The organism is Cellulomonas wangsupingiae (genome assembly GCF_024508275.1).
Taxonomy (GTDB): domain Bacteria; phylum Actinomycetota; class Actinomycetes; order Actinomycetales; family Cellulomonadaceae; genus Cellulomonas; species Cellulomonas wangsupingiae.
In genome coordinates this window covers 3,384,024-3,441,694 of record NZ_CP101989.1, presented here as the reverse complement: position 1 = coordinate 3,441,694, position 57,671 = coordinate 3,384,024, and the positions used below count along the sequence as shown (strand labels likewise).

Genomic DNA, 57,671 nt, shown 5'->3' with positions numbered 1-57,671 from the left:
CAGTACTCGCCGTCGTCGCCCGACTACCGGCGGCACGCCCTCGCGCTCGTCGAGCAGGTCGCGGCGCGCTACGCCGACCACCCGGCGCTGGAGATGTGGCACGTCAACAACGAGTACGGCTGCGAGGTCTCGCGGTCGTACGACGCCCACAGCGAGCGCGCCTTCCGCGCGTGGCTGGAGCAGCGCTACGGCACCGTCGAGGAGCTCAACCGGGCCTGGGGGACGGACTTCTGGTCCCAGCGCTACGGGTCGTTCGACGAGGTCGGCGTCCCGTCCGTGACGCCGTCCTTCCGCAACCCGACGCAGGAGCTGGACTTCCGGCGCTTCAGCTCGGACGCCATGCTCGCGCTGCACCGGGCCGAGTCGCAGGTGATCCGCCGGTACAGCCCCGACGTGCCGATCACGACCAACTTCATGGGCTTCTTCCCGGGGGCGGACTACTGGGCGTGGGCGCCGCACGTCGACGTCGTCAGCGACGACGCGTACCCCGACCCGGCGGACCCGGAGGCGTACGTGCGGCTCGCCGCGGTGCGCGACCTCATGCGCGGCCTCGGGCAGGGCCGGCCGTGGCTCCTCATGGAGCAGGCGACCAGCGCCGTGAACTGGCGGCCGCGCAACGCGCCCCGGCCGCGTGGCCAGCACCGCGCGCACTCGCTGCAGGCGGTGGCCCGCGGGGCCGACGGCGTCCTGCACTTCCAGTGGCGCCAGTCAGCGGCGGGAGCCGAGCGGTTCCACTCCGCGATGCTGCCGCACGCGGGCGCGGACACCCGGCTGTTCCGGGACGTCGCCGCGCTGGGCGAGGAGCTCGCCGGGCTGTCGGACCTGGTGGGGACGGCGGTCCCGGCGCGGGTCGCGCTCGTCCTGGACTGGGACTCGTGGTGGGCGCTCGAGCAGCCCGCGACGCCGACCCGCGTCGAGTACGTCGAGCGGTTCCTCGACTGGTACGCGCCGTTCCTGCGGCGCGGCGTGACCGTGGACGTGGTGCAGGCCGGCGCCGACGTCACCGGTTACGACCTGGTCGTCGTGCCCGTGCAGCACGTCGCGCGCCGCGAGCACCTCGACGCGCTCGACGCGTACGTGCGCGGCGGCGGGCACCTCGTCGTGACGTACGCGTCGGCGGTGGTCGACCAGGACCTGCGCGTCCACCTCGGCGGTTACCTGGGTCCGCTGCGCGCGACGCTCGGGGTGCGCGTCGAGGAGCTCGCGCCCACGGCCGGTCCGGACGGCACGCCCGGCGGGCCGCTGCGTCTCGTCGGCGACGTCGCCGGTGCCGCCTCGCTGTGGCAGGACGTCCTCGTCGTGGACGAGGCGCAGGTCGTCGCGACGTTCGCCGACGGGTACGCGGCGGGCGGTGCGGCGGTGACCCGCCGGGAGCACGGCGACGGCGTCGCCTGGTACGTGGCGACCCAGCCCGCGGCCGACGTCCTCGACGCGCTCGTCGACCGCCTGCTGACGGAGTGCGGCGTGCCCGCGCTGCTCGCCGCACCGGTGCCCGGGGTCGAGGCCGTGCGGCGCGGCGACCGGCTGGCCGTCGTCAACCACACGGCCGCGCCCGTGGTGCTGCAGGTCGCGGGTCTCACCGTGGACCTGGGGCCGCACGACGCCCGGCTGCTGCCGGGGGTGTGACCCGCGCGGTCACCCGTGGTGGTGGGTCGTCCCCTCGTCCCGCGGGGCGGGGGGCGTCCCGGCCGCGCCGTCCGGCTTCGCCGCACCGCCGGGCTCCACGACGACGAACTGGCCCATGAGCCCCTCGTCCTCGTGCAGCAGCAGGTGGCAGTGGAACATGTACGGCACGTCGGGGTCCGCGTGGTCCTCGAAGCGCATGACGAGCCGGTACGTGCGGCGCGGCTCGAGGTAGATGGTGTCCTTCGCGCCCGCGAGGGCCGGCGGCGGCGGCGCACCGTCGATGTCGGCGACCCGGAACTGCACGTCGTGCACGTGGAAGTTGTGCGGGAACGCATCGAGGTTGCGGACCTCCCACACCTCGGTGGCGCCGACCTGCACGGTCTCGTCGACGCGGCCCATGTCCATGCGCAGGCCGTTGATCTCACGGTTCTGCAGGTCGAACGAGCGCGTGACCGTGGCGTCGTCGGCCGACAGGGGGGCCAGCGTCGTCAGCGCCGGCGCCACCTGTGGTGACGGTGCCAGCTCGGCCGCGGCCCGCAGCTCCAGGACGTCGAACTCGTCCTGCGCGCCCATCGCGAACCCCGCGGCGATCCGGCCCAGCTCCGGGCGGAACGAGCGCAGCCGCACCGTCTCGCCCGGCGTCATGGTCACGACGACCTCGGCGCGCTCGCCGGGCGAGAGCTGCACGCGCGTCGTCGGCACCGGCGCCGGCAGCAGGCCGCCGTCGGTCGCGACCTGCAGGACCTCGCGGTCGTCGGCGAGGCCGAACGCGTAGGTGCGCGCCGTCGACCCGTTGAGCAGCCGCAGCCGGACCCGCTGCGTCGTCACCGGCAGGTGCGCGCCGCGCACGCCGTTGGCGGTGACCAGCGACCCGAGCACGCCGAGCTCGCCGCCCTCCAGGTCGAGGGTGCCGTCGCGCTCGAGGTTGCGGTCCTGCACGACGACGGGCACGTCGTCCACGCCGTACGTGTGCGGCAGCCCGACGTCGCGGGCCTGCGGGTCGTCCAGCAGGAAGAAGCCGGCCAGGCCGCGGTAGACGTGCTCCTCGGTGCGGCCGTGCGGGTGCGGGTGGTACCAGAGCGTCGCCGCCGGCTGGTCGACCTGCCAGGTCGGGCGCCAGGTGGCACCCGGCGCGACCTCCTGGTGCGGGCCGCCGTCCATCGCGGCCGGCAGGTGCATGCCGTGCCAGTGCACGCTCGTCGGCTCCGGGAGCTCGTTGCGGACGGTCACGGCCACCTGCTCGCCGCGGTTCGCCCGCAGCGTCGGCCCGAGCAGGTCGCCGTCGAAGCCCCAGGTCGGGGTGTCGACGCCCTCGACGAACTGCGTCGTGCCCTCCTGCGCCGTGAGCTCGAACGTGCGCGTGCCGTCGGCGTCGACCTGCGACGGGGCCAACGGGGGCACGGGCAGGGCGGCGTCGAACGTCACGGGCACGTCGACGGCCGAGACCGACACGCCGTTGCACGCGACGACCCCGCCCCCCACGACGGCGGCGACCACCGCACCCGCGACGGCCACCCGCCAGCGCCTCACCGCGAGCTCCGCAGCTGCCGGACGCCGCTGCCGAGCAGGCCGGCGCCCGCACCCAGCAGCGCGCCCCAGGTCAGCTCCCAGACGGCGCCGAGCAGGACGACGCCGGCCGTGCGGCCGCCGCCGAACCCGCCGCCGAACCCGACCGACAGGGCGACGAGGACGCCGCCGTACAGCAGGCCCGCGAGGGTGCCCGTCAGCACGGGACGCGGCGCGTCGCGCAGGCCGAGGACCGCGACCCAGGTGAGCGCGGTGACGGGGACGACGACAGCGGCGAGCGCGAGGTCGTCGAGACCCGCGGCCCCCAGCAGGGGCCACAGCAGGACGGTCGCGGCCAGGAGGAGGACGACGGGCCACCGCACCGAGCCGCGCGGGGTGGTGGTCGACGGGCTGGTCAGAGGTGTGTTCGTCATGCCCTCGACGCTAGGAACGGCGCTCGCGGCGGACATCCGGCACGTGTCGTCGACCACGGGCGTCCCTGGACGACACCCCGTGTCGTCGACAGGCGACACGGACCGTCCACATCTCGGGGACGAGTCAGGGGGCCGGCGTCCCTACGCTCGGGGTGTGGACACCTCATCTGCGGCGGCGCGGCGCGTCGACCTGGGGCTGGCGCTCGGCACGGTCGTGGTCGTGGCCCTGACGGTCGGTGCCGGCGTGGACGCCGAGCGCGCCCCGTCACCGGTCGCCTACGTCTTCGCGCTGGGCTTCGGTGCGGTGCTGCTGGTGCGTCGGCGGTGGCCCGTCGCGGTCCTCGTGGTGACCGTCCTGGGGATCTTCGTCTACTACGCACTCGGGTTCCCCGCGATCGGGCAGGCGCTGCCGGCGGCGGCCGCGCTGTACTCGGCGGCCGAGCTGGGCCGCACGCGCACGGCCTTGGTGCTCGGCGGCCTGCTGGTGGGCGTCGCCGCGTACTTCCGCATCGGGGAGGGCCTGCCCCCGACGTACCTCCTGGGCTACGAGCTGCTGACCAACGTCGCGCTCGTCGCCGCCGCGGTGGCCCTCGGCGTGAGCGTGCGGGTGCGGCGGGCGTCGCGCGCGGACCAGGAGCGGGCGCGCGTCGCGGCGCTGGCCGAGCAGGCGGCCGAGGCGGGCCGTCGCCTGCAGGCCCAGCGGGTGCGCATCGCGCGGGACCTGCACGACAGCATCGGGCACACCCTGGCCGTCGTCGCCGTGCACGCCGGTGTCGCCGCCGAGGCCGTGGGACGCGACGACGAGGTCGCGGCCGCCGCGATCGCGCACGTGCGCGACGCCACCGGGTCGACGCTGCGCGAGCTGCGCAGCACGGTCCGGCTGCTGCGCGCCGCGGGCGACGACGACGCCGGCGGCACCGCCGGGATGGGCGGCGTGCCCGCGCTCGCGGAGTCCGCGCGGGCCGTCGGCCTCGACGTGGACCTGCGCATCGACGTGGCCGACGCCGCGGTGGACCCCGCGATCGGCGCCGGTGCCTACCGGATCGTGCAGGAGGCCCTGACGAACGTGCTGCGGCACGCGGACGCGCGGCGCGTCGAGGTGGTCGCCGCCGTCGCCGACGGCTGGCTGGACCTGCGCGTCCGCGACGACGGGCGGGGTCCCGACGGTGCCGGCGGCGGGGGACAAGGGCTGCGCGGCATGGCGGAGCGCGCCGGCCTGCTCGGCGGCACGCTGACCTCCGGCCGCGGGGACGCCGGCGGCTTCGTGGTGCACGCGCGGCTGCCTGCGAGGCTGTCCTCGTGATCACCGTCGTGCTGGTCGACGACCAGGAGCTGCTGCGCGCGGGCCTGCGCACGCTCGTCGAGCGCGACGGCGACATCCGCGTGGTGGCCGATGCGGCGAGCGGACGCCAGGGCGTCGCGCGCGTCCGCGAGCTGCACCCCGACGTGGTCCTCATGGACGTGCGCATGCCGGACCTCGACGGCATCTCCGCGACCCGGCAGATCGTCTCGGACCCCGCCCTCGCGGGCACCGCGGTCCTCGTGCTGACGACGTTCGACGAGGACGAGCACGTGTTCGCGGCGATCCGCGCGGGCGCCGCCGGCTTCCTGCTCAAGGACGTCGCGCCCGACGAGCTGCGGCAGGCCGTCCGCACCGTCGCCGCCGGCGAGGCGCTGCTCGACCCGGGTGTGACGCGCCGCGTCATGCTGGCCGCCGCGGCGGCGCCCCCCGTGGCGGACGGCGCGGCCCTCGCCGGGCTCACCGAGCGCGAGCGCGACGTGCTGCGCGAGATCGGGCGCGGGCTGTCGAACCAGGAGATCGCGCAGACGCTGTACCTGAGCCCGGCGACCGCGCGCACCTACGTCAGCCGGCTGCTGAGCAAGCTGCACGCGCGCGACCGGTCGCAGCTCGTCGTGCTGGCGTACGAGACCGGGCTGGTGCGCCCCGGGCCGTCGGACTGAGCGCGCGGGCTACCGGCGGCGGGCGACCAGCACGGCGTCGCGCACGGTGACCTCGGCGCCGTCGTGCGTGATCGTGCGCTCCTCGACGCGCGGCTCGACCGACACCCAGTCGTCCGGGTCCAGGTCCGCCGCCACCTGGTCGGCCGTGTGGCCCAGCCGCTCGAGGTGGGGCCGCGGGAACGCGTCGTCCGACGGGTCGTGCCCGACCACGAGCAGCGTCCCGCCGGGGGCGACGGCGTCCGCGAGCCACGCCCAGCCGCGTCCGCCCTCGGCGTGCAGGTAGTGCGACGTCACCAGGTCGTACCGCTCCGGCGGTGTCCACGTGCGCACGTCGGCCTCCTGCCAGGTGACCTCCAGCCCGCGGCGGGCGGCCTCCGCGGCGCCGCGGTCGAGCGCGGTGCGCGACGCGTCGACCGCCGTGACGCGCCAGCCGTGCTCCGCGAGCCACACCGCGTCGGCGCCCTCGCCGGCGCCGACGTCCAGCGCCGTGCCCGGCGGCAGCGTCGACGCGACCTGCGCGAGCGAGGCGTTGACGCGTCCGCTCCACAGGTGCGGGTGGGCGCGGTAGCGGTCCTCCCACCAGGCGGGGCGGAGCTCCTCGGCCGTGCCGTCGTCGGTCACGGGGTCTCCTGACGTGGGTGGGTCGTGGGGCGGGGCGGGCTCACGCGCCGGCGGCGGCGAGGTCGTCGCGCGCGGCGGCGAGGTCGGCGTGCGCCAGCGACAGGTTGACCTGCGCCCCGACGGCCGATCCCGCGGCGATGCACGACGCCAGCGCGTGCTGGGGCCCGGTGACGTTGCCGGCCGCCCACACCCCGGGCACGGTGGTCGCGCCGGTGCCGTCGACCGTCACGGCGGCCCCCAGGTCCTCGTCCGGCGAGCCCACGCGGCCGGTCTCGACCCCCAGGCCCCCGACGAGCGCGTCGTCGAGGACGGCACGCGTGGCGATGAAGACGGCGTCGCACGCGAGCGTGCTGCCGTCCGCGAGCTCGAGGCCGGTCAGGGCGTCGTCGTCGACCCGCACACCGGTGACGCGCCCGGGGACGATCCGCACGCCTCGCGCCTCCAGGTCGGCGCGCTCGTCGTCGTCCGGCTCGAAGGCTTCGTGCAGCGCGACCGTCACGTCGTCGCCGAGCTGGCGGACCAGCAGCGTGCGGTGCACGGCCGACGGTCCGGACGCGAGCACGGCGAGCGTCCGGTCGCGGACCTCCCAGCCGTGGCAGTACGGGCAGTGCAGCACGTCGCGGCCCCACCGGTCGGCCAGGCCGGGGACGTCGGGCAGCTCGTCGCGCAGGCCCGACGCGAGGACGACCCGCCGGGCGCGGTGCGTGGTGCCGTCGTCGGTGCGGACCTCGAACGACGGCTCGTCGCCGGGCAGCGCGCGGGCGTCGACGACGCGCGCGGTCACCAGCTCGACCCCGTAGCGCGCGACCTCGTCCCGGGCGGTCGCCAGGAGCTCGGCGGGCGCGGTGCCGTCGTGCGTCAGCAGGTTGTGCCCGTGCGGGGACGCGGCGTTGCGGGGCTCGCCGGCATCGAGCACACGCACGCGGCGGCGTGACCGGCCGAGGCACAGGGCGGCGGACAGCCCGGCGACTCCGCCGCCGAGCACGAGGACGTCGACGGGCGCTGTCGGGGCGGGCGCGGTAGGCATGCTCCGAAGCCTGCGCGCGCGCCGTCCGGTTGACAACCCGAGTTGCCGTCGTGGCAAATGGGGGCATGGACGACCTGCGGGCGGCGCTCGGCGCGGTGGGGCCCCGGCTGCGTGCGCTGCGCGAGCAGCGCGGAGCGACGCTCGCCGACGTGGCCGCGGCCACCGGGATCTCCGTGAGCACGCTGTCGCGGCTCGAGTCCGGCGTGCGCCGCCCGACGATCGAGCACCTGCTCCCGCTCGCGCGCCTGCACGAGGTGACGATCGACGAGCTGGTCGACGCGCCCGCGGGCGACGACCCGCGGGTCCCGCCGCACCCGACGGTCCGGCACGGCGTCACGTACGTCCCGCTGAGCCGCCGCAGCGAAGGGCCGCGCTCGTACCGCATGTCCTACCCGCCGCGGACGCCCCCCGAGGTCGGCGAGCCGCGCGTGCACGACGGGTACGAGTGGGTCTACGTGCTGACGGGGACGCTGCGGCTCGTCCTCGGCGGTCGCGCGCTGGACCTCGTCGCCGGCGAGGCCGCCGAGTTCGACACCCGGGTGCCGCACTGGCTCGGCAACGTGTCGGACGCGCCGACCGAGGTGCTCGCCCTGTACGGCCCCCAGGGCGAGCGCATGCACGTGCGCGCCCGCCCGCGCCGGGTCGAGGCCTGACCGTTCTCGCGAGACGGTGTCTGCGCGACAGCGCGCGGGTCGCCTGACGGCCGCCGGGGCTCATCCGGCCCGGTCTCGATGCCGATGCGTCCCACAGGTCGGTCGTGCGCTCACGGCCGCGCCGCAGCCCGGAGCGGAGGTCGAACGTGAGTGAGCTCGTCCGGCGTGGCACCGGTGCGCTCGCCCGGCATCGCGCGGGTCGCCCGGCGGTGAGCACCGCGCGGGTCGCGTTCGACGGCGTACCGCTGCGATGGGCGGATCTGCCGCAGGACCTCCGCGCGTCGGCAACCTCGTTCACGCCTCTCGTGGCGGAGTGCGCCGTCGTGGCGTGGGACGACGGTGACACGCAGCACGGGTTCGCCTGGCGGGCATTCGAGGACTGCGTGCACACCGTGGCGGTGACCCGCCCGTTGCGCCCCCGACGTGACGGGGACCGCGTGCCCCTGGCGGGCCCCTGGCGGGCGGTCGGGCACGATCGGCGGTCGGTCGTGGGTCGGGTGCGACGACGCGAGGGCATCGTCGGCGCGGACATCGCTGCCGACCCGGCGGGAGGTGCGGACGACGAGGGGCGGACGGCCGACGTGGCCGACGAGGGCACGACGGGCGCGAGCGCGTCCGCCTACCTGCCGGCCGCCGTGCGGGCCGGCATGCGCGCGCTCGTCCCCGTCGCCGGGTGGTACGTCGGTGACATCGTCCAGGAGCAGCGGTCCGGCGGCCCGCTCGCGCAGACGGTCACGGTGCTGCGAGCCGACGCGGTCCGTGCGGTGGTCGTGCGGGCGACGCGCCGGCTCGCGACGGCGTCCGGACCGCGTGCTGCGCGAGCCGACGCGCTGGCCCGCACGCCCTGGTTCGTCGAGCAGCACGCGCTCGACCTGGGCCCCGACGTGGACAACCCCTCCGCGCACGTGCTGCCGTGACGTCGCACGCGGATCGGACCGACCACTACGCGGTCCTGGGTGTGGCTCCTGACGCGACGCGTGAGGAGCTTCGGGCTGCCTACCGGCGGGCCGCCCGGCGGACCCACCCGGACCTCGGCGGTGACCAGGACGAGTTCGCCGCAGCGGAGCTCGCCTGGCACGTGCTGGGCGACGCGGAGCGGCGGGCAGCCCACGACGCCGAGCTCGCCGGTGTGGCGCGCGACCCGTGGGACGGGCTCGCATGGGGGCACGACGTCCCGCTGGGCGAGGACCCCGTGGCCGCGGCGGACGCCGACGCGGCGGACTTCTCCGATCCCGACGGCGCGGGTCCCTACGGGCCCTACGACCCCGACGCCCCGCCGCCACGGGGACCGGCCGCCCGGCACCCGCGGACGCTGCCACCGCGCCACGTCCTCGTCTCGCGCCGCCCGCTGCCGCCGCTGACGCCCCGGGCGCGTGCGTGGGGGGCCGGCGGCGCGGCGCTCGTGGTCGCGGCCGGCGTGGTCGACGCCCAGGTGGGATCCGGCGCGGTGCTCGGTGCCGCGGCGACATTCGGGTACCTGTACGTCCTGCCCGCCGCGCTCTGGGCGAGCGGCGCGGGCGGACGCGTCAGCGGCGTCCTGCTGTGGGTGGGGGCCGTCCTGTGCGCCACCGCCGGTCTCCTCGTACTGGCGGAGGCCGACAGCACCGCCGACATGCTCTTCGGGACCGTGGCCTGGATCGCTCTCGTGACGGTCCTGGGCGTCGCCTCGGTGCGCCTGTTCCGCCGCGGCCGCATGCGGCGTGGCGCGTTCGGCTGGTCGGTCGAGGAGGTCACCGCCGCCCTGGTCCTCGCCGAGGCGTGGAACGGCTGCCTGGCGCGCTCCGGGCAGCCGGGGGTCCGGCTGGTCCGCGTGCGTCGTGCGCGGCACGGCGTGCCGCGTGGGGCGTGGGCGGTGGTCGACGTCGACGGGCGATTGCTGGTCTGGGCGCCGTCGGCGGCGCCCGACGCGTGGCACGCGGTGTTCGACGAGGCGTGGCGGCGGCGGCGCACCGGGTGACGTCCCGCCGGCGTGATCAGCCCAGCGCCGCCGCGACCACCAGCAGGACCGGGACGCACAGGATCGTCGTGAGCAGCCCGGCGTCGCGGGCGAGCGCCTCGCCGTGGCGGTACTGCATCGCGTACACGAGCACGTTCTGCGCGGTGGGCAGCGCGGCCATCGCGACGACCGCGAGCAGGGCGGGCGCGGGCAGGCCGAGCGCCGTCCCGACGCCCCACGTGAGCACGGGGTGCACGACCGACCGCAGGCCGACGACCAGCGCCAGGTCGCCCCGGGGGGCCGCGCCGCCCGGCGTGCGCGGGACAGCCAACGACATGCCGAACGTCAGGAGCGCGAGCGGCGCCGCCGACGCCCCGACCAGGCGGAACGGCTCGTACACCACCTCGGGCAGGGACCAGGGCAGGGCGGCGAGGACCAGGCCGGTCAGGGTGCCGACGATGATCGGGTTCGTCAGCGTGCGGCGCACGACCGCGGTCACACGCAGGCCGGTCGGCACGGCGACGGCCGGGGTGCCGGCGGCCCGGGCGCACTCGCGGGCGGCGTGCGCGTCGAGCGTCGTGAAGGCCACCGGTGCGAGCACGAGCAGCTGGAAGAGCAGCGTCGGGACGACGGCCACGGGGTCGTCCAGGAGGTACACGGCGAGCGGCAGGCCGATGTTGCCGGCGTTGACGTACGACGAGGCCAGCGTGCCGACGGTGACGTCGGCGGCGGACCGGTGCCGGACGAGCCGCAGCACGACGGCGGCGAGCGCCGCGACGGTCGCCGTGCACGTCCAGGTCACGACGGCGGTGCGCGAGACCAGCACGTGCAGGTCGGCGTGCGCCACGGTGGACAGCAGCAGGGCGGGCGCGGCCACGGCGAACACGACCCGCGCGAGGACGAGGGCCGCCCGGTCGCCGAGGACGCGCCGTCGACCGAGCACCCAGCCGAGCGCGACGACGGCGCCCATGGTGCCCAGCGCGGTGAGGACGGCGCCCATCAGTGCCGGCGCGCGTCGGACGTCGGGTGCGCGCTGCTCACCCCCAGATCCTCGCACGACCCGCCGTCGAGAAGGAAAGCGCTTGCCTCGGTCCGCTCGGACGTGCGACGATCGAGCCCCTGGCCACCGTCGGCCCGACCCAGGAAGGCACCGATGCCCCCCGTCGCACTCGTCACCGGAGGCAACCGCGGGATCGGCCTCGGCATCAGCCGGCGCCTGGTCGCCGACGGGTTCGCCGTCGGCATCCTCGCGACGCGCGAGGAGCCCGCCGACGTCCTGGCCGAGCTGCGCGCCGCCGCCGGCGACCCCACGCTGGTCCGGTACGTGCGCGGGTCCGTCGCCGACCTCGACGACCACCGCCGCTACGTCGACGACGCCGTCGACGCGTGGGGCCGCCTGGACGTGCTGGTCAACAACGCCGGCGTCGCCCCCACGGTGCGCGCCGACCTGCTCGACGCGACCACCGAGTCGTTCGACCGCGTGCTGGGCATCAACCTGCGCGGCCCGTACTTCCTCACCCAGGAGTTCGCGCGGCGCGTCGTCGAGCTGCGCGGCCCGCTCGACGCGCTGCCGGAGCCGCCGGCCGGGCCCGTCGCCACGATCGTCAACGTCTCGTCGGTCTCCGCCACGACGGTCTCGACCGACCGCGGGGACTACTGCGTCTCCAAGGCCGGCGTCGCCATGGCCACGCAGCTGTGGGCCGCGCGCCTCGGCCCCGAGGGCATCGTGGTCCACGAGGTGCGCCCCGGCGTCATCGCCACCGACATGACGGCCGGCGTCACGGAGAAGTACGACGCGCTGCTCGCCGACGGCCTCGCCCCGGTCAACCGCTGGGGCCGCCCCGCGGACGTCGCGGCGGCGGTGTCGCTCCTGGCCTCGGGCCGGACCCCGTACTCCACCGGCGAGGTGTTCCACGTCGACGGCGGCCTGCACATCCCGGTCCTGTGACCGGCCCCACCGGCAGCGAGGCGGCGATGACCCACGACCCGCGGACCCTGCGCATCGGCGGCCACGACGTGCCCGTCGTCACCGCGCGCACCGTCGTCGTCGGGACCGGGTCGGCCGGGTACTGCGCCGCCGACCGGCTCGTGCAGCTCGGCCACCGGGACGTCGTCATGGTGGCCGACAAGATCCACGCCGGCGCGTCGCGCAACGCCGGGTCCGACAAGCAGACGTACTACAAGCTCACGCTGTCCGGCGGCGACGACGACTCCGTGCACGAGATGGCACGGACGCTGTACGACGGCGGCGCGATGGACGGCGACAACGCGCTGGCCGAGGCGGCGCTGTCGGCCCGCGGGTTCCTGCACCTGGTCGACCTGGGGGTGCCGTTCCCGCAGAACCGGTTCGGGGAGTTCATCGGCTACAAGACCGACCACGACCCGCGCCGCCGCGCCACGTCCGTCGGGCCGTACACGAGCCGGACCATGGTCGAGAAGCTCGAGGCCAAGGTGCGGCGGGACGGCACGCGGGTCCTCGACGGGTGCCGCGTCGTCGACGTCGTCACGGCCCCGGACCCGGCCGGCGGGCCGGGCGCGCGTCGCGTCGTCGGCCTCCTCGTCCTGCGCACCGACGTCCCGCACGACGGCGCCGCGTGCCCGTGGCTGCTGTTCCGCTGCACCAACCTCGTGTACGCGACCGGCGGACCCGCGGGCATGTACGCCACGCGCGTGTTCCCGCACGGCCAGTGGGGGGCGTCGGGAGCGGCGTACCGCGCCGGCGTGCACGGCAAGAACCTCACCGAGTGGCAGTTCGGCCTGGCCTCGACCAAGCCGCGGTGGAACGTCTCGGGCACGTACATGCAGGTCGTGCCCCGGTTCGTCTCGACGGACGCGGACGGCGGCGACGAGCGGGAGTTCCTCAGCGAGGCGGTGCCGGACTACGGGCGGCTGGCGACCCTCGTGTTCCTCAAGGGTTACCAGTGGCCGTTCGACATCCGCAAGGCCCGCGACGGGTCGTCGCTGATCGACCTGCTCGTCCACCGCGAGACCGTGCTGCGTGGCCGGCGCGTGTTCCTCGACTTCCGTCGCAACCCCGTCCGCGACGACTTCGACGCGAGCGCGCTGAGCCCCGAGGCGTACGCGTACCTGGAGCGCGCGGACGTCCTGTCCGGGACGCCGATCCAGCGGCTGCGCCGCATGAACGAGCCCGCGTACCGGTTCTACCTGGACCGCAACCCCCGCGTGGACCTGGAGACCGACCTGCTCGAGGTCGACGTCTGCGCGCAGCACAACAACGGCGGCCTGGTCGTGGACGCGTGGTGGCAGTCGAACGTCGCCGGGCTCTTCCCCGTGGGCGAGGCCGCCGGCGCGCACGGCGTGTACCGGCCCGGCGGTGCCGCCCTCAACAGCGGCCAGGTGGGCGCCACGCGCGCGGCGCAGTACATCGCGGCCCGTCGCGACGACGACCCCGTGGACGAGCGCACGTTCGCCGCGGCCGCCGCACCCGTGCTGGACGCCGCGCTCGACCTGACCGCCCGCGCCACGGCCCGGGCCGCCGCCGGCGTGCCCGACAACACCGGCGACCTCCTGCGCGGCGTGCAGCGGCTCATGAGCGAGAAGGCCGGGCCCGTGCGGTCCGCGCGGTCGGTCCGCGAGGCGCTCGACCAGGTGCACGCGTGGCTCACGGGCTACGAGGACCTCGTGACCGCCGACGCCGCGTCACGCCGTGCGGTCGACCGCACGTTCCTCGTCCGCGACATCCTCACCAGCGCGTACGTGTACCTGTCGGCGATGGCCGACTACGTCGCGCACGGCGGGCGCTCGCGCGGGTCGGTCCTGTGCACCGACGCCGACGGCGACCTGCCGCTCGTCGGGCACGGGCCCGACGCCGCGCGCGAGCTCGACCTGCCGGACCTCTACCGCTTCCGCCTGGACGGCGGGGCGCTCGACGACGAGGTCCAGGAGACCGCGTGGGTCGCCCCGGGCGGCGGCGTCCCGGCCACGGACGACGGCCCGACCTGGGCGCCCGTCGTGCCGCGGGACGGCGCCGACCCCGCGGGCGTCCCGGTGTTCCGCTGGCGCCCGCGCCGCCCGCTGCCGCAGGACGACGACTTCTTCGAGAACGTGTGGCGCGACTTCCGCGACCACGGCAACATCCTCTGACCCACCCACCCACCCACCCCACCCCGCCGAGCGCGGTACTCGACCACCGAGCGCGGGGGAAACGAGTACCGCGCTCGGCGGTCGTCTGCCGCGCTCGCGGGCGCCGGGGCGCGGGAGGTGCTGCTGGAGCGGCTCAGCGCGCCGCCAGGGGTCAGAGGCCCGTGCCCTGCATCGACCCCGTGAGCCCGCCCTCGAGGTGCAGCACGAGGCACTGGACGACGTCGTCACCGCCCGCCCAGCCCTCCGGCGTGGGGGACAGGTAGGTGTAGTCGAGCGTCGACTCCTCGTACGACGTGCCGACGAAGCCGGAGAACGCGTCGTAGCAGAACTGGTCGGCGTGCGTCGGGGTCTCGGTGTCGTCGGCGAGCGCGAGGTCGGCCTCGTACTGCTCCTTCGTGAGGTTCGTCTCGGCGTAGATCTCGGCGTCGTGCTGCTCGGCGCACGGGACGGTCGGGAGCGAGGAGAACTCCGTCGACTCCTCGGACAGCGCGAGGTAGTTGAGGCAGTCGCCGACCTGGAGGCTGAACACGTCGGCCTCGGCCGACGCGGTGATCTCACCGCCCGGCTCGTCGCGCTGGGCGGCCTCGGGCTGGTCCCCGAGCACGGAGTCGAGGACGGAGCCGCAGCCGGTGAGGGTCGCGGCGAGCGCGACGGCGACGGCGGAGACGGACAGGAGGCGGCGGGGGGTCGGGTTCACGACGAGCAGTGAACCAGGGGCGCAGGTCCCGGGTGCTCGGTTCCGCCGCTGAATCCTTGCAACGCGCGATGTGACCTGCGTCACGCGACCGAGGGGCCCCCGAGGTGCGGCAGCACGTGACGCACGTGCCGCTCCGCCAGCGTCGCGAGCGTCTGCGCGGCGGGCGCCGCCCAGACGTCCTCGTGGAAGATCTCGACCTCCACGTCGCCGGTGTACCCCGCGTCGCGGACCCAGCGGGTGATCGTCGCGAAGTCGACGTACCCGTCCCCGACGTGGCCCCGCGAGCTCAGCGGCTCGGCGGCCAGCGGCAGCACCCAGTCGCACACCTGGTAGCCCGCGAGGCGGCCCTCGGCGCCCGCGCGGGCGATCTGCGCCTGCAGGTCCGGATCCCACCACACGTGGTACGTGTCCACGACGACGCCCACGACCGCGGGGTCGAACGGCGCCGCGAGGTCGAGCGCCTGGCCGAGCGTCGAGATCACGGCGCGGTCCGCCGCGAACATCGGGTGCAGCGGCTCCAGCACGAGCCGCACGCCGTGCTCGGCCGCGTACGGCGCGAGCTCGGCGATGCGGTCGGCGACCCGCCGGCGGGTCGCGACGACGTCGCGGGCCGGGTCGTCGGGGCCGTCGGCGGCCGGGGCGCCCGCGGGGTAGGGGAGCGCCGGGCCGCCCGGGCGGGACGCGGCCGGCAGGCCACCCACGACCATGACGAGCTCGTGCGTGCCGAGCGTCGCCGCCTCGCGGACCGCGAGGCGGTTGTCGTCGAGGGCGGCGCGCGCGGTGTCGTCGTCGGCCGCGGTGAGGAAGCCGCCGCGGCACAGCGAGGAGACGCGCAGCCCGTGGTCCGCGACGACCTTCGCCGCGACGTCGGCGCCGACCTCCTGCACACGGTCGCGCCACACGCCGATCGACGACAGGCCCGCGGCCGCGGCGGCGGCCACCGCCTCGGGGAGCGTCAGGTGCCTGGTCGTCGCGGTGTTGAGCGACAGCCGCGCGAGGTCGGCGCGCCGCCCGGGCGCCGCCTCGCCCACGGGTGCGACGGGAGTGCTCACAGCGTGATCCCCGGGACGTCGAGCCGGCGGCCCTCGGCCGAGGACCGCAGCCCCAGCTCCGCGAGCTGCACGCCGCGCGCGGCGGACAGCAGGTCGAACCGGTGCGGGCGGCCCAGCGCGACGTCGACGAGGAACTCCTCCCACTGCGCCTTGAACCCGTTGTCGAGGTCGGCGTTGGCCGGGACCTCGAGCCACTGGTCGCGGAAGCGCTCGGTCGTCGGCAGGTCGGGGTTCCACACGGGCTTCGGCGTGGCCGAGCGCGGCTGGGCGACGCAGTGGAACAGGCCGGCGACGGCGGACCCGGCCGTCCCGTCGACCTGGAACTCGACGAGCTCGTCGCGGTGCACGCGCACGGCCCACGACGAGTTGATCTGCGCGACCACCGGGTCGCCGTCGGGGGTCTCGAGCTGGAAGATCCCGTACGCGGCGTCGTCGGCCGTGGCCTCGTAGGGCTCGCCCCGCTCGTCCCAGCGGGTGGGGATGTGCGTCGCGGTCTGCGACGTCACCGTGCGCACCCGCCCGACGATCCCCTCGAGCACGTAGTTCCAGTGGCAGAACATGTCGACGGTCATGCCGCCGCCGTCGGCCGTCCGGTAGTTCCAGGACGGGCGCTGCGCGGGCTGCACGTCGCCCTCCCACACCCAGTACCCGAACTCGCCGCGCAGCGACAGGATCCGGCCGAAGAAGCCCTCGTCGACGAGGCGGCGCAGCTTGACCAGCCCCGGCAGGTAGAGCTTGTCGTGCACGACGCCGGCGGTGACGCCCGTCGTCTCCCGCAGCCGCGCGAGCTCGACCGCCTCGGCGAGCGTCTCGGCCGTCGGCTTCTCGGTGTAGACGTGCTTGCCGGCCTTCATGGCCTCGGTGAGGGTCGCGGCGCGCAGGCTGGTCATCGACGCGTCGAAGACGACGTCGGTGGCCGGGTCGTGGATCGCCGCCTGCAGGTCCGTGGTCCAGTGCTCGACGTCGTGCGCGGCGGCGACCTCGCGCACCTTGTCGGCGTTGCGTCCGACGAGCACCGGCTCGACCTGCACGCGCGTGCCGTCCGGCAGCGTGACGCCGCCCTGCGCGCGGATCGGCAGGATCGAGCGCAGCAGGTGCTGGCGGTAGCCCATGCGGCCCGTGATGCCGTTCATGGCGATGCGCAGGGTGCGGGTGGTCATGTGCTCTCCGTAGGTGACGGCGTCGTCGCCGGGTGGGTCGTGCCGCTGTCCGACGGCACTAGGAATGCGCTTTCCGACACTGTACCGGAACGCCGCCCGCCCACGTCAAGGGACCGGATCGCCCTCGCACCCGCCCGTGAGGGCGTGACAGAGCGATCCGGTCGTGGGAGCCGGCCTCAGCGGCCCGCGGGCAGAGGGCTCAGGTCGCGCAGGGCGGCGGACACCGCGTCACGGAAGGCCACGGAGTCCGCGACCGCTGCCGGGAACACCTCGCGCAGCGCGAGCACCCGGTCGACCGCGTCCGGTCCCGCCACCGCGTCGGCGAGCCGGGCCGCCAGCGGGTCGTCCAGCACGACCCGGCGGCCCCCGACCACCAGGTCCCCGGACGACGCCGCGCGGACGTACGCGACCCACCCGGCGACGGCGGCGGCCGCCGCGTGCGGCACCGCGCCCGCCGCGAGCCGGTCGGCGACCGTCCCCAGCAGCCGCACGGGCAGCTTCTGCGAGCCGTCCATGGCCACCTGCACCGTCGTGTGCCCCGTGCGGGGGTTGGCGAACCGCTCCAGCACCTCGTCGCGGTACGCGCGCAGGTCCATGCCGTCGGGCGCCTGCAGCGTCGGCAGCACGTCCTCGTCCATGAGGGCCCGTGCCAGGGCCTCGAGGTCCGGGTCGGCGACGGCCTCGGCGATCGTCGCGTGGCCGCGCAGGGCGCCGTGGTACGCCAGCGTCGAGTGCGTCGCGTTGAGCACGCGCAGCTTGGCGCGCTCGAACGGCGCGACGTCGTGCGTGAGCGTCGCCCCCGCCCGCTCCCACGCCGGGCGCGGGCCGGCGAAGTCGTCCTCGACGACCCACTGGAAGAACGGCTCGCCCACGACGAGGCCCTCGTCGTGCAGGCCGAGCAGCGCGGCGGCCTCGGCGTGGTGCGCCACGGTCGTCGCCGGCACGATCCGGTCGACCATCGTCGAGGGGAAGCGCACCGACGACCCGACCCACGCGGCCACGTCGTCGGACCCCGGCAGCGCGGCCAGCGCCTGCCCGACCAGGCCGGCGAGCACGGTGCCGTTGTCCGTGAGGTTGTCGCAGCACACGACGGTCAGCGGCGCGCGCGACGTGCGGTACCGGCGCACGAGGCCGCGCACGAGCATGCCGATCGGTGTCAGGGCCGCGGCCTCGTCGTCGCGGGTGAGCTCCGTCGTCGCCGCACCGAGGTCGGCGGCCACGTCGGGCGCGGCGGTGTCGAGGCCGCCGTCGGGTGCGCGCCGGTAGCCCTTCTCCGTGACCGTCAGGCTGACGACGTGCGTGGTGCCGGCCGCCACGGCGTCGAGCACCCGGGCGGTGTCCGTCCCCGGGAACGCGACGTCGCGCACCGAGCCCACGACGCGCAGCGACGGTGCGTCGGGGGCCGTCGTGAGCACGCCGTACAGCCCGTCCTGCGGCCCGAGCTGCGCCGCGACGCGCGGGCTGCGCTGCGTCACCCCGAGCAGGCCCCAGCGCGTCTCGCCGGTCGCCGCCGCGGCGTCCTCGGTGCACACCGCCTGGTGGGCCCGGTGGAACGCGCCGATGCCGAGGTGCACCTGGCCGACCGTGAGGGCGGCGGGGTCGACGGCGGGCCCGCGGACGCCGTCGGGCAGGCCGCGCGCGGCGAGCTCCGCCCAGGTCGACGCGGACAGGCGGGGCGGGGTCATCGGGGCTCCGGGGGGTGGGAGGGCGCGGGGGCCGTCGACGCGCGCACGGCGAGCTCGACGGGCAGGACGACGTGGGGGACGTCGCCGTCCCCCGGGCTGAGCAGCAGGTCGACGGCGGTGCGGCCGAGCCGGGCGAGCGGCATCGCGACGGTCGTGAGCGACGGCGTGACGAGGGTCGCGACGGGGGCGTCGTCGAACCCGACGACGGACACGTCGTCGGGGACCCGCACGCCGCGCGTGCGCATCCGGTCCAGCACCCCGAGCGCCATGAGGTCGTTGTGCGTGAGGACCGCGGTGGCGCCGGTCGCCAGCGCGAGGTCGGCCGCCGCGACACCGCCGGCGAACACGGGGGCGTGGGCGCCGAGGTCCAGGACCTCGACGTCGAGGTCGAGCGCGGCCAGGCCGTCGCGGCGCCGCGCGTCGGACCAGGACCCGACGGGCCCCCCGGCGTACGCGACGCGGCGGTGGCCGAGCGCGTGCAGGTGCCGGACGGCCTGGCGCACGCCGTCGCGGTTGTCGACGGCGACGGACGGCAGGCCCGCGCCCTCGCGGTTGACGAGCAGCACGGGCCGCCCGACGGACGCCACCTGCGCGAGGTCGTCGGCGGACATGCGCGGGGAGCACAGCAGCACGCCGTCCGCCTGCGCGCCGAGCTGCGCGACGAGCTCGGCCTCGAGCACCGGGTCCTCCTCGGCGTCGGCGACCACGACCGCGTGGCCCGCTGTCCGGGCGCGGGCCTGCACGGCCTTTGCGACGGCCGAGAAGAACGGGTTCTCGAGGTCCGGCACGACGAGGCACAGGTGCCCGCTGCGGCCGGTGATGAGCTCGCGCGCGGCGCGGTTGGGCTGGTAGCCGAGGTCGCGTGCGACGCGGCGGACCAGCTCCCGGCGCTCGGGGGCCACGAGGTGCGGCGCGGACAGCGCGCGCGACGCGGTGGCGGCGGAGACGCCTGCGGCCCGTGCGACGTCGCGCAGCGTGACGGCCATGGGTGCTCCTCCGCGTGGCGGCCGGGCGCCTGGGGGGCGCTCGCGGCCTCTGCGTCCGCCCGGACGGCCCTCGTCCGTCCGGCACTGCGATGAATGCGATTTCAGCACGCCCGCCCGGCGCGCGCAAGCACGGTGGAGGGGCCCTTGCGCGGAGGCGGACCGGATGGCAGGGTCGCCCTGCAAACGTATTCATCATGGTGGGCGACGTCGTCGTCCGCACCGCGGAGGCGCACCGCAGCGCCACCGCGGCCCGGCGCTGGAGGACCCCATGCCCGACCCCGCAGCCGCTGCTCCTCGTTGGGCGCTGCACCCCGACCGCGCACTGCCCGCCGACCCGCAGACGCGTCCGGTCGCGCGGCGGATCTTCGAGGCGACGCGCGACCTGCCGATCGTCTCGATGCACGGCCACGTCGACGCGGGGGTCCTCGCGCGTGACGAGGCGTTCGGCGACCCGGCCTCGCTGCTCGTCGTCCCGGACCACTACCTGGTGCGGATGCTCGTGTCCCAGGGCGTCCCGCACGACGCGCTCGGTGTCGCCCGGCGCGACGGCGGCGCCGTGGAGACCGACCCGCGGGCGATCTGGCGCACGTTCGCCGCGCACTGGCACCTGTTCCGCGGCACCCCCACCCGGTTCTGGATGGAGCACGTGCTGGTCGAGGTCTTCGGGATCACCGAGCGGCTGTCCGCCGCGACGGCCGACGCCGCCTACGACACGATCGCGGCCCGCCTGGCGGAGCCGGGCTTCCGGCCGCTGGCGCTGCTCGACCGCTTCGGCATCGAGACGATCGCGACGACCGACCCCGCCTCCGCCACCCTCGCCGACCACGCCGACCTGGCCGCGCGCGGCTGGGGCGAGCGCATCGTGCCGACCTTCCGGCCGGACGCGGTGCTGCACGTGGACCGGCCGGGCTGGGCCGAGGACGTCGAGCTGCTCGGCGAGCGCGCCGGCGTCACGATCGGGTCGTACCGCGACTTCCTGCACGCGCTCGAGGCGCGCCGCTGGGCGTTCGTCGAGGCGGGTGCGCGTGCCACCGACCACGGGCACGTGCTCGCGGACACGACACCGATGTCCGAGGCGGACGCCTCGGCCGTGCTCGCGGCGGCGCTGCGCGGTGACGTCGACGCGGCCGCCGCCCGCGCCTTCTCCGCGCACATGCTGTTCGAGATGGCGCGCATGTCGACGCAGGACGGTCTGGTCATGCAGCTGCACCCCGGTGCCCTGCGCGACCACGACCCGCACGTGCTGGCGCAGCGGGGTCACGACGTCGGCTACGACATCCCCGTCGCCACCGAGTACGTGCGCGCGCTGCGCCCGCTGCTCAACGCGTTCGGCCACCACCCGCAGCTGCGGCTGGTCCTGTTCACGCTCGACGAGGACACGTTCAGCCGGGAGCTCGCGCCGCTGGCGGGCGTCTACCCGGCGGTGCGCCTGGGCGCGCCGTGGTGGTTCCTCGACACCCCGGACGGCATGCGCCGGTTCCGTGAGGCCGTCACCGACACCGCGGGCTTCGCCAACACGACCGGCTTCGTCGACGACACCCGGGCCTTCCTGTCCATCCCGGCGCGTCACGACCTGTCGCGGCGGGTCGACGCGGGCTTCCTCGCGCGTCTCGTCGTGGAGCACCGCCTGGACCTCGACGAGGCGCTCGAGACGGCCGTCGACCTGGCGTACGGACTGCCCCGCACCGCCTACGCGCGCCCGCCCGCGCCCGCCGTGGACCGCGACCGTGCCACGGCGACCCCGGGGGGCGCCCGGCCGTGAGCCGGCGGTGCGCCGCGTGACGGGACCGAACCGACGTGTTTCGGTCCTCGGTTCGATATCGATGTCGAACCGACCCCGGGGCGGCCATCGCGTGCCCTAGCCTTCGAGCATGCCCACGAGCGTGACCTTGAGCGACGTCGCCCGGGAGGCGGGCGTCTCCCTGGCGACCGCCTCGCGCGCCATCAACGGCAGCGCCAACCGCACGGTCCGTGCGGACCTGCGCGAGCGCGTGCTCGCCGCGGCGGAGCGGCTGCGCTACACGCCCGACGCGAACGCGCAGGCGATGGCGCGGGGGCGCACGACATCCGTCGGCCTCGTCGTGCACGACATCACCGACCCGTACTTCTCGTCCATCGCCGCGGGCGTCACCGGGGCCGCCGACGCCGCCGCGCTCCAGGTCACGCTCACCAGCACGCAGCACCAGCCGGAGCGCGAGGTCGAGCTCGTGCGGCTGCTGCAGCGGCAGCGCGCACGGGCGGTCGTCGTGGCCGGCGGCCGCCACGACGACGACGCGGTGAACGACGCGATGCGCGCGGCGCTCGCGGACTACGTGGCCGCCGGCGGCTCCGCCGCGCTCGTGGGCCAGCCGGTGCTGGGCGTGGACACGGTCGTCGTCGAGAACGCCGCGGGTGCCGCGGCCCTGGCACGCGCGCTGCACGGGCTCGGCTACCGGCGCCCGGCCGTGCTCGGGGGCCCGCCGACGCACCTGACGGCGCGTGAGCGCCGCGACGCGTTCACCGACGCGTTCGCGGCGCTGGGTGCGCCCGTGGACCCCGCCCACGTCCTGCCGGGCGACTTCACGCACGAGGGCGGCGAGGCGGCGATGCGCGAGCTGCTCGCGGTGGGTGCCGACGTGGACGTCGTGTTCGCGGTCAACGACGTCATGGCGCTCGGGGCGCTCGCCGCCGCGCGCGACCTGGGGGTCCGTGTGCCGCAGGACGTCGCGCTCGCCGGCTTCGACGACATCCTCACGCTGCGTGACGTCGTGCCGCCGCTGACGACGGTGCGGGTGCCGCTCGTCGACGTGGGCCGGCTGGCGACCGAGCTGGCGCTCGAGGACCACGAGGGCGAGCCGCGGGTCCGCCCGGTCCCCACGGAGGTCGTGCTGCGCGCCTCGACCCCCGCCCGCACCGCCTGACCGCGTCGCCCGGACGGGCGACGGCGGCCCGTCGTCCTACGTCGGGACGCCGCCGGCGTGCGAGCATCACCCACCATGCCGATCCACCCGCTGCTCGCCGACCTGCTGCCCGCCGTCCACGACTGGGACACCTGGGGCGCCGCGCTCACCACGCTCGGTGCCGGCTACCGCCTGCCGGACGTGAAGGTCGAGGACCTCGCCGTCGACGGACCGCACGGACCGGTCGCGGTGCGGCTGTACCGACCCGTGGACCGTCCCGCGTCGGGCGCGGGGCTGCTCTGGGCGCACGGGGGCGGGTTCGCGTACGGCGACCTCGACATGGCGGAGGCGCACGTCGTGTCCGCGGAGCTCGCCGCGCGCCACGGGATCGTCGTCGCGTCCGTCGGGTACCGGCTGGCGACCCCGGGCGCGGGCTACCCGGTGCCCCTCGACGACGTCGACGCGGCGTGGTCGTGGTTCGTCGACGCGGCGCCGTCCCTCGGGGTCGAGCGCCTCGGCCTCGGCGGTGCGTCGGCGGGGGCCGCGCTGACGGGCGGCGTGGCCGTGCGGGTCCGCGACCGCGGCACGCGCGCGCCCGACGCCCTGCTGCTCGCCTACCCGGGCATGCACTTCCCGTCGCCCGCCCTGCCCGACGAGCAGGTCGACGACCTGCGGCGCGTCCCGCGGGGCATCCGCTTCCTGCCCGACGCGCTGCTGCCCATGACCCTCACGTACCTGGGTCGGCTGTCCGGCGTGCCCGCGGACGCCATGCCCGGCAACGGTGACGTGGCGGGCCTGCCCCCGACGACGGTCGTGCTGAGCGAGGTCGACGACCTGCGGCCCTCGGGCGAGGTGTTCGTCCTGCAGCTGCAGGACGCGGGCGTCCCCACGCGGGTCATGGTCGCCGCGGGCATGCTGCACGGGCATCTCGACATCCCCCCGGTCCCCGGCCTGCCGGCCATCGGGGAGTCGCTGGACTTCCTCGCGGCGGCGCTCGCGCGCGACTGACCGGTACGGGCGCGGCCGTCCGGTGGTCCGGGGGTCTGTCGCTCGACCCACCGTGCGTGCCACGCTCGTCGCGTGACCAGCGGGCGGCGGGCGTGCAGCAGCGCGGCCCTCGCCCTGGGGTGCGTGCTCGCCGTGGCCGCGTGCGACGTCCCGGCCGACGCCCGCCCGTCCACACCGCCGCCCGCCGCGTTCGACGTGGAGGTCGAGGTCGCGCAGCTGCGGACCGACCGGGTGGCGCGCGCCGTGTCGCTCGAGGTGCGCAACAGCGGCCCGGACGACCTCCGCGTCGAGGCGGCCCGCCTCGTCACGCCTCTCGTCGAGGGGACGTCCGTCGCGGAGCGGGGACGGGAGATCGGGGCCGACGGGATGCGGCGGCTGCGTGTCCCGCTCGGTGCGGCGGTGTGCACGCCGCAGGCGGTGCAGGGCCCGCCGGCGCGGGTGGAGCTCGACGTCACCGACGTCCACGGGCGGGCGCAGACCCTGGTCGTCACGCCCACGGACGAGACCGACGACCTGCAGCGCATCCACGGCGAGGACTGCGCGGCGGCGGCCGTCGCGGCGGGGCTGCGGCTGAGCCTCGCGGAGGACCTGCCCGTGCGGCAGGTCGACGGCACGTCCGTCGCCGACGTGACCCTCCTGGTGGAGCCGGTCCCCGGGGGCCCGCACGTGCAGCTCGTGGCGGTGCGCGGCACGACGCTGCTGCGGTCGACGGACCCCACCGGCCAGTGGGAGATCCAGGTCGACTCGGCCGCACCGCCGGCGGACGGGCGGCTCGTGCTGCCGGCCGTGCCCGCGCGCTGCGACCTGCACGCGGTCGCCGAGGACAAGCGCGGCACCGTCCTGGGGATCCGGGCCGTCGTCGACGGCGTCGAGCAGCCGGTGTTCCACGTCGCCGCCTCCGACGCGCTGCGGGGCGCCCTGTACGACTTCGTCCTCGCGGCCTGCGGCACGCCGACGGACGTGCACGGAGGCTGACCGCCGCACCGGCCGTGGTCCCGCTCAGCGTGCGGCGGCCGGCTCCCGGGCAGCGCTGCGGCGGCGGGGGGCCGGGCCGTCGGTGCTCGTGGTCGCGAGCAGGTCCTCGACCGCGACCATGTGCATGGCCATGCGCAGGCGCGCGCGGTCGGGGTCGCGCGCGGTGATCGCCGCGAGCACGGCCTCGTGGTCCTCGAACGTGCGGGAGCCGGCCAGCTCGTGCAGCTCGTCCCAGGTGCGGCGCCGCGCGTGACCGCCGGCGAGCGCGTCGAGGAGCGCGGCGAGCACCGCGTTGCCGGACCCGTCGGCCACGGCCCGGTGGAACGCGAGGTCCGCGGCGGCCAGCAGGCCGGCGTCGGGCAGGGGCGCGACCAGGGCCCGCGCGGTCTCGTCGAGCGCGGCCCGGGCGCGTGCGACCTGGCCGTCGGTCATGTGCAGCGCGGCGAGCCCGGCCGCCTGCGTCTCGAGCGTGGCGCGCACGGCGTGCAGCGGGCCGTGGTCGCCGGGGAGGTCGGCGAGGAAGGCCAGGGGAGCCAGCAACGTCGCGGGGTCGAGGTCGGTGACGTACGTGCCGTCACCGTGCCGCGCCTCGAGGATCCCGAGGACGACGAGGGCGCGCACCCCCTCGCGCAGGGAGCCGCGGGAGACGCCGAGCTCGGCGGCGAGCTCCTTCTCGGCCGGCAGGCGGTCACCCGGCTGCAGCCCGCCCTCGAGGATCAGTCGCTGGACGTCCTCGACGACGTCCTGGGTGCGTGACACGTCCTCGTCCTCGTCGTCGTGGCCCGGGTCCTGCGGTGCGTCGGCCGGCGGCGGTCAGTGCTCGGGGACCAGCGGGGGGATGCCGTACGTCTCGACCGCGGTCCGTCCCATGACGCGGGCGACCGCGGCGGCGTCCAGGCCGGACAGCGTCGCGCGCAGCCCTCCCCACACCTCGTGCCACGACCCGTGGGCGTCGAGCGCGGTGGGCCAGTCGCTGCCGGCCATGAGGCGGTCGGGGCCGAACGTGGCGAGCGCGTGGTCGACCGCGGGCCGCACGTCGTCGACCGTCCAGCCCGGTCCGGCGGCGCGGCCGAGCCCGGCGAGCTTGGCGACGACGTTCGGTGCCTCCGCGGCGGCCTCGAGGGCGGTCGTCCAGCGGTGCCACGTCGCGGTGTCGCCGGCGCGCAGGGCGGCCAGCGGCGGGGAGCCGAGGTGGTCCAGCACGATCGTGAGCTTGGGGTGCCGGTCCGCGACCGTCGCGACGTGCATGAGCAGCTCGGGCGTCGTGGCGGGCACGTCGAGGACGAGGCGGCGCTCGGTGAGCAGGGTCAGGCCCTCGTCGACACCGTCGCGCAGCAGCCAGCGCTGGTCGTCCTCGCGGTCCACGTGGTGGCTGACGCCCACGACGGGCTCGGCGCGCCACTGGTCGAGCTGTCCGGCGGCCTCGTCGGGCGTGTCGAGCGGCACCCAGGCGACGACGCCCAGGACGTGGGGGGAGCACAGCGCCTGGAACAGCAGGTGCTCGCTGTCGGCCCGGTTGTCGGCGGACTGGACGAGCACCACGCCGTCCACGTGGTGCTCGTCCAGTGCTCCGCCGATGTCGCGGACTCGGTAGGCGCGATGCAGGAGGGAGGGGTCCTGCGACATCCACGGGTAGTGGACGGACTCCGGGTCCCATACCTGCAGATGCGCATCCACGACGTCGTAGGGCATGTCCACGACGCTAGCTGTGCTCCGATGTCTGAATCGTCGCAGCGGTCAGATCCTCATAGAACCCTCATGGAGAGGGCTGTGACAAGACGAGACATCCGATGTCTGATTCGTCCCGATGTTGAGCGTTCACACTCCGGGCTCCGATGCGGGGCCCGTGACGACGGCGTCGCAGGTCACGGGCAGGTCACGGCCGTGTCACGTGGACGTCGCGACGTCATCGCCCGGCGGCGTACCCCTGCCGTCCGCGGGCGTTCGCGGCCGCGCACAACCACCCATTCGGCCCAACGCCCGCCGCGCTGATGCGGCCCAGCGACCACGGCCCCGCGTCCTGCACGACGTGCCCGCGCGCCGCGAGCGCCGCGAGCACCCCGGCCCCCAGGCGGGACTCGGCGACCAGCCCGCGCGGCGCGTGCGTGCGCGGGTGGAACGAGTTGTGCACGTGCGACGAGTGCCACGCGGGTGCGTCGATCGCCGCCTGGAGGTCCAGGCCGCCCAGGAGGTGCCGCAGCAGGAACGGCACCACCCACTGGTCCTGCTGGTCGCCGCCGGGGGTGCCGAACGCGAACCCGTGCCCGTCGCCGAGCACGAGGCCCGGGCTCAGCGTCGTCCGCGGCCGCCTGCCCGGCAGCAGGCTCGCGGGCAGCCCGTCCTCCACCCAGCACATCTGCGCGCGCGTCGGCAGCGAGAACCCGAGACCCGGCACCACCGGGCTCGACTGCAGCCACCCGCCCGACGGCGTCGCCGACACCCGGTTGCCCCAGCGGTCGACGACGTCCACGTGGCAGGTGTCGCCCGGGCTCAGCCCGACGGGTGACACCGTCGGCTCGCCCAGGCCCAGCGCCGACGGACCCGCGGGCGCCCCGGCGTCGGCGGCCGCACGCGCCGCGACCAGCGCACGCGCCAGGCGCGGCTCCCGCCCGTCCGGGGCGCCGGGGCGGAAACCGCCGTCGGCCACGGGGCCGACCAGGCGCGCGCGCTCGGCGGCGTACGCGGGGGACAGCAGCGCGTCGAGCGGGACGTCGGCGCTGTCGCCGTACCAGGCGTCGCGGTCGGCCATCGCGAGCTTGGCGACCTCCACCACGACGTGCACCAGCTCGGCCACCGCGTCGTCGCCGGCGGGAACACCCTGCGCGGCGGCCACGAGGTCCGCGACGCCGAGCGCCTCCAGGAGCCGCAGCTGCTGCAGCAGCACGGGCCCCTGGCCCCACGGCCCGGTCTTGTGCACCTCGACGCCCGCGAACGGCACGGCGACGGTCGGCTCCTCGGTCGCGCGCCACGCGGCGAGGTCGTCGGCGCGCAGGAAGCCCGTGTGCGCCCGGCCCGTCGCGTCCATCACGGGGACGTCGGCGACGAACGCGTCGACCGCCTCGGCGACGAACCCCTCGTAGAACGCGCGCCGGGCCGCCTCGATCTGCGCCTCCCGGTCGGGCCCCGCCGCTGCCGCCTCCGCCAGGATCCGGTCGAGGGTGGCCGCCAGGGCCGGGTTGGTGAAGCGGGACCCCGCAGCGGGGACCGCACCGCCCGGCAGGTACACCTCGGCGCTCGTCGGCCAGTGGGTGCGGAACATGTCGGCGACGGCCGCGACGGTCCGCGCCGCGGCGGGGACCAGCGGGTGGCCGTCGCGCGCGTAGGCCACGGCCGGTGCCAGGACGTCCGCCAGCGGGAGCGTGCCGTACCGGGCCAGCAGGTCCAGCCACGCCCCGAAGGCCCCCGGCACCACCGCGGCGAGGTGCCCCGTGCCCGGGACCTCCTCGACGCCCAGGTCGCGGTACGCGTCGGTCGTCGCCCGCGCCGGGACGACGCCCTGCCCGCACACCACGAACGTGTGCCCGTCCGCGGCGCGGTGCCCGATGAGCGGCGCGTCACCGCCCGGCCCGTTGAGGTGCGGCTCGACGACGCTCAGCGTGAACCCCGCCGCGGCCGCCGCGTCGAACGCGTTGCCACCGGCCTCCAGGGTCCGCATGCCGACGGCGCTGGCGAGCCAGTGCGTCGACGCGACCATGCCGAAGGTGCCGGTGAGGACCGGCCGGGTCGTGAACATCCCCTGATGCTGCCAGGCGGGGTCCCGCGCGGCGGTCAGGCGCCGCCGGGGAAGCCGAGCGTCCGCCACGCCTCGTACGTCGCGACGGCGGCGGCGTTGGACAGGTTCATCGAGCGACGGCCCGGCTGCATCGGGATGCGCACGCAGTCGGTCACGCGGGGGTGCGCCAGCACGGTCGGCGGCAGCCCCGTCGGCTCGGGGCCGAACAGCAGGACGTCGTCGTCGCGCCAGTCCACGTCCGTGTACCGGCGCGTCGCCTGCGTCGTGAACGCCAGCACGCGCGACGTCGGCAGCGCGGTCAGCAGCGCGTCGAGGTCGGGGTGGACGACGACGTGCGCGAGGTCGTGGTAGTCGAGCCCTGCACGCCGCAGCCGCGCCTCGGACAGCTCGAAGCCCAGCGGCTCGACGAGGTGCAGCGTCGCGCCGGTGCCGGCGCACATCCGGATCGCGTTGCCGGTGTTGCCGGGGATCCGTGGTTCGAAGAAGGCGACGTGCACCGCCCGATCCTGCCACCCGTGGTTGGGTGTGGGGGTGGTGGACGACGTGGACCAGGGCCGGGCCGACGCGCAGGTGGGTGACCCGCACGGCGGACCGCTCGTCCTGCGGCTGGACGAGCCCGCGCTCACCTGGACGGACGCCTTCCCCGTCGGCAACGGCCGGATCGGCGCGATGGTGCACGGCGGCACCGACCGCGAGCGCCTGCAGGTCAACGACGACACGTGCTGGTCCGGCGCCCCGCACGACGGCCCGCCCCGGCCCGTCGGCCCGCTGCCGGACGACGGTGCGCCGGGGGTCGTGCGCCGCGCGCGCCGCCTGCTCGACGAGGGCGACCCGCCGGCCGCCGAGGCCGAGCTCGCGCACCTGCAGAGCGGCTGGGTGCAGGCGTACCAGCCGCTGGTCGACGTGCTGCTCGACCACCCCGCGGCGGGCGGTGCGTCGGGCTACCGCCGCACGCTGGACCTGGCCACCGGCGTCGTCACGACGACGTGGCGGTCCGCGGACGACGCGCCGTGGCGGCAGGACGTGCTGGTCAGCCACCCCGACCGCGCGCTGCTGCTCGTGCGCGCGTCCGACGCGGCCCCGGTCGACGCCGACGTCCGGCTCACCACGCCCCACCCGTGGGCGGACGCGCCCTCGGTCGTGCCCGGCGCCGACGGCGTCCTGGTGGCGACCCTCGACATGCCGTCGCACGTGCTGCCCGACTGGGTGGGCGGGGCCGACCCCGTGCGGTACGGCGGCCCGGCCGTGCACGCGGCGGTCGCGCTCGCGGTGCTCGCCGACGGGGACGCCGCGTCCGTCCGGGTCGCGGACGGCGCCGTGCACGTGCGCGGCGCCCGCGCGCTGCGCGTCGTCCTGACGACGGCCACGGACCACGACGTCGCCACCGGGACCCTGCACGGCGACCGTGCCCGGGTCGCGGCCGACGCGCGGGCGGCCCTGACGCGCGCCGTCGCGGACGTCGACGGCATCACCGGGCGGCACGTCGCCGACCACGCCGCGCTCATGGGCCGCGTCGACCTGGACCTCGGTGCCGCCCTCGACCTGCCCCTCGACGCCCGGCTGGTGCGCCACGCGGCCGGCGAGCCGGACCCGCACCTCGCGACCCTGGCCTTCCAGCACGGTCGCTACCTGACCGTCGCCGGCTCACGTCCGGGGACCCTGCCGCTGAACCTGCAGGGCATCTGGAACGAGCGGGTGCGCCCGCCGTGGAGCTCGAACTACACGATCAACATCAACACCGAGATGAACTACTGGCCCACGCTCGTCGGCGACCTGGCCGAGTGCCACGAGCCGCTCCTGGCCTGGCTGGACCGGCTCGCCGTCGCGGGGCAGGGCACCGCCCGGACGTTCTACGGCGTGCGCGGCTGGGTGGCGCACCACAACTCCGACCCGTGGTGCTTCACGGGCCCGACGGGCCAGGGGCACGACTCCGCGAGCTGGTCCTCCTGGCCGCTCGGCGGCGTGTGGCTGGCGCGGCACGTCGTGGACCACCGCGACTGGACGGGCGACGACGACGCCCTGCGGCGGCACTGGCCGGTGGTGCGCGGTGCCGCGCTGGCGGCGCTCGACATGCTCGTCGAGCTGCCCGACGGCACCCTCGGCACGTCCCCGGCGACGAGCCCCGAGAACCAGTACCTGCTGCCCGACGGGCGCGCCGCGTCGGTGTCGGTGTCGACCACGTCCGACCTCGCGATGGTGCGCGACCTCCTCGAGCACGTGCGGCGCCTCACCCCCGTCGTGGGCGACCACGACGCCGACCTGCGCGACGCCGTCGAGGGGGCGCTCGAGCGGCTGCCCACCGAGCGCGTCGGCCCCGACGGTCGGCTCGCGGAGTGGCACACGGACGTCCCGGACGCCGAGCCCGCCCACCGCCACCAGTCGCACCTGTACCGCGTGTTCCCCGGGACGTCGATCGACCCCGACACCGCGCCGACGCTCGCGGCCGCCGCCGCGCGCACGCTCGACGCGCGGGGACCCGAGTCCACCGGGTGGTCGCTGGCGTGGCGCCTCGCGCTGCGGGCGCGGCTGCGCGACGCCGACGGGGTCGCGGCGCTGGTCGACGCGTTCCTGCACCCCGTGGACGCGGAGGGTGCCGCCCCGCGCGGCACGGACCTGCCGGCGCACCTGCGCGGCGGCGTCTACCGGTCCCTGCTGTGCGCGCACCCGCCGTTCCAGATCGACGGGAACCTCGGTTTCACGGCCGGCGTCGCCGAGGCCCTCGTGCAGGCGCACCACCAGGGCGCCGACGGTGTGCGCGAGGTCCACCTGCTGCCCGCCCTGCCCGCCGCCTGGCCCGACGGGCGCGTCCGGGGCCTGCGGCTGCGCGGCGGCTTGCGCCTGGCGGACCTGCGGTGGCAGGACGGACGCGTGGTGCACGCGGTCCTGGAGTCGGACCGCGCCGTCGTCGTCGACGTCCGCGAGGCCGGAGGGGCACGCCGGCAGCAGGTCACCGTCACCCCGGGCCACCCCACCCCCCTGCCCCCCCGGGGGTGAGAGGTCAATCCAGCCCCCGGGCCCACCCCCCGGGCCGCGAGAGGTCAATCCAGTCGTCCCGCCCACCCCCGGGGGGCGTGAGAGGTCAATCCAGTCTCGTCCCCCGCGCCTCCCTTGGGCGTGAGAGGTCAATCCAGTCTCGTCTCGCCCGCACGGGGGTGGGTCGGGCTGGACTGGATTGAGCTCTCGGGTACACGGGGGTGGGGCGGGCGAGACTGGATTGACTTCTCACACCCCCGGGGGGTTGGGCGGGACGACTGGATTGACTTCTCACGCCCACCCGGGGGGTGGGACGGGACGACTGGATTGACCTCTCGCGCCCGCGGGGGTGGGGGTGGGGGTCAGGCCGTGCCGGCCGGGGCGGGGGCGGTGGACTCGCGGACGACGAGCTCGGTCGCGAGGTCGATCCGCAGGTTCGCCGGACGCTGGCCGGCGGCCAGGCTGAGCACCATCTCGGTCGCGGTGCCGGCCATCTCGCGCAGCGGCTGCCGGACGGTCGTCAGCGACGGTCCGAGCCACTGGGCCAGCGGGATGTCGTCGTAGCCGACCACCGAGACGTCCTCGGGGATGGACAGGCCGAGCTCGCGCACGGCCCGCATCACGCCGAGGCTCTGGTAGTCCGAGCCGGCGAAGATGGCGGTCGGGCGGTCCGGGCGGGACAGCAGCTCCAGGCCGTGCTGGTAGCCGCCGTCGACGTGGAAGTTGCCCCAGCGCACGAGCGACGGGTCCGGGTGGATCCCCGCCTCCTCCAGCGCGCTGCGGTAGCCGTCGACGCGGGCGCGGGAGCACAGGACGTCCGACGGGCCGGCGATGACGGCGATGCGACGATGGCCCAGCGACAGCAGGTGACGGGTCGCGATGAGGCCGCCGTTCCAGTTGTTCGAGCCGACCGTGGGGACGCCCGCGGGGGGCTCGCCGAACGTGTCGACGACGACGAACGGGATCGACCGCGACTCCAGCTGGTGGCGCTGCGTGGCGTCGAGGCTGGACAGCACGAGCAGGACGCCGAGAGGGCGCCGGGCGAGGATGTCGTCGATCAGCTCCTGCTGCGGGCGGTGCGCGCCGCCGAGCTCGGAGAGCACCACGCCGACGCGCCGGGCGGCGGCGGCGTCCTCGACGCCCTTGATGACCTCCTGCGCCCACGCGTTGTCGATGTGGTGGAACACCAGGTCGATGAGGTTGGGGTCGCCCGTCCCGCGTCCGCGGCGGCGTCGGTAGCTGTGCTCCTCGAGGATCGCCTCGACGCGCGCTCGGGTGCCGGCCGCGACGTCGCTGCGTCCGTTGAGCACCTTGGACACGGTGGGGACCGAGACGCCGGCGAGGGCGGCGACCTCGGCGATCGTCACGTTGCGGCCGTCGGCGGAGGTGGCCACGGGTTCTCCTCTGACGGGCCCGTCGCGCCGCGCCGGCGCGTGCCGACCTCGCACTCCGGGGCGGGTTCGCAAGTTTCGATGTCGACGGTAGCACCCACCCCGGCCATCTGTCGGCCCCCTTCCGGCCCTTCTCGTCGACGTCCTCGGTCTCGGTTAGGTCACGCGGGTTGACGGCACCGCAAACGTTTGCCTACCGTGGCGGCCATCACCGCGGCGGGATCGTCCGCCGCCACTTTCGGCCACGAGGGCGTGGAGATCGATGCAGGCGCAGCAGCAGGACGTGCACCCGGTGCAGCCCGGTCCGGCGCGGCACGTCCACGACCATCCCCACCCGAGCGCCACCGGGGTGCTCCTGTCCCGCGAAGGGTGGTGAAGTCATGTCCACGGACGGTGTGACCGTCGCCGGCGGGGGTTCCGCGCAGGCGGCCCTCGAGCACGACCCGGCCGCCTCCGCGGTGGCCCGTACCGCCACCGCCGGCCCCGAGGGCCCGCAGAGCCGGGCGGCGCGCAAGCGTGCCGCCGGGCACAGGACGTGGCGGCGCGCGCTGCGCCGCGACTGGCAGCTCTACACGCTGCTGATCCTGCCGCTCGTCTTCTTCGTCGTGTTCCGCTACGTGCCGATGCTCGGCAACGTCATCGCGTTCCGGCGGTTCCGGCCCGGGGGCTCGATCTTCGGCGAGGAATGGGTCGGACTGCACTACGTGCGGATGTTCATCAACGACCCGACGTTCTGGCAGGTCTTCCAGAACACGCTGGTCCTCGGTGTGCTCGGCCTCGTCATCGTCTTCCCGCTGCCGATCATCCTGGCGCTCATGCTCAACGAGCTGCGCTCGCGGCGGTTCAAGCGGCTCGTCCAGACGATCTCCTACCTCCCGCACTTCATGTCGGTCGTCATCGTCGCCGGCCTGGTGTTCCAGCTCACCGCCATGCGGGGCACGATCAACCAGGCGATCACCGCGTTCGGCGGCGACGCGATCTCCTTCATGCAGCTCGCCGAGTGGTTCCGCACCATCTACGTCGGCTCGGAGATCTGGCAGACCGTCGGCTGGGGCACGATCCTCTACCTCGCCGCCCTGTCGACCGTCGACCCGCAGCTCTACGAGGCCGCCCGGATCGACGGTGCCAACCGCTGGCGCCAGACCTGGCACGTCACGCTGCCCGGCATCCGCCCCACGATGGTCGTGCTGCTCATCCTCAACATCGGGTCGTTCCTGGCGGTCGGGTTCGAGAAGATCCTGCTGCTCTACAACCCCTTGCTCTACCCGACGGCGGACGTCATCGCGACGTACCTGTACCGGGTCGGCATCGGCTCGAGCCAGTTCTCGTACGCGACGGCGATCGGCCTGTTCGAGGCGATCATCGGCCTCACCCTCGTCCTGTCGGCCAACGCGATCTCGCGTCGAGTGGTGGGAGCGTCCCTGTGGTGACCGCCGAGAACGTCACGCACCTCGACGAGCGGCTGTCGCAGTCGACCGTCCGCGCGGTCAAGGACACCCGTGCCTACACGGCGTTCCGCGTCATCAACGGCACGCTGCTGGTGATCATCGCCGCGGTCACGCTGTACCCGTTCGTCAACCTCGTCGCGCAGGCGTTCAGCTCCGAGTCGTACATCAACGCCGGCCAGGTCAACCTGTGGCCCAAGGGCTTCAACGTCACGACGTTCCAGCTCGTCATGAGTGACGCCATGTTCTGGCGCAACTACCAGAACACCGTCTACTACACGGTCGTCGCGACCCTCGTCGCGATGGTCCTCACGACGACGTTCGCCTACGCGATCTCGAAGTACAACCTCAAGGGCCGCAAGGTGTTCATCGGCATCGCCGTGTTCACCATGTTCTTCAACGGCGGCCTGATCCCCAACTACGTCCTGGTGAACGAGCTGGGCCTGCGCAACAGCGTGTGGGCGATTGCGCTGCCGAATGCCATCAGTGTGTTCAACCTGCTCGTCATGAAGTCCTTCTTCGAGAACTTCTCGACCGAGCTGGAGGAGGCCGCCGAGATCGACGGCCTGAGCACCTACGGCAAGCTCTGGCGGATCGTGCTGCCGCTGAGCAAGGCGGTCATCGCCACGATGATCCTGTTCTACGCGGTGTCGTTCTGGAACTCGTGGTTCGCCGCGTTCCTCTACATGGACCACCGCGACCTGTACCCGGTGACGGTCTACCTGCGCAACCTCATCGCCGGCGCGACGAGCGTCGACGGCGCCGCCGGGTCGGCCGAGGCCACGCAGATCGCGGCCAACGTCAAGGCGGTGACGATGCTGCTCACCGTCCTGCCGATCGTGTGCCTCTACCCGTTCGTGCAGAGGTACTTCGTGTCGGGCGTGATGCTCGGCTCCGTCAAGCAGTGAGGCCCGGCACGCAGTGAGGCCCCGGGCCGCCAGACCCCCGCTGCCCCCGGGCAGCGGTGCACTTCCCCGGATCAGGACGACGACGTTCCACCCCGAAGGAGAATGATGAGGACGACGAAGAAGCGGCCCCTCGCGCTCGCCGCGACCGCCGCGACCCTCGCGCTGGCCCTGGCGGCCTGCTCGGGAGGTGCGGAGGAAGAGACCGCCGAGACACCCGAGGCCAGCGCGCTCGGCCAGGTCGGTGCGATGGAGGACTACGAGGTCGGTACGACGTTCAAGGCCACCGAGCCGGTGAGCTTCGGGCTGATGTACCGCGACCACCCGAACTACCCGCTCAAGGACGACTGGGACATCCTCACGAAGTTCAAGGAGAACCAGAACGTCGAGTTCGAGATCCAGACCGCCCCGCTGTCGGACTGGCAGCAGGCGCAGTCGATCGCGATCGGTGCCGGCAACGCGCCCGACATCATCTCGGTGACCTACCCCGGCCAGGAGTCGGCGTTCGTCGCGGGCGGGGCGATCCTGCCCGTCAGCGACTACGTCGAGCACATGCCGAACTTCCTGGACAAGGTCGAGAAGTGGGACCTGCAGGCCGAGATCGACCGGATGCGCCAGGAGGACGGCAAGTACTACGTGCTGCCGGGTCTGCGTGAGTCGGTCCGCCCGTCGTACTCCTACGCGGTCCGCAAGGACGTGTGGGAGCAGCTCGGTCTGAGCCTCGCGCCGGAGACCTACGAGGAGTTCGCCGCCGACCTGGCGAAGGTCAAGGCCGCCTACCCCGACAAGTACCCGCTGTCCGACCGCTGGTCGGCCAACGGCCCGCTCGAGGCCAGCCTCAACGTCGCCGCCCCGAACTTCGGCACCGCCGCGGGCTGGGGCTACGGCGAGGGCACCTGGTGGGACGAGGACGCCGAGGAGTTCGTCTACACCGGCGCCATGGACGAGTACCGCGAGCTGCTCGAGTACTTCAACGGGCTCGTCGCGGACGGTCTCATGGACCCCGAGAGCCTCACCCAGGAGGACGACCAGGCCATCACGAAGTTCGCGTCCGGCCAGGCGTTCGCGCAGCTCACGAACGACCAGGAGATCCTCAAGGTCCGCACCGCGATGACCGAGACCGGCACCCCCGGTGAGGTCGCCATGATCCGGGTCCCGGGCGGCCCGGCCGGTGACATCGTCGCCGGCGGGCGCCTCATCAGCGGCGTCATGCTCGCGTCGTCGGTGGCCGAGGAGGACGACTTCCTCGCGATGCTCCAGTTCCTCGACTGGCTGTTCTACTCCGACGAGGGCCTCGAGTTCGCCAAGTGGGGCGTCGAGGGCGAGACCTACACCAAGGACGCCGACGGCAAGCGCACCCTCATGCCGGAGATCGACCAGAACGGCCTGAACCCGGGCGCGCCGAAGTTCCTCAACGTGGACTACGGCTACCACAACGGCGTGTGGATGCTCGAGCACGGCTCCTCCGACGAGCTCGACCAGTCGATGCTGCGGCCCGAGGTCGTGGAGTTCGTCCAGTCCATGTCCGACAAGGAGCTCGCTCCCGTGGCGCCGCCGGCCCCGCTCGACGAGCTCGAGCGCGAGCAGGTGTCGCTGTGGACGACGGCCCTGAAGGACCACGTCTCGCAGAACACGGCCGCCTTCATCCTCGGCCAGCGCTCGTTCGACGAGTGGGACGCGTACGTGGCCGAGCTCGAGGGCAAGAGCCTCCAGCAGTACCTCGACGTGGTGAACGGCGCGCAGCAGCGCTTCGCCGAGAAGAACGGCTGATCCACCTCGGCCCGGCCCCCTCGTCCCGCCCCGGCGGGCGAGGGGGCCGGGCTTCTCCCTGCGGTGGTGCAGCCTGTGCACCGTCGTCCCACCCCCGCTCCGCCCACGTGCGAGGGTGTTCCCGTCCGCCGCGGCGGACGCCGTCGTCGCCCCCTGTCACCGTCGCCTGGAGGTCGCACCCGTGCGCACCGTCGTCCCCGCCCAGCCCACCGGTCCGCTGCCCGACGCCTGGCGCGCGTGCGTCGGCACGGGACGCATGAACCTCGCGCTGCGCTCCGACTACCGTGACTCCCTGACGCGGGTGCAGCGGGAGATCGGCTTCCGGCACATCCGCGGCCACGGCCTGCTGTCCGACGACATGGGCGTCCTGCGCACCGACGAGATCGACGGCCGGACGCACTCGCGCTACGCCTTCAGCTACGTCGACCAGGTCCACGACTTCTTCCTGTCGGTGGGGATCCGCCCGTTCCTCGAGCTCGGGTTCATGCCCTCGCAGCTCGCCTCGGGCGACCAGACGGTGTTCTGGTGGAAGGGCAACGTCACGCCGCCGACGGACCACGCCGAGTGGGTCGCGCTCGTGCAGGCCGTGCTGCGTCACCAGATCGACCGCTACGGCATCGACGAGGTCCGGCAGTGGCCGATCGAGGTGTGGAACGAGCCCAACCTCACGGTCTTCTGGAAGGACGCCGACCAGGCGGCGTACTTCCGGCTCTACGAGGAGACGGCGCGCGCGATCAAGGACGTCGACGCGGACCTGCAGGTCGGCGGCCCGGCGATCTGCGGTGGCTCCGACGACGAGTGGTGGGCGCCCTTCACGGACTTCGTCACCAGCCGCGACGTGCCGATCGACTTCGTCAGCCGGCACGCGTACTCCTCCGGGCCGGTCCAGCGGATCCCGTTCGGCGTCTACCAGACGCAGATGCCGCCGCAGGACCTGCTGCACCAGTTCGACGCGCCGCGCCGCTACCTCGAGGGCACGAAGCTCGCCGGGCTGCCCGTGCACATCACGGAGTTCAACACCTCCTACCGGCCCGACAACCCGATCCACGACACGGCGTACAACGCGGCGTTCCTGGCCCCGGTGGTCGCGGGCGGCGGCGACGTCGTCGACTCGTTCTCCTACTGGACGTTCTGCGACGTCTTCGAGGAGGCGAACGTCCCCACGTCGTTCTTCCACGGCGGCTTCGGCATGCTCACGCACCGCCAGGTCGCCAAGCCGACCTTCCACCTCTACGCGTTCATGGCGCGCATGGGCCGTGACGTGCTCGCGCGCGGTGAGGACCACCTCGTGTGCTCCGACCCCGACGGGCGCGTCACCGTGCTGGCCTGGCAGCCGGTGGGCGGCACGGACGCCGCCGACGTGGCCGGCGAGCACCGCGTGGAGCTGTCGCTGCCGGTGCGCGGCGACGCCGCGTTCGTGCTGCGCGAGCGGGTCAACGAGCACGACGGCAACGCGTTCGGCGCCTGGCGCGAGATGGGCCGCCCGATGTCCCCGACGGCGCGCCAGCTGGACGTGCTGCACGCGTGCGCGCGCCCGGCGGTCGAGCACGACCTGCTGCGCGGCGGCGACGGACGCGTCGACCTCGACCTGGTGCTGGGGCGCCACGAGGTGACGTTCGTCGAGCTGACGCCCGTGACGCCCACGCACCACGAGGGTCTGGACGACCGCCGCCTGCTGGGCGCCGACGACGACCGTCTCGTCGCGCGGCACGAGCGCGGACGGGCGTGATGGCTCCGCGTCGGGACGACCTCGACGAGGTCGGCGCCGGACCGCTGTCGCGCGGCGCCGCCGCCGTGCTGTGGGTGCTGACCATCTGCGCGCTGGTGCTCCTCACCGGAGGGCTGCCGCTGACGCTCGTGCCGTTCCTCACCGGCGACGCCGCGAACGTGTGGCTCGTGGCGCTGCTCGTCGTGCCGATGGGCCCGGCCCTGGCCGCGGCGATGTTCACGTGGCGCCGGTTCATCGAGGAGCGGGACCTGCGCCCCGCGAGCCACTTCTTGCGTGGGTACCGGCTCAACGCGTTCGACGTGCTGCGGTGGTGGGTGCCGACGGTGGCGGCGCTGGCGGTCATCGCGTTCTCCCTGGCGCACATCGACACCGCCGGCCTGCCCGCCGGCTACGGCATCGTGCTGATCGTCATCGCCGTGGCCGTGCTCATGTGGGCCGTCCTCGCGCTGGCGCTGTCGTCGCACCTGAGCCTGCGCACGCGCGACGTGGCACGGCTGAGCGCCTACTACCTGGCGGCGAAGCCGCTGGTGGCGGTCGGCGTGCTGTCGCTGCTGGTGCTGTGCGTGGGCATCGTCCTCTTCACGTCCGACTGGGTGCTGGTGATGCTGTCCGGGCTGCTGGCGTTCGCCGTCGTGACGACCACCGAGCCGGTCGTGCGCGACGCGACCGCGCGTTTCACCGCCTGACCCGTCCCCTCGTGAGGTGCCGTCCCCCATGCCCCTGCCCGTGAGCGACCACATCCGCTACGGCGGCGACTACAACCCCGAGCAGTGGCCGGTGGAGGTGTGGGACGAGGACGAGGCCGCGTTCGACCTCGCGCACGTCACGACGCTGACCGTGGGCGTCTTCGCGTGGGCGCACACCGAGCCCGCGGAGGGTGCGTACGACTTCACGCGGCTCGACGCGATCGTGGAGCGGGTGCACGCCCAGGGCCGGTCGGTCGTCCTGGCGACACCGAGCGGCGCGATGCCGCCGTGGCTGGCCCGGGCGTACCCGGACGCGTGCCGCGTCGACCTCGAGGGCCGGCGCCACGTGTACGGGCAGCGGCACAACCACTGCCCGTCGTCGCCGGACTTCCGGCGGCTGTCGGTGGCGATGGCCGGGCGGCTGGCCGAGCGTTACGGCGACCACCCGGCCGTCGTGGCGTGGCACGTCGGCAACGAGTACGGCGGCGCCTGCTACTGCGACCTGTGCGCGGCGGGGTTCCGGGAGTGGCTGCGGGCGCGCTACGGCACGCTCGAGCGGCTCAACGACGCGTGGAACACGCTGTTCTGGTCGCACGTCTTCGGCGACTGGGACGAGGTCGTGCCGCCGTCGATGCTCTCCGAGCACTGGCGCGGGCCGAACCACACGGCGTTCCAGGGCATCACGCTGGACTACCGCCGGTACATGTCCGACCGGCTCCGCGAGGGCTACGTCGCCGAGAAGGCCGCGATCCGCGCGCACGTCCCGGCCACGCCGGTCACCACCAACTTCATGGGGTTCTTCCAGCCCGTCGACTACCACCGCTGGGCCGACGACCTCGACTTCGTGTCGTGGGACAACTACCCGCCGCTGCCCGACGACCCGCTGCGCACCGCCGCCCGCATGGCCGCCACGCACGCGGCGATGCGGGGGATCAAGGGCGGGCAGCCGTTCTGGGTCATGGAGCAGACGCCGTCCATCACGGCCTCGCGCGACGTCAACCCCGTCAAGCGGCCGGGCGTGCTCGCGCTGTGGACGTGGCAGTCGGTGGCGCACGGCGCAGACGCGACCCTGTACTTCCAGATGCGGCAGTCGAAGGGGGCGTGCGAGAAGTACCACGGCGCGCTGATCGACCACTCCGGCCGCACGGACACGCGCGTGTTCCGGGAGGCGGCGGCGCTCGGGTCCGCCCTGGCGACGACCGGGCCGGCTCTGCTGGGCGCCCGCACGCCCGCGCGCGTCGCGCTGCTGCTCGACTGGGACTCGTGGTGGGCGGTCGAGATGACCGACGGGTACAACCGGCACGTGTCGTACCTGCAGACGCTGCTGCAGTACCACCGGGCGCTGTGGTCGGCCAACGCCGAGGTCGACGTCGTGCCCGTGACCACCGACCTGGCGGGGTACGACGTGGTCGTCGCGCCGCTGCTGCACCTGCTCAAGGGCGACGTCGTGGCGCGGCTCACCGCGCACGTCGAGCGCGGGGGGTCGCTGGTCACGACGTTCTACGGCGGCCGGGTCGACGAGGACGACAACGCGTACCTCGGCGTCCCGCCGCTCGACCCGCTGCTCGGCACCCGCGTGGAGGAGACGGACTCGGGGGTCCCCGGCGCGGCCAACCCCGTGACCCTCGTGCTCGACGGCGTGGCGACGACGCACGACGCGACGCTCGTCCTCGAGCTGCTGGCCGTCGACGAGGGGACCGAGGTCGTCGGCAGGTACGGGGCCGAGTTCTACGCCGGCGGCGCGGCCGTGACCCGCGCGCGTCGGGGCGACGGGGCCGCGTGGCACGTCGCGACGGGGCTCGACGACGAGGGCGTCGCGCGGGTCCTGCGGCACGTGCTGGCCGGGCACGGGCTGGTCGGGCCGCACGCCGACGACGAGGGCGTCGAGGTCACCCGCCGCGTCGCACCCGACGGCACGACGTACGCGTTCGTGCTCCACCACGGCTCGGCGCCCGTGACGGTGACCGCGCAGGTGGCGGGGGAGGACCTGCTGACCGGTCGCACGCTCGAGGTGGGGGAGGCGCTGACGCTCGGCGCGGCGGAGGTGCTGGTCCTGCGGACCTGACGCCGCGGCGACGTGCGGGTGTGGCTAGGCTCTGCGGACGGGTCGAGGGCGACGCCACCGGGGCGCCGCCGGCGACGTGGCCCGCGCACCGCACCGACCGGGGAGATCATGGCCTTCTTCAGCAACGACACGTCCGTCCCCACGCCCCCGGCGCTGGGGCCGCTCACCCGGGACCGCGTCACCGCGGCCCTCGACGCACGGAACCTCGGGTACGGCATCGACGAGGACGGCGACGTCGGCGGGTACTGGGACGGCCACCTCTTCTACTTCTTCCTCATGGGCCCGGGCGACAAGTCGCTGCAGGTCCGCGGGCGCTGGAACCGGCAGGTCGGCGTGGACCAGCTGCCTCAGGTGGCCGCCCTGGTCAACGAGTGGAACTCCACGCACCTGTGGCCCAAGGCGTACGTGCGGTCCGAGGACGGCGTGGTCGGCGTGTACGGCGAGCACACGGTCGACTACGCGCACGGGCTCAGCGACGAGCAGGTCGACCAGCACCTCGCGTGCGGCATCGCCACCGCGCTGCAGCTCTTCGACCACCTCGACGAGGCGTACCCGGCCGAGGCGGCGGCGGCGAAGGCGGAGCAGGAGCAGGAGGGCTGAGCGCGGGTGTCACGGGACGAGCAGCGCGACGGCGCGTGGCGTCCGGGCGGTCGTCGGGGAAGGTCGTCCACGCCGAGGTCGTAGCCTGGGGCAACCCTTCGACGAGGAGCCCGCATGCCCGCGCTCGACCCGTACCGCGCCGCCGACGACCGGTACGCCACCATGCCCTACCGCCGCACGGGCCGCTCCGGCCTCGACCTGCCCGCGCTGTCGCTGGGCCTGTGGCACAACTTCGGTGACCTGACGCCGTTGGCCACGCAGCGCGACGTGCTGCGGCGCGCGTTCGACCTGGGGATCACGCACCTCGACCTGGCGAACAACTACGGTCCGCAGCCGGGCGCGGCGGAGGAGAACCTCGGGCGGCACCTCGCCGCGGACCTGCGTCCGTACCGTGACGAGCTCGTCATCTCCACCAAGGCGGGCTACGACATGTGGTCGGGGCCGTACCAGGACGGCGGCTCGCGCAAGTACCTGCTGTCCTCCCTCGACGCGTCGCTGCGCCGCATGGGCCTGGAGTACGTCGACGTCTTCTACCACCACCGCCCGGACCCCTCGACGCCGCTCGAGGAGACCATGGGCGCCCTCGCCCAGGCGGTGCGCAGCGGCAAGGCGCTGTACGTCGGCGTCTCCAACTACTCGCCGGCGCAGACGCGTGAGGCGCACGCGGTGCTCGCCGGGATGGGCGTGCCGCTGCTCCTCCACCAGCCGCGCTACTCGATGTTCGACCGTCACGTCGAGAACGTCGGCCCGGGGCAGCACGAGTCGCTGCTCGACGTGGTCGGCGACCTGGGCGTCGGGACCATCGTGTTCTCGCCGCTGGCGCAGGGGCTGCTGACCGACAAGTACCTGGGCGGGCAGGCGCCGGCCGGGTCGCGGGCGGCCGGGGCGAGCCCGTTCCTGTCGCAGGGCGCGCTCTCGGAGACGTACCTGACGCGCGCGCGTGCGCTGAACGAGATCGCGGCGGGCCGTGGGCAGACGCTCGCGCAGCTCGCGCTGTCGTGGGTCCTGCGCGACGAGCGCGTCACGTCCGCGCTGGTCGGTGCGAGCTCGGTGCCCCAGCTGGAGGACAACGTCGCGGCCCTCGCGGCCCCGCCCTTCACGGACGACGAGCTGGCCGCCATCGACGCCCACGCGGTCGACGGCACCGGCCGCTGACGCATTGTGCCGGAGTGTGCAGCGTCGGGGACGCATATGGTCCCCGACGCTGCACACTCTCAGTAGATCGGCCGCCCGCTCGCGTCGGGGACGCCCGACTTGCGGAAGAAGTACGAGCGGAGCTGGTCGCGCCACTCGGTGGCCGAGCGCACCTGCTCGGTCAGCCGTTCGGCGACGCGCGCGTGCAGGCGGTCGTCGACGAGGCCGCGCAGCGCGCCCCAGGCGGGCACCCACGACTCGACGACGTCGACCGCGTCGGCGCGCGTGTCGTAGATGTGCTGGATGACGGTCGTGCCGCTGTGCAGGACGTGCGTGTACGGCACGTGGTGGAAGAACAGCAGCAGCTCGTCCGGGCACGTGGCCAGGTCCTCGTACGTCTCGCGCCACGGCGAGGGGTACTGCCCGGCGTAGCCGGTCCCGGTCGCCACCGTGCGGTCGACGCCGATGCCGTCGCGGTCCGCGAAGTGGTACGTGCCCCACTTCGAGTACTCGTACCCGTCCACGTTCGGCCCGTAGTGCATGCGCCCCGGGTCGACCATGAAGCCGACGCCCAACGGTGCCGTGTACGCCTCGTACGTCAGCCACGAGCCGTCCATGAGCGTGTGCAGCGTCTCGCGCACGCGCGGGTCGGCGCCGGGGAACGTCAGGCCGATCCACTCGTCGAGCAGCCCGATCGGGTCCGCCTCCGGGTCCCACGCGAGCCGCCCGTACGCGTAGAGGTTGGCCTGCGCCAGCGGGTGGCCCGTCCAGAACTCGTCGTCCCCGACGTTGGACACCGCGGTGACGCCGCCGGCCGGCAGGTCCCCGGACGGCGTGCCCCGCCGGCCCGGCAGCCCCGAGACGAGCGCGGCGACGTCCCGCGTCGCGTCCTCGGCCAGCGGGAACGTGAGCACCTGCGACCACAGCGGGCCCAGGTAGCACACGTGCTTCTGGTGGCCCGTGTACTCCTGCGTGACCTGCAGCTCGACGGCCAGGCGCGTGCGGGGCATCGCGGCCAGCACGGGCGAGATCGGCTCCCGTGTCTGGAAGTCGATCGGTCCGTACTTGACCTGCAGCACGACGTTCTCGTCGAACCGGCCGTCCAGGGGTGCGAAGTGGTCGTACGCGGCCCGGGCGCGGTCGGTGCGCCGGTCGCGCCAGTCCTGCTCGTGGTTGTAGACGAACGCCCGCCAGAACACCGTGCCGCCGTGCGGGCGCAGCGCGCGGGCCAGCAGGTTCGCGCCGTCGGCATGGTCCCGGCCGTACGCGAACGGGCCGGGCTGCCCCTCGGAGTCCGCCTTGACGACGAACCCGCCGAAGTCGGGGATCGTCGCGTACACGCGGTCCGCGGCGGCGGCCCACCACGCCTGCACGTCGGGGTCGGCGGGGTCCGACGTCGGCAGGCCACCGAGGACGACGGGCGACGCGAACGACACCGACAGGTACGTCCGCACCCCGTGGGGCCGGAAGAGGTCGGCGACGCGCGCGACGTCGGCCAGCCCGTCGGTGAGCAGCCGCGCCTCGGTGCGGTGCACGTTGACGTTGTTGATCGCGACCGCGTTGATCCCGATCGACCCGAGCAGCCGCGCGTAGTCGGCCACCCGCGACAGGTCCTCGCGCACGCGGCCGTCGGCGTAGAAGATCGAGCCGCCCGCGTACCCGCGCTCGACCTGCCCCATGACGGGGTGGACGTCGATGTTGTCCCAGTGGTCGAGCATCCGGACCGGGGCGACGGGCAGGTCGCGCACCGGCGGGGCGTCGTCACCGAACGCGTCCTCGCCGAGCCGCACCACGTCGTGCAGGCCGTAGAGCAGGCCCGTCGCGGCACCGCCGACGACCACGGTGGTGCCGTCGGCGTGGGCACGGACGAACATGTCAGGGCTGAGGCCCAGGGCCCCGTCGGCGGCGACGAGCGCGCCGTCGGTGGCCACGGCCACCAGGGCGTCGTTGGGGTGCGGCGGCTGCGGGGCGCGCTCCGGGGCCTGTCGGGCCGCCGCGCTGTCGCGTGCGGCGGCACGCGACGCCACGAGCAGCACGAGGTCGTGCGACCTGACGGACGCGGCGTCGGGCAGCACCTCGCCGGGCGCGAGGACGGTGAGCGACCCGCCGTGCGCGGCGGTGGCCCGGCGGACCTCGTCGACGACGGTCGCGCCGACCGGGCCCGCGTCGGGGCCGACGGCCACGAGCACGCGTCGGGAACCGAGCGGTGCGAACGCGGCGTCCGGCAGCCACGCGGGGTGGACGTGGGGCGTGTCGGTGGCGCTCACCAGTCGTGCACCGTGCCGTCCTTGAGCCGGTTGAACGGCAGGTAGGCCGCCTGGTACGGGTGGCGCGAGGCCGCCTCGTCGTCGTAGGTGACGCCCAGGCCGGGCTCGTGGCCCGGGTGCAGGTAGCCGTCGGCGAACGTGAACGACGTGCGGAAGACCTCGTCCGTGGTGGCGGAGTGCTTCATGTACTCCTGGATGCCGAAGTTGTGGATCGCGAGGTCCAGGTGCAGCGCCGCGGCCATGCCGACGGGGGAGATGTCGGTGGGGCCGTGGATGCCGGACTTGATCTGGTACTGCGCCGCGAAGTCGAGGATGCGACGCAGCGCCGTGATGCCACCGGTGTGCGTGACCGCCGAGCGCACGTAGTCGATGAGCTGCTCGCGGATGAGGGTCTGGTAGTCCCAGACCGTGTTGAAGACCTCGCCGATCGCGAGCGGCGTCACGGTGTGCTGCCGCACCAGGCGCAGCGCGTCCTGGTTCTCCGCCGGCGTGCAGTCCTCCAGCCAGAACAGGTCGTACGGCTCGAGGTCCTTGCCCAGGCGCGCGGCCTGGATGGGCGTCATGCGGTGGTGGCCGTCGTGCAGCAGCGGCAGCTCGGGGCCGAACTCGTTGCGCACGGCCTCGAACACCCGCGGGATGTGGCGCAGGTAGGCCCGGGTGTCCCAGTCCTCCTCGGCCGGCAGGGGCGCGCGCTGGGCGGGCTCGTAGTCGTAGCGTCCCGACGACGACGGCTGTGCCGCGACGCCGTAGACGGCGTCGACGCCGGGCACGGAGGTCTGGACCCGGATGGACCGGAAGCCCTCGTCGAGGTGCTGGCGGATCGAGTCGAAGAGCTCGGGCAGGTCACGGCCCGACGCGTGGCCGTACGCCATGATCCCGCTGCGTGAGGCGCCGCCGAGCAGCTGGTAGAGCGGCATGCCGGCGAGCTTGGCCTTGATGTCCCACAGCGCGACGTCGACGGCGGCGATCGCGGCCATGGTCACGGGCCCGCGGCGCCAGTACGCGCTGCGGTAGAGGAACTGCCAGGTGTCCTCGATCGTGTGCGCGTCCCGGCCGTGCAGCAGCGGCACGACGTGGTCGGTGAGGTAGCTGGCGACGGCCAGCTCGCGGCCGTTGAGAGTCGCGTCGCCGAGTCCCTCCACCCCGTCCTCGGTGACGAGGCGTAACGTTACAAAATTGCGACCGGGGCTGGACACCAGCACCTCGGCCGTGCGAATCGCAGTGCCGGACATCGTGGGATGCTCCTTCCGCCGCCCTGCGACGTCGCGAGGGGGCACTGGTGAGACTAGGCAGGGACACGGTAGGCTGGCAATCGTTTGCCAGCAAGATTGGCCCGCGCATCGTCGCGCAGGGTCGTGACGAGCCGACCGGGAGGGTGCATGGCCGTCAGGCGGCAACCCACGTTGCGTGATGTCGCAGCGGCTGCAGGGGTCGCGGTGTCGACCGCCTCACGGGCGCTCACGCGGCCCGGGCGCGTGAACGCCGACACGGCGGACCGCGTCGTCGCGGTCGCCAAGGAGCTCGGGTACATCCCGAGCGCGTCGGCGCGCGCCCTGCTGTCCGGCCGGACCGCGACGGTCGCGCTCGTTCTGCCCGACGTCACCAACCCGTTCTTCTTCGGCCTCGTGCGCGGTACCGGCGCACGGCTGCGCGAGTCGGGCTACGTGCAGGTGCTCGCCGACACCGAGGAGTCCGCGGAGGTCGAGGCCGACACCCTGCGCAAGCTGCGCGGGCAGGTCGACGGCGCCGTGCTCGCCGCCTCCCGCCTCTCCGACGAGCAGATCGCCGCCGCAGCGGCCGACCTCGCGCTCGTCGTGGTCAACCGGACCATCCCCGGCACGCCGGGCGTGCTGCTCGACACCGCGGGCGGCATGGTCCGGGCGCTCGAGCACCTCGCCTCCCTGGGCCACCGGCGCGTCGCGTACGCGTCCGGCCCCGCGACCTCCTGGTCCGACGGGCGTCGCCGTGAGGCGCTCCTGCCCGCCGCGGCCCGCCTCGGTGTCGAGCTGGTCGTCGTGGGCCCGTACGCGCCCGTGCGCCAGGCGGGCGCGCAGGCCGCCGACGCGGCGCTGGCCGCCGGTGCCACGGCCGTCGTCGCGTTCAACGACCTGCTGGCGTTCGGCGTGCTGGAACGGCTCGACGCGCTCGGCGTCCCCGTGCCCGAGCGCATGAGCGTCATCGGCTGCGACGACATCTTCGGGGCCGACCTCGTGCGTCCCGCGCTGACGACGGTCGAGTCACCCGTCGAGCGCGCCGGGCGCATGGCCGCCGACCTGCTGCTCGCGCGGCTCGAGGGCGACCAGACGGACGACGAGCCCACCGGTGCGGACCTCGACGACGAGCCGCTCGCGCACCCGCGCGACGCGGCGGACCCGGTGCTGCTGCCCACGCACCTGGTGGTCAGGTCGTCGACGGGCGCAGCGGGCTGAGGGCGGGAGCCGACGACGACCACGGTCGTCGCGCAGCGCCGTCACCGCGTCCTGGAGCGCCGGCGCGCCGCCGGTGCGCCCGCCGGCGCGGTCCAGCACCTCGTCCCGCGTCGGAAGGGCGGCCTCCTCGACGCCCTCACCCCTCGGCACCGGCGTCCGGCGAACCACCCAGCGTCGCCAGGACGCCCTCGGCGTACCGGTCCAGCTTCGCCGCACCGATGCCGCTGATCGACCCGAGCTCGGCGCGCGTCGTCGGGCGGCGCGTCGCGATCTCGCGCAGCGTCGCGTCGTGGAAGACGACGTACGCGGGCACGCCCTGCTCCTTGGCGGTGGCCGCACGCCACGCGCGCAGCGCCTCGAACAGCCCTGCGTCGTCGCCGCTCAGGTCGGCCGCGGCGGCGGGCGTCCGGCTCGAGCCGCGCCGCTCGCGGGTGGCGCGGCCCGTGCGCTCGGGCTCCCGGCGCAGCCGCACCTCGCGCTCGCCGCGCAGCACGTCGGCGGACGCCGGCAGGAGCCGGATCGTGCCGTAGCCGTCCGCGTCGACGCCCAGCAGCTCGGCGGCCAGCAGCTGGCGGACGACGCCGCGCCACTCGCCGTCGGACAGGTCCTGCCCGATGCCGAACGTCGAGAGCTGGTCGTGGCCCAGCTGCTGCACGCGTGGTGTGACCTTGCCGCGCAGGATGTCCACCAGGTGCCCCACGCCGTACCGCTGGCCGCGCTGGTCGAGGCGCACCACGGTCGACAGCAGCTTCTGCGCCGCCACCGTGCCGTCCCACGACTGCGGCGGCTCGAGGCACGTGTCGCAGTTGCCGCACGGCCCGTCCGACTCCTGGCCGAAGTAGGCGAGCAGCTGCACGCGCCGGCAGTGAGGCGTCTCGCACAGCGCGAGCATCGCGTCGAGGTGCTGCGTGAGGCGGCGCCGGTGCGCGGCGTCGCCCTCGGACGTGTCGATCATGCGCCGCTGCTGGACCACGTCGGCCAGCCCGTACGCGAGCCACGCCGTGGACGGCAGCCCGTCGCGGCCCGCGCGGCCCGTCTCCTGGTAGTACCCCTCGACGGACTTCGGCAGGTCCAGGTGCGCGACGAACCGCACGTCGGGCTTGTCGATGCCCATCCCGAACGCGATGGTCGCGACCATGACGACGCCGTCGTCGCGCAGGAAGCGCGACTGGTTCGCCGCGCGCACCCGGCGGTCGAGCCCGGCGTGGTACGGCAGGGCGTCGATGCCCTCCTTGCGCAGGGCCGCGGCCGTCTGCTCGACGGACGCGCGCGACAGGCAGTACACGATGCCCGCGTCGCCCTCGTGCTCGGTGCGCAGCAGGTGCAGCAGCTGGGCGCGCGGGTTGTCCTTGGGGACGATGCGATAGCGGATGTTGGGCCGGTCGAAGCTCGCGACGAACTGCGCCGCGTCGGTCAGCTGCAGGCGCTCGCAGATCTCGCGGTGCGTCGCGTGCGTCGCGGTCGCGGTGAGCGCGACGCGCGGCACGTCGGGCCAGCGCTCGTGCAGGAGCGACAGGGCCAGGTAGTCGGGGCGGAAGTCGTGGCCCCACTGCGACACGCAGTGGGCCTCGTCGATCGCGAACAGCGCGACGTGGCCGCGGTCCAGCAGGTCGAGGGTCTCCGGCACGCGCAGCCGCTCGGGAGCGAGGTAGAGCAGGTCCAGCTCGCCGGCGAGGAACGCGTCCTCCACCGCCCGGCGCTGGTCCCGCTCCTGCGTGGAGTTGAGGAACCCGGCGCGCACGCCCAGGGCGGACAGCGCGTCGACCTGGTCCTGCATGAGCGCGATGAGCGGGGACACCACGACACCCGTGCCCTCGCGGACCAGCGCGGGCACCTGGTAGCACAGCGACTTGCCGCCACCGGTGGGCATGAGGACGACGGCGTCACCGCCGGCGACCACCGTGTCGACGATCGCGGCCTGGTCGCCGCGGAACGCGTCGTACCCCCAGACGCGGTGCAGCACCTCGGACGGGGTGCCGTGCGACGGGGCCGGCACGCCGGCGGCCGTGCTGCGCGGCGCGCCGGGGCGGCGGGCGCTCGTGCGGCCGCGCTCCGGCGGCACGTCGCCCCACGTCCCGGAGCCGGGCACCCCGGCGTCCCACACGTCGGGTGGCGGGGCGTCGTCCGGTGGCGGGGGAGCGTCGTCCCACCACGGCTCCGCGGGGACGTCGTCCCAGGTGGGGGCGGCCGCCGGCGGCGCGTCGTCGGAGGCGGCGGCCGACCGTCGTCGACGGGTCTCGGGAACGGCGGGGTCCGGCTGCACGCGCCTACCCTACGAGCCGCCGGCGTCACCTCGCGGGCGGGGCTGTGGACGGATGGTCCGCTCAGCGCTCCGGGGCGGGGCCCCGCTCCAGCGGCTCGACGAACCGCGCCTGCACGGCCGCCCCGGCGCCGTCGCTCAGGAGCGCGCCGGCGGCCGCCTGCCCACGGGCGCGCAGCGAGCGCACGACGACCTTCTCGTCACCGGCGAGCAGGCCCTCGACGGCCTGACGGGCGACGTCCGCGGGGTCGTCCTTGCCGCCGTGCGCCACGCGGGTGTCCTCCATGCCGGCCCGCTCGAAGAAGTCCGTGTCCGTGGGCCCGGGCAGCAGGGCGGTCACGGTGACGCCCGTGTCCCGCAGCTCGTAGCGCAGCGCCTGCGCGAACGACAGGTCGAACGCCTTGGACGCGGCGTACGTCGCGTAGTACGGCCCGGGCATGAGCGCGCCCACGGACGACGTGATCAGCACGCGCCCGGCCCCGCGCGCGACCATCGCCGGGACCAGCGCCTTGGCGAGGCGCACCGGCGCGACGACGTCGAGCGCGATCGTCGCGAGGTCGTCCTCCAGCGGCACGTCGAGGAACGCGCCGCCGGCGCCCCGCCCCGCGTTGAGCACGAGCACGTCCAGCGGCCGGCCGGTGCCCACGACGTCGGTGACGAGCGCGTCGACGCCTGCCGCCTGCGTGAGGTCCGCACGCACCGCGCGCACCGCGCGACCGTGCTGCGTCAGGCCGTCGGCGACGAGGCTCAGCTGCTCGTCCTCCGCCGTGACGACCAGGTCGTGGCCGAGCTCCGCGAGCCGCGTCGCGATCTCCAGGCCGATACCGCTGGACGCTCCCGTCACGAGTGCGAGCGGTGCGGGCACGAGGGTCGAGTCCATGGGCCACCTCCGTGTCGGGGTCGGTCTGCCCACGGTACGGGCGGGCCCGCGCGGGGGCACCCGCTGCGCAACCGGGTGAGTCCCGAGGGCCGACGACGCGACGCGACGGCCGCCCGCTACGTAGGGTGGCGGCCATGGGAACAGCACTCGTCACCGGCGCGAGCGCCGGACTCGGTCTGGAGTTCGCCTGGCAGCTCGCCACGGCGCGGCACGACGTCGTCCTGGTCGCACGCGACGAGCAGCGCCTGACGCGCCTCGCGGGCCAGCTGGAGGCGGCCGCCGGCATCCACGCCGAGGTGCTGGCCGCGGACCTGACCGACACGTCCGACGTCGAGCGCGTGGCCGCGCGGTTGCGTGCCGACGAGCGCCCGGTCGGTCTGCTGGTCAACAACGCCGGCCTCGGCCTCAACCAGCGGTTCGTCGACGGCGACCTGGCCGCCGAGGAGCGCGCGCTCGACCTCATGGTCCGCACCCCCATGGTCCTGTCGCACGCCGCGGCGGGCGCGATGGTCGCCCGCGGTCGCGGTGCGATCCTCAACGTCGGCTCGGTCGCCGGGCTCATCGCGACCGGCACGTACTCGGCGCACAAGGCGTGGGTGCGGGTCTTCACCGAGGCGCTCGCGGTCGAGCTCAAGGGCACCGGCGTGACGGCGACGGTCGTGTGCCCCGGGTTCACCCGCACCGAGTTCCACGAGCGCGGCCGCATCGACACGCGCCACTACCCGGAGCTGGGCTGGCTCGACGCCGAGGACGTCGTCGCGGCGGCGCTCGCGGACGTGCGCCGCGGTGTCGTCATCTCGACGCCGAGCCTGCGGTACAAGGCCGCCTCGGCGCTGCTGCGCCTCGCGCCGCGCTCCGCGGTGCGGGCGTACGGCGGGTACCGCCGCGCGCTGAAGGACGAGGCGGACGAGGGACGGACCGGCGCCTCCTGACCGGGCCGGTGCGCCGGCCGGTAACCTCGGGGCCGTGACCGACGCCCCCGGCGCAACGCCGCGTGACCAGCTCATCGCCCTCGTCCGTGACCTCGCCGTCGTGCACGGCAGGGTCACGCTCTCGTCCGGCAAGGAGGCCGACTACTACGTCGACCTGCGGCGTGTGACGCTGCACCACCGCGCCGCGCCGCTCATCGGCCACCTCCTGCTCGACCTGCTGGAGGAGGTCGGGCTCGGCACGGCGGAGATCGACGCGGTCGGCGGCCTGACGCTCGGTGCCGACCCCGTCGCGACCGCGCTGCTGCACGCGGCGGCGTCGCGCGGGCAGGACCTCGACGCGTTCGTCGTGCGCAAGGAGGCCAAGGCGCACGGCATGCAGCGCCGCATCGAGGGCCCCGACGTCGCCGGACGGCGTGTCGTCGTCGTCGAGGACACGTCGACCACCGGCGGCTCGCCCGTCACGGCGGTGCAGGCGGTGCGGGAGGCCGGTGGCGAGGTCGTGGGCGTCGCGACCATCGTCGACCGCGGCACCGGCGCCCGCGAGGTCATCGAGGCCCTCGGGGTGCCGTACCACCACCTGTTCGACCTGGCCGACCTCGGCCTGGCCTGAGCGGCGGAGGCGTGCACCGCGCGCTGAGGTACGGCGTCGTCGTCGTCGCGGCGCTGGTCGGGTTCCGGCTGGCGATGTCGTGGCTCGGGACGGACCACCCGGGCATCGGCGTGTTCGCGGTGGGTGCCGTGGTCGTCGTGGTCGCGGGCGTGGCGGGGCGGTGGCTGGCCGAGCGACGCCGCCAGCAGCTCGTGGCGTGGGCGCAGCAGACGGGCTGGACGTACTCGCGACGCGACCCCGGGCTCGGGCTGGCGACCGTGCACAGCCGTCCCCCGTTCGCGCAGGGCCGGAGCCGCACCGTCGAGGACGTGCTCACGGGCACGTACGAAGGGATGCGGGCCGTGTCGTTCACCTACGGGTGGACGACCGGCAGCGGTGACGAGCGGCGCGAGCACGAGGTGCACGTCGTCGGCGTCGCGCTGCCCGCGTACCTGCCCGTCCTCGAGGTCACCCCCGAGGGCGTCGGCGCCCGGCTCGCCAAGGCGTTCGGGGCGCGCGACCTGCAGCTCGAGTCCGCCGCGTTCAACGCCGCGTACCGCGTGGACGCCCCCGACGCGCGCACCGCCCACGCGATCCTGCACCCGCGCACCCTGGAGCGGCTGCTGCGGCCCGACGCGCTCGGGCTGTCGTGGCGCATCGAGGGCACCTGGCTCCTCTCGTGGGAGGGGGGCGCCACCGACGCGGCGCGCATCGCGCCGCGGCTCGGTGTCCTGGCGGGGATCGTGCGGGGCGTCCCGCGGCACGTGTGGCAGGACCACGGCCACGACCCGGCGACTACGATCGCTGCACACCCCGAATCCAAGGAGTCCTCGTGACCGGTGGCACCATCGCCCTCGTCGTCGTGATCGCCGTCGTCGTCATCGTCCTGCTGTGGGCGGTCTCCCAGTACAACGGGTTCGTCCGGCTGCGGAACCTCGTGCAGGAGTCGTGGCGGCAGATCGACGTCGAGCTGCACCGCCGGCACGACCTGATCCCCAACCTCGTCGAGACCGTCAAGGGCTACGCCGCCCACGAGCGCGGCGTGTTCGACGAGGTCACACGCGCGCGTGCCGCGGCAGCCGGACCGGGCGCGGGCCCGGCGGAGCAGGCGGCGCAGGAGAACGCGCTCAACGCGGCCCTCGGCCGGCTGCTCGCCGTCGCGGAGAACTACCCGGTGCTGCGTGCCAGCGAGAACTTCCAGCAGCTGCAGGCCGAGCTGGCGAACACCGAGGACCGCGTCGCCGCGGGCCGCCGGTTCTACAACGCCAACGTGCGCGAGCTCAACACCAAGGTCGAGACGTTCCCGGCCAACGTCATCGCCAAGATGTTCGGCTTCACCCGCGCCGAGTACTTCGAGGTCGACGACCCGCAGGTGCGCCAGGCGCCCTCCGTCAGCTTCTGACGCGCCACCCCCGACGCCCGGCCTCCTCACAGGAGGCCGGGCGTCGGCGTGCGCGGGACGTCAGTGCGAGAAGGCCGCGATGTGCTCGACCGACGGGGAGGCGTGACGTCCCGGCGCGATGAGGGACGCCAGCCGGTGCAGCAGCGGGTCCACGAGCCCGCGCCGGGGGTCGAGGACGTGGGCGTCCTCCAGACGGGTCAGCAGGCGTCCCACCTCGGCCGTCGTCAGCCCGAGGGTGCGGGCCAGCGGCTCGGGCTCGACGAACCGGTCCGTGGTGGCGCACACCGCGGCGAGCAGCACGTCGAGCGGGCAGCCGTCCGCGCCGCGGCAGACGTCGACGTGGAGCCCTGCGGCCAGCCACGCCACGAACTCCTCGCCCACGTCGCCCAGGTCACGGTGCTCCGCGAGCGCGCGGGGCAGACCCCCGTGGTGCAGGTAGGCGGCCCGCACGTCCTGCGTCCCGCCCGCGGGCAGCGCCAGCAGCACCTCGGACATGCTGGACGGGTGCAGGCGGCGCACGGACACGCTGCCCGCGGGGGCCAGCGCCTCGAGGGCCTGCAGGTCGGCCGGTTCGAGCACGGAGGTCGTGGCGACGACCTGGTCGCCGCGGCGGCACGCGTCGGCCAGGACGCCGGGCCACCCGTCGACGGTCCCGACCTCGTCGACGACGAGCACCCGCGGCTCGTCGGACGCGGGGGCGCCGGTCCGGGTGGGGGTGCGCACCACCGTCGCGAGGTCCGGTGGCGCGAGCGTGTGCGTGGTGCCCGCGGCGTCGACGCGCTGCGCCGGCACCAGGACGACCCGTCGCGGGTCGACCGCGGGGTCGGCCACCAGGTGCGCGACGACGTCCTTGACGGCCGTCGTCTTGCCGACGCCACGGGGCCCGACCACGAGCGTCACCGTCCGCGGGCGCGGCTGACGGGCGAGGTCGGCCAGGGCGCCGCGGGCGGTCGCCGTCGCGGGCGCCCACTCGTGGCGTGCGCGGGCCGTCAGCTCGGCGTCGTCGAGCACCCACGAGGCGCGGCGGCGGCGCGACCACCAGGGGTTGGCGGTGCGCAGCAGCTGGGCGAGCTCGAGGTTGCGCATACCCCAGCATGCGCTGGCCGGCGGTGCCGCAGGGGGGACGAACGGCCCCGCCGGACCGCTGGGCGGCGGCGACGCGCCACGGGTCAGACGAGCTCGATCAGGTCGCGCACCGAGTCGAGCACCGCGGTGGGGCGGAACGGGAAGCGCTCGACGTCGTGCGCGCGCGTCGAGCCCGTGAGCACCAGGTAGGTGCGCAGGCCCGCCTCGATGCCGGCGACGACGTCGGTGTCCATGCGGTCGCCGACCATCACGGTCGTCTCGGAGTGCGCGTCGATCCGGTTGAGCGCGGAGCGGATCATGCCGGGGTTGGGCTTCCCCACGAAGTACGGCTTGCGCCCCGTCGCGGCGGAGATCATCGCGGCCACGGCACCCGTCGCGGGCAGGTCGCCCTCGGCGCTGGGCCCGGTGACGTCGGGGTTCGTCGCGATGAACCGGGCGCCGGCCTGGATGAGGCGCACGGCCTGGGTGATCGCCTCGAAGGAGTACGTGCGGGTCTCGCCCAGGACCACGAAGTCGGGCCGCGCGGCGGTCAGCGTGTAGCCCGCCTCGTACAGCGCCGTGGTCAGGCCCGCCTCGCCGATGACGTACGCGGACCCGTCGGGCATCTGCGCGTGGAGGAACTGCGCGGTGGCCAGGGCCGACGTCCAGATCGCGTCCTCCGGGACGTCGAGCCCCGTGGCGGACAGCCGGGCGCGCAGGTCCCGCGGCGTGAAGATGGAGTTGTTCGTCAGGATGAGGAACGGCCGGCCGGCGGCCTTCAGCGCGTCGACGAACTCCGGCGCCCCGGGCAGGGCGGTGCCCTCGTGCACGAGGACGCCGTCCATGTCGCAGAGCCACGACCGGATCTCGTGCGTCATCGGTCCGCGCGCCCTCCGGCGTCGGGGGCGCCGTCGACGACCTCGGTGCCGGCCTGGCCGGGGACCGGCGGGGTCGCCGCGTGCCCGAAGACCTCGCGCTCGACGGCCGCGCGCTCGACCGGCTCGTCGAAGTCGGTGTCGCGGCCCTCGACGGTCTCGCCCGTCTCCTCCTTGCGGCGCGCCTTCCACAGCTCGAACACGACCGGCAGCACCGAGACGCCGACGATGAGGATCAGCAGGGCCTCGATGTTGTTCTTGATGAAGGAGAAGTTGCCCAGCCAGTAGCCCAGCAGCGTCACCCCGACGCCCCACAGCAGCGCGCCGACGACGTTGTAGGACACGAAGTGCCGGTAGCTCATCTTGCCGACGCCGGCCGCGACCGGCGCGTAGGTGCGCACGAAGGGCACGAAGCGCGCCACGATGATCGTGCGGCCGCCGTACTTGTCGAAGTACGCGTACGTCTGGTCGATGTACTTCTGCTTGAAGAACCGCGAGTCCGGCCGGCTGAAGACCCTGGGGCCGAGCTTGCGTCCGATCGCGTACGCCACCTGGTCACCCGTGAACGCGGCGAGGAACAGCAGCAGGCACAGCACCCAGATGTTGAGCTGCAGCGAGTCCTGCGCGACGAGCGCACCGGCGGTGAACAGCAGCGAGTCACCGGGCAGGAACGGGAACAGCAGCCCGGTCTCGATGAACACGACGGCGACGATGCCGATGAGCGCGGCGGTGCCGAACGACTCGATGAGCTTCTCGGCGTCGAGGAAGTCCGGCCCGAGCGCGGGCAGCGGCCCGCCCGCCAGGAGCGGGAGCGAGGCGTCGGTCAGGGCGGCGGCGAGCGCCGTCGTCGTCAGCATGTGTCCCAGCGTACGGCGCGCGACGTGCGGCCAGGCGGGCTCCGCGTGCAGGACCTGTGCGCGACGCAGGCCCGCCCCGGGGAGCCGGGACGGGCCTGCGGGTGTACGCGGTGGTCAGCGCAGGTGGCCGCCGCCGTTGAGGTCGAGCACGGCGCCGGTGACGAAGCCCGGCTCGGACGCGAGGTACACCACGGCTGCGGCGACGTCCTGCGGCGTGCCCGCGCGACCGACGAGCGTCCCGGCGACGGCGGCCCGCTGCCCGGTCTCGGGCGTGAAGCGCGCGTGGAAGGGGGTGTCGCCGATGAAGCCCGGCGCGACGGAGTTCACGGTGATCCCGCGGGGTCCGAGCTCCTTGGCGAGCGCCCGCGTGAGCCCGTCCATGCCGGCCTTGGCCGCCGCGTACGCGCTCGCGCCCGCACCGCCGCCGTCCTGCCCGGCCGCCGACGACACCTGCACGACGCGGCCCCCGGCGGGCATGACCTCGAGCACGGCCTGCGTGACGAGAAAGGCGCTCGTGAGGTTGACGTCGAGCACGGTGTGCCAGTGCTCCGCGGACATCTCCGCCAGCGGCACGCGTCCGACGAGGCCGCCGGCGTTGTTGACCAGGACGTCGAGGCGCCCACCGAGCGCCTGCGCGGCCGCCGCGACGACCTCGCGGACGGCCTGCGGGTCGGTCGCGTCGAGCGCGAACGCCTCGGCCGTGCGGCCCAGTGCCCGCAGCTCGGCGACGACCTCGGCGGCGTCGTGCGTGCGGTACGTGACGGCGACGTCGGCGCCGGCGCGGCCGAGCGCGAGCGCGACCTCGCGCCCGATGCCGGTGCCGCCGCCGGTGACCAGCGCCGTCCGCCCGAGCAGCGGGGTGGCGTCGCTCATCGGTCCACCCGCGCGCCGCCGCCGCCGGCGAGCTTGAGGACCTCGGCCCTGGTCGCCATGGTCGTGTCGCCCGGGGTCGTCATGGCGAGGGCACCGTGCGCCGCGCCGTACTCGACGGCGGTGGCCAGCGGCTGCCCGTCCAGCAGGCCGAAGACCAGGCCCGACGCGAAGGAGTCGCCGCCGCCGACGCGGTCGAGGATCTCGAGCCGCTCGCGGTACGTCGCCTCGACGACGCCCGTCTCGCGCGACCAGGCGATCGCGCCCCAGTCGTTGCAGGACGCCGAGTGCACCGTGCGCAGCGTCGTGCCGATGACCCGGAAGTTCGGGTACGCCGCGGCGGCCTTCTCGATCATGGCGGCGAACGCGTCGACCTCGATGGCGGAGATGTTCTCGTCGACGCCCTCGACCTCGAACCCGAGCGAGGCCGTGAAGTCCTCCTCGTTGCCGATCATGACGTCGACGTGCTCCGCGATCCGCCTGTTGACCTCCTGCGCCTTGGC

At 74.8% G+C, this 57,671-nt stretch carries 50 protein-coding genes (2 of these 50 cut by a window edge); 26 read left to right on the top strand and 24 right to left on the bottom strand.

All coding sequences use genetic code 11. The annotated features are described in order from the left end of the window. Positions 1-1,626 carry the 3' portion of a beta-galactosidase gene (locus NP075_RS15900; protein WP_227566040.1) on the top strand. 330 nt of this gene lie to the left of the window's left edge, so 1,626 of the gene's 1,956 nt are visible here — the last part of the coding sequence; its start codon lies off the left edge, out of view; it ends in the stop codon at positions 1,624-1,626. Positions 1,627-1,635: 9 nt separating this feature from the next. Here the strand turns inward: NP075_RS15900 and NP075_RS15895 are convergent, their stop codons facing one another. Continuing rightward, a complete protein-coding gene (locus NP075_RS15895) occupies positions 1,636-3,156 on the bottom strand; it encodes a multicopper oxidase family protein (protein ID WP_227566044.1) in 1,521 nt (506 codons plus the stop codon). After that, positions 3,153-3,566 (bottom strand): hypothetical protein, encoded by a 414-nt coding sequence (locus tag NP075_RS15890; protein WP_227566045.1) that lies wholly within the window; start codon positions 3,564-3,566, stop codon positions 3,153-3,155. Before NP075_RS15890 ends, NP075_RS15895 begins: the two co-directional genes overlap by 4 nt. 154 nt (positions 3,567-3,720) lie before the next feature. Here NP075_RS15890 and NP075_RS15885 point away from each other — a divergent pair, with 154 nt between their 5' ends. Both NP075_RS15885 and NP075_RS15880 read left to right on the top strand, forming a co-directional pair. Beyond that, complete coding sequence (locus tag NP075_RS15885) at positions 3,721-4,869, top strand: sensor histidine kinase (RefSeq protein ID WP_227566047.1); 1,149 nt, start codon at positions 3,721-3,723, stop codon at positions 4,867-4,869. Continuing rightward, positions 4,866-5,528, top strand: a complete 663-nt coding sequence (locus NP075_RS15880; RefSeq protein WP_227566049.1) for a response regulator — start codon at positions 4,866-4,868, stop codon at positions 5,526-5,528. Before NP075_RS15885 ends, NP075_RS15880 begins: the two co-directional genes overlap by 4 nt. Before the next feature lie 9 nt (positions 5,529-5,537). Here NP075_RS15880 and NP075_RS15875 read toward each other — a convergent pair whose 3' ends face one another. Together NP075_RS15875 and NP075_RS15870 are read right to left on the bottom strand one after the other, a co-directional pair. Next, positions 5,538-6,149, bottom strand: coding sequence for a class I SAM-dependent methyltransferase (locus NP075_RS15875; RefSeq protein WP_227566050.1), 612 nt, complete (start codon positions 6,147-6,149; stop codon positions 5,538-5,540). Positions 6,150-6,189: 40 nt separating this feature from the next. Beyond that, positions 6,190-7,176 carry an NAD(P)/FAD-dependent oxidoreductase gene (locus tag NP075_RS15870; RefSeq protein ID WP_227566051.1) on the bottom strand — a complete coding sequence of 329 codons (987 nt, stop codon included), beginning with the start codon at positions 7,174-7,176 and terminating at the stop codon, positions 6,190-6,192. Positions 7,177-7,241: 65 nt separating this feature from the next. On the opposite strand from NP075_RS15870, the gene NP075_RS15865 reads away from it, so the two are divergent. From NP075_RS15865 to NP075_RS15855, 3 genes are all read left to right on the top strand, one after another. Beyond that, entirely contained in the window at positions 7,242-7,829 is a 588-nt protein-coding gene (locus tag NP075_RS15865) for a helix-turn-helix domain-containing protein (protein WP_227566052.1), read from the top strand. A 146-nt stretch (positions 7,830-7,975) separates the two neighbouring features. Then, positions 7,976-8,746 (top strand): hypothetical protein, encoded by a 771-nt coding sequence (locus NP075_RS15860; RefSeq protein ID WP_227566053.1) that lies wholly within the window; start codon positions 7,976-7,978, stop codon positions 8,744-8,746. Beyond that, on the top strand, positions 8,743-9,786 hold the full coding sequence (locus tag NP075_RS15855; RefSeq protein ID WP_227566054.1) for a J domain-containing protein: 1,044 nt from the start codon (positions 8,743-8,745) through the stop codon (positions 9,784-9,786). Before NP075_RS15860 ends, NP075_RS15855 begins: the two co-directional genes overlap by 4 nt. Before the next feature lie 16 nt (positions 9,787-9,802). Here NP075_RS15855 and NP075_RS15850 read toward each other — a convergent pair whose 3' ends face one another. Then, on the bottom strand, positions 9,803-10,822 hold the full coding sequence (locus NP075_RS15850; RefSeq protein WP_227566059.1) for an AEC family transporter: 1,020 nt from the start codon (positions 10,820-10,822) through the stop codon (positions 9,803-9,805). A gap of 96 nt (positions 10,823-10,918) precedes the next feature. Here NP075_RS15850 and NP075_RS15845 point away from each other — a divergent pair, with 96 nt between their 5' ends. Together NP075_RS15845 and NP075_RS15840 are read left to right on the top strand one after the other, a co-directional pair. Continuing rightward, positions 10,919-11,713, top strand: coding sequence for a 3-ketoacyl-ACP reductase (locus tag NP075_RS15845; RefSeq protein ID WP_227566061.1), 795 nt, complete (start codon positions 10,919-10,921; stop codon positions 11,711-11,713). A 26-nt stretch (positions 11,714-11,739) separates the two neighbouring features. Beyond that, positions 11,740-13,869 carry an FAD-binding protein gene (locus tag NP075_RS15840; protein ID WP_227566063.1) on the top strand — a complete coding sequence of 710 codons (2,130 nt, stop codon included), beginning with the start codon at positions 11,740-11,742 and terminating at the stop codon, positions 13,867-13,869. 151 nt (positions 13,870-14,020) lie between these two features. On the opposite strand, the gene NP075_RS15835 is transcribed toward NP075_RS15840, so the two are convergent. The 5 genes from NP075_RS15835 to NP075_RS15815 all read right to left on the bottom strand — a co-directional run bounded on the left by NP075_RS15835 (position 14,021) and on the right by NP075_RS15815 (position 19,449). After that, the gene (locus NP075_RS15835; RefSeq protein ID WP_227566066.1) at positions 14,021-14,566 is read right to left on the bottom strand and encodes a septum formation family protein; all 546 of its coding nucleotides are present in this window, start codon (positions 14,564-14,566) and stop codon (positions 14,021-14,023) included. Between the two features lie 80 nt (positions 14,567-14,646). Next, positions 14,647-15,618, bottom strand: a complete 972-nt coding sequence (locus NP075_RS15830; protein WP_256791209.1) for a sugar phosphate isomerase/epimerase family protein — start codon at positions 15,616-15,618, stop codon at positions 14,647-14,649. Next, positions 15,615-16,778 (bottom strand): Gfo/Idh/MocA family protein, encoded by a 1,164-nt coding sequence (locus tag NP075_RS15825; protein ID WP_227566069.1) that lies wholly within the window; start codon positions 16,776-16,778, stop codon positions 15,615-15,617. The genes NP075_RS15830 and NP075_RS15825 overlap by 4 nt, the downstream gene beginning before the upstream one ends. 176 nt (positions 16,779-16,954) lie before the next feature. Then, positions 16,955-18,463 carry a mannitol dehydrogenase family protein gene (locus NP075_RS15820; RefSeq protein ID WP_227566070.1) on the bottom strand — a complete coding sequence of 503 codons (1,509 nt, stop codon included), beginning with the start codon at positions 18,461-18,463 and terminating at the stop codon, positions 16,955-16,957. Continuing rightward, a complete protein-coding gene (locus tag NP075_RS15815) occupies positions 18,460-19,449 on the bottom strand; it encodes a LacI family DNA-binding transcriptional regulator (RefSeq protein WP_227566072.1) in 990 nt (329 codons plus the stop codon). Before NP075_RS15815 ends, NP075_RS15820 begins: the two co-directional genes overlap by 4 nt. A 268-nt stretch (positions 19,450-19,717) precedes the next feature. Between NP075_RS15815 and uxaC the strand changes: the two genes are divergently transcribed. The 4 genes from uxaC (at position 19,718) to NP075_RS15795 (ending at position 24,311) form a co-directional block, all read left to right on the top strand. After that, on the top strand, positions 19,718-21,211 hold the full coding sequence (uxaC, locus tag NP075_RS15810) for a glucuronate isomerase (protein ID WP_227566074.1): 1,494 nt from the start codon (positions 19,718-19,720) through the stop codon (positions 21,209-21,211). 109 nt (positions 21,212-21,320) lie between these two features. Beyond that, on the top strand, positions 21,321-22,349 hold the full coding sequence (locus tag NP075_RS15805; RefSeq protein WP_227566076.1) for a LacI family DNA-binding transcriptional regulator: 1,029 nt from the start codon (positions 21,321-21,323) through the stop codon (positions 22,347-22,349). Between the two features lie 75 nt (positions 22,350-22,424). Then, positions 22,425-23,336: an alpha/beta hydrolase gene (locus NP075_RS15800; RefSeq protein ID WP_227566077.1), complete on the top strand. Its 912-nt coding sequence runs from the start codon at positions 22,425-22,427 to the stop codon at positions 23,334-23,336. Positions 23,337-23,408: 72 nt separating this feature from the next. After that, a complete protein-coding gene (locus NP075_RS15795; protein WP_227566079.1) occupies positions 23,409-24,311 on the top strand; it encodes a hypothetical protein in 903 nt (300 codons plus the stop codon). 24 nt (positions 24,312-24,335) lie between these two features. Here the strand turns inward: NP075_RS15795 and NP075_RS15790 are convergent, their stop codons facing one another. The 4 genes from NP075_RS15790 to NP075_RS15775 all read right to left on the bottom strand — a co-directional run bounded on the left by NP075_RS15790 (position 24,336) and on the right by NP075_RS15775 (position 28,541). After that, positions 24,336-25,070: a FadR/GntR family transcriptional regulator gene (locus tag NP075_RS15790; protein WP_227566081.1), complete on the bottom strand. Its 735-nt coding sequence runs from the start codon at positions 25,068-25,070 to the stop codon at positions 24,336-24,338. A gap of 54 nt (positions 25,071-25,124) precedes the next feature. Next, complete coding sequence (locus tag NP075_RS15785; protein ID WP_227566083.1) at positions 25,125-26,003, bottom strand: amidohydrolase family protein; 879 nt, start codon at positions 26,001-26,003, stop codon at positions 25,125-25,127. Between the two features lie 214 nt (positions 26,004-26,217). Then, positions 26,218-28,044, bottom strand: a complete 1,827-nt coding sequence (locus tag NP075_RS15780) for a gamma-glutamyltransferase family protein (RefSeq protein ID WP_227566084.1) — start codon at positions 28,042-28,044, stop codon at positions 26,218-26,220. 35 nt (positions 28,045-28,079) lie between these two features. Continuing rightward, entirely contained in the window at positions 28,080-28,541 is a 462-nt protein-coding gene (locus NP075_RS15775) for a tRNA (cytidine(34)-2'-O)-methyltransferase (protein ID WP_227566086.1), read from the bottom strand. Positions 28,542-28,575: 34 nt separating this feature from the next. On the opposite strand from NP075_RS15775, the gene NP075_RS15770 reads away from it, so the two are divergent. Continuing rightward, complete coding sequence (locus NP075_RS15770; protein WP_227566088.1) at positions 28,576-31,038, top strand: glycoside hydrolase family 95 protein; 2,463 nt, start codon at positions 28,576-28,578, stop codon at positions 31,036-31,038. 341 nt (positions 31,039-31,379) lie between these two features. Here the strand turns inward: NP075_RS15770 and NP075_RS15765 are convergent, their stop codons facing one another. After that, entirely contained in the window at positions 31,380-32,411 is a 1,032-nt protein-coding gene (locus NP075_RS15765) for a LacI family DNA-binding transcriptional regulator (RefSeq protein ID WP_227566090.1), read from the bottom strand. Positions 32,412-32,788: 377 nt separating this feature from the next. On the opposite strand from NP075_RS15765, the gene NP075_RS15760 reads away from it, so the two are divergent. From NP075_RS15760 to NP075_RS15725, 8 genes are all read left to right on the top strand, one after another. Beyond that, the gene (locus NP075_RS15760; RefSeq protein WP_227566092.1) at positions 32,789-33,838 is read left to right on the top strand and encodes an ABC transporter permease; all 1,050 of its coding nucleotides are present in this window, start codon (positions 32,789-32,791) and stop codon (positions 33,836-33,838) included. Then, on the top strand, positions 33,835-34,761 hold the full coding sequence (locus NP075_RS15755) for a carbohydrate ABC transporter permease (protein ID WP_227566093.1): 927 nt from the start codon (positions 33,835-33,837) through the stop codon (positions 34,759-34,761). The genes NP075_RS15760 and NP075_RS15755 overlap by 4 nt, the downstream gene beginning before the upstream one ends. A gap of 105 nt (positions 34,762-34,866) precedes the next feature. Further along, positions 34,867-36,528: an ABC transporter substrate-binding protein gene (locus tag NP075_RS15750; protein WP_227566094.1), complete on the top strand. Its 1,662-nt coding sequence runs from the start codon at positions 34,867-34,869 to the stop codon at positions 36,526-36,528. Positions 36,529-36,709: 181 nt separating this feature from the next. Beyond that, positions 36,710-38,257: a GH39 family glycosyl hydrolase gene (locus NP075_RS15745; RefSeq protein ID WP_227566095.1), complete on the top strand. Its 1,548-nt coding sequence runs from the start codon at positions 36,710-36,712 to the stop codon at positions 38,255-38,257. After that, positions 38,257-38,943, top strand: coding sequence for a glycosyl transferase (locus NP075_RS15740; protein ID WP_227566096.1), 687 nt, complete (start codon positions 38,257-38,259; stop codon positions 38,941-38,943). Before NP075_RS15745 ends, NP075_RS15740 begins: the two co-directional genes overlap by 1 nt. A 28-nt stretch (positions 38,944-38,971) precedes the next feature. Beyond that, positions 38,972-41,008 (top strand): beta-galactosidase, encoded by a 2,037-nt coding sequence (locus tag NP075_RS15735; RefSeq protein WP_227566097.1) that lies wholly within the window; start codon positions 38,972-38,974, stop codon positions 41,006-41,008. Between the two features lie 108 nt (positions 41,009-41,116). Beyond that, positions 41,117-41,608, top strand: a complete 492-nt coding sequence (locus tag NP075_RS15730) for a type III secretion system chaperone family protein (protein ID WP_227566098.1) — start codon at positions 41,117-41,119, stop codon at positions 41,606-41,608. A gap of 114 nt (positions 41,609-41,722) precedes the next feature. Further along, a complete protein-coding gene (locus NP075_RS15725; RefSeq protein ID WP_227566099.1) occupies positions 41,723-42,763 on the top strand; it encodes an aldo/keto reductase in 1,041 nt (346 codons plus the stop codon). A 59-nt stretch (positions 42,764-42,822) separates the two neighbouring features. Here NP075_RS15725 and NP075_RS15720 read toward each other — a convergent pair whose 3' ends face one another. Beyond that, complete coding sequence (locus tag NP075_RS15720; RefSeq protein WP_227566100.1) at positions 42,823-45,009, bottom strand: alpha-glucuronidase; 2,187 nt, start codon at positions 45,007-45,009, stop codon at positions 42,823-42,825. Continuing rightward, entirely contained in the window at positions 45,006-46,241 is a 1,236-nt protein-coding gene (gene manD / locus NP075_RS15715) for a D-mannonate dehydratase ManD (RefSeq protein WP_227566106.1), read from the bottom strand. The genes NP075_RS15720 and manD overlap by 4 nt, the downstream gene beginning before the upstream one ends. A 147-nt stretch (positions 46,242-46,388) precedes the next feature. Here manD and NP075_RS15710 point away from each other — a divergent pair, with 147 nt between their 5' ends. After that, positions 46,389-47,438 (top strand): LacI family DNA-binding transcriptional regulator, encoded by a 1,050-nt coding sequence (locus tag NP075_RS15710; RefSeq protein ID WP_227566108.1) that lies wholly within the window; start codon positions 46,389-46,391, stop codon positions 47,436-47,438. Positions 47,439-47,574: 136 nt separating this feature from the next. Here NP075_RS15710 and recQ read toward each other — a convergent pair whose 3' ends face one another. Further along, positions 47,575-49,701 carry a DNA helicase RecQ gene (recQ, locus tag NP075_RS15705; protein WP_372456745.1) on the bottom strand — a complete coding sequence of 709 codons (2,127 nt, stop codon included), beginning with the start codon at positions 49,699-49,701 and terminating at the stop codon, positions 47,575-47,577. Positions 49,702-49,762: 61 nt separating this feature from the next. Continuing rightward, positions 49,763-50,578, bottom strand: coding sequence for an SDR family NAD(P)-dependent oxidoreductase (locus NP075_RS15700; RefSeq protein ID WP_227566109.1), 816 nt, complete (start codon positions 50,576-50,578; stop codon positions 49,763-49,765). 134 nt (positions 50,579-50,712) lie between these two features. On the opposite strand from NP075_RS15700, the gene NP075_RS15695 reads away from it, so the two are divergent. The 4 genes from NP075_RS15695 to NP075_RS15680 are packed head-to-tail and all read left to right on the top strand — an operon-like array spanning position 50,713 to position 53,501. Next, on the top strand, positions 50,713-51,510 hold the full coding sequence (locus NP075_RS15695) for an SDR family NAD(P)-dependent oxidoreductase (RefSeq protein WP_227566111.1): 798 nt from the start codon (positions 50,713-50,715) through the stop codon (positions 51,508-51,510). A 34-nt stretch (positions 51,511-51,544) separates the two neighbouring features. Beyond that, complete coding sequence (pyrE, locus tag NP075_RS15690) at positions 51,545-52,120, top strand: orotate phosphoribosyltransferase (RefSeq protein WP_227566113.1); 576 nt, start codon at positions 51,545-51,547, stop codon at positions 52,118-52,120. Positions 52,121-52,131: 11 nt separating this feature from the next. Beyond that, positions 52,132-52,935: a type III secretion system chaperone family protein gene (locus tag NP075_RS15685; protein ID WP_227566115.1), complete on the top strand. Its 804-nt coding sequence runs from the start codon at positions 52,132-52,134 to the stop codon at positions 52,933-52,935. Continuing rightward, positions 52,932-53,501 carry a LemA family protein gene (locus NP075_RS15680; RefSeq protein ID WP_227566116.1) on the top strand — a complete coding sequence of 190 codons (570 nt, stop codon included), beginning with the start codon at positions 52,932-52,934 and terminating at the stop codon, positions 53,499-53,501. The genes NP075_RS15685 and NP075_RS15680 overlap by 4 nt, the downstream gene beginning before the upstream one ends. A gap of 60 nt (positions 53,502-53,561) precedes the next feature. Here the strand turns inward: NP075_RS15680 and NP075_RS15675 are convergent, their stop codons facing one another. The 5 genes from NP075_RS15675 to NP075_RS15655 form a co-directional block, all read right to left on the bottom strand. Continuing rightward, entirely contained in the window at positions 53,562-54,587 is a 1,026-nt protein-coding gene (locus tag NP075_RS15675; protein WP_227566118.1) for an AAA family ATPase, read from the bottom strand. A gap of 83 nt (positions 54,588-54,670) precedes the next feature. Then, positions 54,671-55,444, bottom strand: a complete 774-nt coding sequence (locus NP075_RS15670; protein WP_227566119.1) for an HAD-IIA family hydrolase — start codon at positions 55,442-55,444, stop codon at positions 54,671-54,673. Beyond that, positions 55,441-56,298 (bottom strand): VTT domain-containing protein, encoded by an 858-nt coding sequence (locus NP075_RS15665; protein ID WP_227566121.1) that lies wholly within the window; start codon positions 56,296-56,298, stop codon positions 55,441-55,443. Before NP075_RS15665 ends, NP075_RS15670 begins: the two co-directional genes overlap by 4 nt. Positions 56,299-56,412: 114 nt before the next feature. Continuing rightward, positions 56,413-57,171, bottom strand: a complete 759-nt coding sequence (locus NP075_RS15660) for an SDR family NAD(P)-dependent oxidoreductase (protein ID WP_227566122.1) — start codon at positions 57,169-57,171, stop codon at positions 56,413-56,415. Next, positions 57,168-57,671, bottom strand: the 3' portion of a protein-coding gene (locus tag NP075_RS15655) for a sugar kinase (RefSeq protein WP_227566124.1). Its footprint extends 600 nt past the window's final position; the window shows 504 of its 1,104 coding nt (coding positions 601-1,104); its start codon lies beyond the right edge, outside the window; its stop codon occupies positions 57,168-57,170. The genes NP075_RS15660 and NP075_RS15655 overlap by 4 nt, the downstream gene beginning before the upstream one ends.

Coding starts and splice junctions, on each gene's coding strand:
- NP075_RS15890 (WP_227566045.1), bottom strand. CDS start 3,566: ATGACGAACACACCTCTGACCAGCCCGTCGACCACCACCCCGCGCGGC.
- NP075_RS15870 (WP_227566051.1), bottom strand. CDS start 7,176: ATGCCTACCGCGCCCGCCCCGACAGCGCCCGTCGACGTCCTCGTGCTC.
- NP075_RS15865 (WP_227566052.1), top strand. CDS start 7,242: ATGGACGACCTGCGGGCGGCGCTCGGCGCGGTGGGGCCCCGGCTGCGT.
- NP075_RS15845 (WP_227566061.1), top strand. CDS start 10,919: ATGCCCCCCGTCGCACTCGTCACCGGAGGCAACCGCGGGATCGGCCTC.
- NP075_RS15840 (WP_227566063.1), top strand. CDS start 11,740: ATGACCCACGACCCGCGGACCCTGCGCATCGGCGGCCACGACGTGCCC.
- NP075_RS15825 (WP_227566069.1), bottom strand. CDS start 16,778: ATGACCACCCGCACCCTGCGCATCGCCATGAACGGCATCACGGGCCGC.
- NP075_RS15820 (WP_227566070.1), bottom strand. CDS start 18,463: ATGACCCCGCCCCGCCTGTCCGCGTCGACCTGGGCGGAGCTCGCCGCG.
- NP075_RS15815 (WP_227566072.1), bottom strand. CDS start 19,449: ATGGCCGTCACGCTGCGCGACGTCGCACGGGCCGCAGGCGTCTCCGCC.
- uxaC (WP_227566074.1), top strand. CDS start 19,718: ATGCCCGACCCCGCAGCCGCTGCTCCTCGTTGGGCGCTGCACCCCGAC.
- NP075_RS15805 (WP_227566076.1), top strand. CDS start 21,321: ATGCCCACGAGCGTGACCTTGAGCGACGTCGCCCGGGAGGCGGGCGTC.
- NP075_RS15800 (WP_227566077.1), top strand. CDS start 22,425: ATGCCGATCCACCCGCTGCTCGCCGACCTGCTGCCCGCCGTCCACGAC.
- NP075_RS15785 (WP_227566083.1), bottom strand. CDS start 26,003: ATGCCCTACGACGTCGTGGATGCGCATCTGCAGGTATGGGACCCGGAG.
- NP075_RS15780 (WP_227566084.1), bottom strand. CDS start 28,044: ATGTTCACGACCCGGCCGGTCCTCACCGGCACCTTCGGCATGGTCGCG.
- NP075_RS15760 (WP_227566092.1), top strand. CDS start 32,789: ATGTCCACGGACGGTGTGACCGTCGCCGGCGGGGGTTCCGCGCAGGCG.
- NP075_RS15750 (WP_227566094.1), top strand. CDS start 34,867: ATGAGGACGACGAAGAAGCGGCCCCTCGCGCTCGCCGCGACCGCCGCG.
- NP075_RS15740 (WP_227566096.1), top strand. CDS start 38,257: ATGGCTCCGCGTCGGGACGACCTCGACGAGGTCGGCGCCGGACCGCTG.
- NP075_RS15735 (WP_227566097.1), top strand. CDS start 38,972: ATGCCCCTGCCCGTGAGCGACCACATCCGCTACGGCGGCGACTACAAC.
- NP075_RS15730 (WP_227566098.1), top strand. CDS start 41,117: ATGGCCTTCTTCAGCAACGACACGTCCGTCCCCACGCCCCCGGCGCTG.
- NP075_RS15725 (WP_227566099.1), top strand. CDS start 41,723: ATGCCCGCGCTCGACCCGTACCGCGCCGCCGACGACCGGTACGCCACC.
- manD (WP_227566106.1), bottom strand. CDS start 46,241: ATGTCCGGCACTGCGATTCGCACGGCCGAGGTGCTGGTGTCCAGCCCC.
- NP075_RS15710 (WP_227566108.1), top strand. CDS start 46,389: ATGGCCGTCAGGCGGCAACCCACGTTGCGTGATGTCGCAGCGGCTGCA.
- NP075_RS15700 (WP_227566109.1), bottom strand. CDS start 50,578: ATGGACTCGACCCTCGTGCCCGCACCGCTCGCACTCGTGACGGGAGCG.
- NP075_RS15695 (WP_227566111.1), top strand. CDS start 50,713: ATGGGAACAGCACTCGTCACCGGCGCGAGCGCCGGACTCGGTCTGGAG.
- NP075_RS15675 (WP_227566118.1), bottom strand. CDS start 54,587: ATGCGCAACCTCGAGCTCGCCCAGCTGCTGCGCACCGCCAACCCCTGG.
- NP075_RS15670 (WP_227566119.1), bottom strand. CDS start 55,444: ATGACGCACGAGATCCGGTCGTGGCTCTGCGACATGGACGGCGTCCTC.
- NP075_RS15665 (WP_227566121.1), bottom strand. CDS start 56,298: ATGCTGACGACGACGGCGCTCGCCGCCGCCCTGACCGACGCCTCGCTC.
- NP075_RS15660 (WP_227566122.1), bottom strand. CDS start 57,171: ATGAGCGACGCCACCCCGCTGCTCGGGCGGACGGCGCTGGTCACCGGC.